Below are 56,613 nucleotides of genomic sequence, written 5' to 3'. Positions count from 1 at the left end.
GGTCGAGGAAGGGGCGGGTGCGGTGGTCGGCATGGCGCAGGTATTGCTGCGGGTCCCAGGTGGGTGCGGTCATGGCAGCCAGAGTCACCCACAGATATCTTGATGTCAAGACACTTGAGTTCAAGAGACTTCATGTCGACAGACCCCTTACACTGATCCACATGGAGGACGAGGTCGACCGATTGGTCGCTGCATGGCGCCGCGAGCGCCCCGACCTCGACGTGGAACCACTCGAGGTGCTCAGCCGCGTCTCCCGCCTGGCCCGCCATCTGGACCGGGCCCGCCGGATCGCCTTCTCCGAGCATGATCTGGAGCCCTGGGAGTTCGACGTACTGACGTCCCTGCGTCGCGCGGGCGCCCCGTACCAGCTCTCCCCCGGCCAGCTCCTCACCCAGACGCTGGTCACCTCCGGCACGATGACCAACCGCATCGACCGCCTGACCAAGAAGAACCTCGTCGAGCGCCTCCCCGACCCCAGCGACCGCCGCGGCGTGCTCGTCCGGCTCACCGCCGAGGGCCGCGACAAGGCCGACCAGTCACTGGCCGGGCTGCTCGCCCAGGAACGCGCCATCCTGAGTAAGCTCTCCACCCAGCAGCGGGGCGAACTGGCCGGGTTGCTACGCCAGTTGACCGCCCCGTTCGACAACATTCCCGGCTAGAGCCGGTCCGGCGGGGTCGGCCGGGCCGACGCCCGCCCGCCTGGCCAGGGCGACGGCGGCCAGGGTGGAGTGCACGCCCAGTTTCCCCAGCACGTTCTGCATATGGGTACGGACCGTGTGCGGGGAGAGGAAGAGCCGCTCGGCGACCGCCTTGCGGCCCAGGCCCGCCACCATGCAGCGCAGCACCTCGCGTTCGCGCGGGGTCAGCGACTCGACCAGCTCCTCGCTCTCCGTGCGGTGCTTGCGCGCCGCCGTCAGCTCCCGCAGCACGCCGGTGAGCAGCGCCGGGGGCAGATGCGTCTCGTCCCGCAGCACCCCGCGGATGACGGCGAGCAGCCGTTGCAGCGAGCAGTCCTTGGCCACCCAGCCCGACGCCCCGGCCTGGAGCGCCAGCGCGGCCCGGACCGGGTCGTCCTTCTCGGCCAGCACCACCGTGCGCACGGACGGCCGGCCCGAACGGACCCCTGCCACCAGGGAGATGCCGTCCAGCCGAGCGCTCTCCCCGTCGGCGGAGACCGGTACGGGTGCCCGTCGGCCCCCCGCCGCGCCCAGGATGCCCAGCTCGGCGTCGACCAGCATCACGTCGTAGCCGCGCCCCTCGGCGGCGGCCCGCTCCAGGCACCGTAACGCGGCGGGGCCGCTGCCCGCCGCCGCCGCATCGACGTCGGGCTCGGCCGCGAGCGCCGCTGCGAGCGATTCGGCGAAAATACGGTGGTCGTCCACCACGAGAACCCGGATACGAACCACAGGCACCCCCATGCCGCGTCTGTTCCTGGGCCACCCCCGGCCCGCCGAAGGGGCCGACCAGTACGGGTACGGCGACCCGGATCGGTAACCGGACCGCAGCCCCACGGCCGCCGCCGTGTGTCGACTGCTGTCCACCCCGGGCGCCGTACCCGACTGTCTCGTACCCCTGAATCAGCACCGGCCCCCACCGGTGCTGTGCATCAGGGTACGACCGACGGCCCGCTGCGGAAGCCAATTCGCGGAACTGGCCGGGTCCGCGTCCTACTGTGTGGCCCATGTTCCGTCTTGAGACAGAAGTGGACAAAGGACGGCGTTCCTTACTGACCCGGCGGCTGCGGGACGACAACACGGCCCGCTCCCCGGAGCTGCGCGCGCTGCGCACCACCCGCGCCGGGCGGGAACTCCCGCTGGAGGTATGGGCGGTGGACATCGAGGGCGCCGTCGCCGGCGGCCTGACCGGCCGCACCTGGGCGTACTGGCTCCATGTGGACCAGCTCTGGGTCGACGCCCGCCACCGCGGCCGGGGCCTGGGCTCGCTGCTGCTCGCGGAGGCGGAACGGGTGGCCGCGGCGGACCGGGGCTGCACCCGCTCCCGGCTGGAGACCTGGGGCTTCCAGGCGCCCGGCTTCTACCGGGAGCGGGGCTACGAGGTGAGCGGGCGGGTCGAGAACTACCCGCCCGGGGTCACCGAGTTCATCCTGACGAAGGACCTCGCGACTCCGTCCTGACGAAGGAGCTCAGCCGAGGCGGCGGGCGCCCGCCGAGGGCACGGCCGGGAAGATGCGCGGCGCCGTGTGGCCCGCGGCGGCGAACGCCTCCAGCACGGACTCGGCGACCGTGTCCGCCTGTTCCTGCTCCACCAGCACGATCGCCGAGCCGCCGAAGCCGCCGCCGGTCATCCGCGCACCGAGCGCCCCGGCCTCGTTCGCCGCCGACACCACCAGGTCCAGTTCCGGGCAGGAGACCCGCAGATCGTCGCGGAGCGAGACGTGCCCGGCGTTGAGCACCGGGCCCGCGGCCCGCGCGTCGCCCGCGTCGAGCAGGGCGATGACCTGCTCGACGCGCTGGTTGTCGCTGACCACGTGGCGTACGTAGCGCACCACGGACTCGTCGACGCCGGCCGCGGCCAGGGTGTCCAGGGCCGCGCCGAGGCTCTCGTACGGCACCTCGCGCAGCGTCCGTACGCCGAGCGCCGCCGCGCCCGCCTCGCAGCCGGCCCGCCGCTCGGCGTAGGCGCCGTCGCCGAGCGCGTGCTTGACCTGGGTGTCGACCACGAGCAGCCGCAGTCCCTGGGCGGCCAGGTCGAAGGGGACCTGGCGCTGGGTGAGGTCGCGGGTGTCGAGGTGCAGGGCGTGGCCCTCGGTGCAGCAGGCGGACGCCATCTGGTCCATGACCCCGCACGGCACCCCCACGAAGTCGTTCTCGGCGCGCTGGCCGAGAACCGCCAGCTCCGGTGCTGAGAGCCCGAGTTCGAAGAGGTCGTTCAGGGCGAGCGCGGTGACGACCTCCAGCGCGGCGGAGGAGGACAGGCCCGCGCCGGTGGGGACGGTGGAAGTGAGCTGGATGTCCGCCCCGGTGACCGGGTGGCCGGCCGCGCGCAGCGCCCAGACGACTCCGGCGGGGTAGGCCGCCCAGCCGTGCCCCTGGTGCGGGGCCAGTTCGTCGATCCGCAGCTGGACGACGCCGCCGGGCACGTCGGTGGAGTGGAGCCGCAGTTCGCCGTCGGTGCGGCGGGCGACGGCGGCGCGTGCGGTGTGCGGCAGGGCGAGCGGCATGACGAAGCCGTCGTTGAAGTCGGTGTACTCGCCGATCAGGTTGACCCGGCCGGGGGCCGCCCAGATCCCTTCGGGCTCGCGCCCGTAGAGCTCGGCGAAGGAGGCGGTCAGCTCACCGTTCCCGGTGGAGGAGGCGGCGGTCGGCTCGCTGTTCCCGGTGGAGGCGGCGGTCGGCTCGGTGTTCTCGGTCATGGGGCGGTGGGCTCCTCTCGGCGGGCGAACGTCCAGGCGTCGGTGACGATTCCGGTCAGGTCGGCGCGGGTCGGCTTCCAGCCGAGCCGCTCCCGGGCGGTGGCTGCGGAGGCGACCAGCACGGCGGGGTCGCCGGCGCGGCGGGGGGCCGCGGTCTCCGGGACGGGGTGGCCGGTGACCTCGCGGACGGTCTCGATGACCTCGCGCACCGAGAAGCCGTTGCCGTTGCCGAGGTTGCAGATCAGGTGCTCGCCGGCGGTGGCCGCGTCCAGGGCCAGCAGGTGGGCCTCGGCGAGGTCGGCGACATGGATGTAGTCGCGGACGCAGGTGCCGTCGGGGGTGGGGTAGTCGTCGCCGTAGACGGAGATCGACTCGCGCCGCCCGAGCGCGACCTGGAGGACCAGCGGGATGAGGTGCGACTCCGGACTGTGCCGCTCGCCGCAACTGCCGTACGCCCCGGCCACGTTGAAGTACCGCAGTGAGACCGCGGCCAGTCCGTGCGCGGCCGCCTCGCCGGTGATCATGTGGTCGACGGCGAGCTTGGTGGCGCCGTAGGGGTTGGTGGGCGCGGTCGCGTCGGACTCGGTGATGGGGGTGGTGGCCGGTTCGCCGTAGGTGGCGGCGGTGGAGGAGAAGACCAGGGTGCGCACCCCGGCGTCGCGCATCGCGGCGAGCAGGGCGACGGAGCCGCCGACGTTGTTCACCCAGTACTTCTCCGGGTCCGCGACGGACTCGCCGACCTGGGAGTACGCGGCGAAGTGCAGCACCCCGTCGTAGGAGGCGTCCAGCCACTTCGCCGCGTCCTGGATGCGGCCCTCGATGAACTCGGCCCCGGCCGGGACGCCCTCCCGGAACCCGGTCGAGAGGTCGTCGAGAACGGTGACCGCGTGCCCGGCCTCCAGCAGGTGCTGGGCGACCACGCTGCCGACGTATCCCGCGCCGCCCGTGACCAGGTACTTCTTCTGGGGCTTGCTCACTCGCTCGCTACCTCTCGCAGTCGCTGGGCCGCGGCCTCCGGCGGCACATCGTTGATGAACACGTTCATGCCGGATTCGGAACCCGCGAGGAACTTCAGCTTGCCGGAGGTACGTCGGATGGTGAAAAGCTCCAGATGGAGCCCGAAGTCCTCCCGGCCGGGGACCCCGAACGGTGCCTGGTGCCAGGCCGAGATGTACGGGGTCAGCGGCTCGCCGGGGCCGAAGATCCGGTCGAATCGCCTCAAGAGTTCCAGATAAACCTGTGGGAACTCCGTGCGCGCGGCCTCGTCGAGTTCCCGCAGGTCGGGGACGCGGCGGCGGGGGTGGAGGTGGACCTCGTACGGCCAGTGGGCGGCGTACGGCACGAAGGCGACCCAGTGCTCGGCGTCGATGACGATCCGGGAGCCGTCCTTCTCCTCGCGCGCCACCACGTCGTCGAAGAGGTTGCCGCCGGTCTCGGCACGGTGGGCGGCCATGGAGCGGAACATCAGCTCGGTGCGAGGGGTGACGAAGGGGTACGCGTAGATCTGCCCGTGCGGGTGACCGAGGGTCACGCCGATCTCGGCGCCCCGGTTCTCGAAGCAGAACACCTGCTTGACCTGCGGGAGTTCGGCCAGTTCGGCGGTGCGGTCGGTCCAGGCCGCGAGGACCAGGGCGGCCTGCTCCTCGGTGAGGTCGGCGAAGGACGCGTCGTGGTCGGAGGTGAAGCAGACGACCTCGCAGCGGCCGGAGTCACCGGCGAGCGAGGGGAAGCGGTTCTCGAAGACGGCGACGTCGTAGTCGGCCTCGGGGATCTCGCTCTGCCGGCCGTCCCGCGAGGGGCAGAGCGGGCATTCGTCGGCCGGCGGGTGGTAGATGCGGCCCTGGCGGTGCGAGGCGATGGCGACGCTGTCCCCGAGGAACGGGTCCCGGCGGATCTCGGACGAGGTCGAGACCGCGTCGAGGGGGCGCCGGTCGACGGCGTCACGGACGACCTCGTCGCGGCTGTCGTAGTAGAGCAGCTCCCGGCCGTCGGCGAGCGTCGTAACCGTCTTCTTCACCAGGTTCCTCCAAACATAACCGAACACAATGAACCACAAGTCAACAACCGCGTCAACGAGTGGTCCACGCCGGGCGGCCGGACAGGCGTTCAGGTTGTGTATGTGAGGAGTGGTGGTGGCGGTGCGGCTCAGAGACCCGGCCGTCCCGGCCCGTCGGCCGGTGCCGCGCGGTCCAGCAGCCCCGTGCGGGCCGCGAGTGCCGCGGCCTCCAGCCGGGAGCCGACGCCCAGCTTCATCAGCACCCGCTGCACATGCGTACGCGCGGTGCTCGGCGCGATCCGCATCCCGGCCGCGATCAGCCGGGTGTCCTCCCCCTCGGCGACCCGCACCAGGACCTCGACCTCGCGCGGGGTGAGCATCTGGAGCAGCCGCTGCCCCTCGTCGTCCGGCGTCGCGGCTGGATTGAGCAGCTCGGCGAAGGCGCCCTGGAGGAGTTGCGGCGCCACCGCGGCCTCGCCCGCCCGCGCCTTGACCATCGCCCGTTCGACGCCCTCCATGCGCTCGTCGTGGCGGACGTATCCCGCGGCCCCCGCCGCGAAGGCCGCCGCGATCCCGCGCGGGCTGGGCACCGGTCCCAGCACCACGACGGCCACCTGCGGGCGCTCGCGCCGGATCCGTACGATCGGGTCGAAGGCACCGGGTTCGGCCGGTGCCGAAGTGCCGAACAGGCAGACCTCCGGGGCCCTGCTGACCACCAGCTCCGCCGCCCCCGATGTCGGTGCGGCCGCCGCGAGGACCCGGTGGCCCCGCAGTTTCAGGGCCGAGGCGAGCGCCTCGGCGAGCAGTCTGTGATCATCGACCACCATGAGCCGCACGCTCATCGAGCACACCCCCGTTGCACCGGCACACCGGGCCCCCCGGCTCTCCTGACCCGGCAAGCTACACGCTTGTTCGACGCCGCGGGCGTCTTACCGGCCAAAAGGCGCCGGAACGCCGGATCGACGCGTGTTCGGGACCGGTTGCCGATGTGCCATGTCCGACTGATCACCGTTGTGATCTGCCTGCCGACCGTTACGGATCACTTCGACGGCTCGTACATCTGGTCCCGAACGTGCGCGGGGGTGGTGCCCGATGAACGGACACCACCCCCGCACGCGTACGGCCTGCTGCTACGGCCTGCTGAAGCTGACCACCAGCCGGCGGCTCACGTCCAGCGAGCCACTCGGCTTGCTGACCATCGTGCTGGCCAGGTACAGGTGCCCGTCGCTGTAGCGGAACTCGGAGTAGTCCGGCGTGAAGCTGGTCTCCGCGTCCCGGGTGGACTCGTCGCTCGGGTTCTCCATCAGCACCGTCTGCTTGAACGTGGCGCCGTCGATGGAGACGACCTGGCCGCCCTTGTCGTACGGGGGAACCCGGTAGGCGATGATGTTGCCGCCGTCCATGCGGATCGGAAACATCGTGTAGCGCTCGCCCGCGTCGGCCTTGTCGCTGGTCGGCTTGCCGGTGGTGAGGTCGAAGGAGACGATCTCGTTGGTGTCGCCGTACTCGCCGGTGCCCTCGTGGTCCTCGGTCGGCACGTAGATGCGGTTGTTGCCGACGGCCAGCTGGCTGCAGCTCTCGACCTCGCCGGAGGCGCAGCGCGCCGCGTACTTCTCGCCGTCCGCCGCGATCCTGGTGAGCAGCTTGCCGGTGGAGGCGTCGATCGAGAAGAAGTCCGAGATGCCGCTGCCGTCACCGGCGGTGTCGCCGACGTCGGCGGCGACGACCAGCGGCTTGGTGGAGACGATGCTCGCGTAGTCGACACCCGGCGGCATCTTGTACGAGGAGAGCGGGGCGCCGGTCGTGGGGTTCAGCGCCTGGATGACGAGCTGCGGGTCGTCGTACGTACCGCACTTGCGGACCACCGCAAGTGCTTCGCCGCCGCCGTACCCCTTGTCGTAGCAGCCGTCGGTGGTGGCCTTGGGCTTCCAGCGCTCGGCGCCGGTGTTCAGGTCGAAGGCGGCGCCGCCCTCGGTTCCGCCCGCGGCGACCGTGGTGCCGCTGAGCGTGACCTCGTCGAACCTGACGGCCGCGTCACCGCTGGTGGCGGCGGTCACCGACTTGCTCCAGATCAGCTTGCCGGTGCTCAGGTCGAGCGCGCCGACCTGGTTGCACGGCGGGTACTTGGTCGCCTTGGTCGGCTTGCTCTGCGCGAAGACGATCGCGGTCTTGAAGTCCTTGGACATGTGCCGGGACGCGGCGCAGACCTGGCCCGCCAGCGGGATGGACCACAGCTTGGTGCCCTTGGCCGGGTCGTAGGCCACGATCTCGTTCAGGCCGGTCTTCACGTACGCCTTGTCGGTCAGCCAGGAGCCGTCGACCTTGGTGACGTCGGTGACCTTGGGCAGCGGCAGCTGGAAGGCGACCTTGGACTTGGGGTCCGCGGGGGCCTTCTCCTTGCCGGCGCCGTCGACGGCGTTGCCGCCCTTGTTCTCGCCGTCCTTGCCCTCGGTGGCGCCGCTGGACGAGGACGCCTCCTCCTTCTTGTCGCCGCCGTCGCCGGAGGCGTACCAGATGCCGCCCGCGACGATCAGCACCACGGCGACCGAGGCGGCGACGATGATCTGCATCTGGGTGGAGAACTTCTTGCCGCCGTTGCCGTTCTGCGGCGGCATCTGCGGCTGCTGCATCGGGGTGGTCTGGTAGCCGTACCCCTGCTGCGGCGGCTGGCCGGGCGGCATGCCCTGGGGGAATCCGTAACCCTGCTGCGGCTGTCCGGGCACGGGCGCCTGCGGGTAGCCGTAACCGGGCTGCGTGGGCTGGTTCTGCGGGTAGCCGTAGCCCGGCTGCTGACCCTGCGGGTAGCCGTAACCGGGGCCCGGCTGCTGCGGTGCGCCGGCGGGCGGCGGGGTGTCCGCGGGCGGCGGCGTCGGAGCGCCGAAGCCGCCGGCGGGCGGGGTGGCCTGCTGCTTGCCGAACTGGTCCGCGGGCGGCGGCGTCGGGGCGCCGAACCCACCGGGCGGGGGGTCCTGCGGGGCACCGAATCCGCCCTGGGGCGGATCGTTGGGCGGCTGGGGCGGCTGCGTCATGGCGTACGTACCTCTGGGGAAAGGGAGTCGGTGGGACGGGTCCGGCAGCGGTCGGTGTGCGCCGGCCGCTGCCGGTCATGAGCCGTGGGGCTCCGACGGCCGGGTGGTGCCGTCGAGGGGCGTCGTGAGCCGTCAGTTGCCGAAGGCCATCATGGTCTTCGTCTCCAGCTCTTCCTTGTCGTTCCTGGCGCTGACCCGGCCGCTCGCGATGAACGAACGGCCGCCCGCGTAGAGGACCTTCGTGTTGTAGAAGCCGCGCTCGATCTCGGACGTCGACGCGGGGTGCTGCAGCAGCATCCGCGGGGCGCCGCCGGTCGGTGCGAGGGTGGCGATGCCGCCGCCCTTCTCGTAGGCGGTCTCCACGTAGAGCAGCACGTTGCCGCCCTCCATGCGCAGCGGCTTCACCGTGCGCTCGGCCGGGGCGGCCGCCTTCCACTTGGACTTGCCGGTGTTCAGGTCGAACGCCACGACCTTGTTCGTACGGGCGCTGCCGCTGGAGTCCGGTGCGGTCGCCATGTAGAAGGTGTTGGCGTCGGCGGCGACTCCGGTGCAGCCGTCGAGGGACTTGCCGAAGATGGCGAAGGCGCTGCCGCAGTCCGGGGCGAACTTGTCACCCTTGTCGCTGGTGATGCCGGTGCGGAGCGTGCCGTTCTCCTTCAGCGCGAGGATGCTCCACTCCTTGTCCTTCTTCAGCGAGACCACCAGTGGGCTGACCGAGTAGACCTTGTCGATCTCCCAGCCGCGCTTGGGCCGGTAGGTCCACATGGCCTTCCCCGTGTTCGGGTCGAGCTGCTGGATCTGGTGCTGCGGGTTGTTGACGTCGTCGGTGCGGCAGTTGGAGGCGGCGATCAGCTTGGCCCCGCCGGCGAAGGCGAACGGCTGGCAGGTGCCCGACGGCTTGCCGAACAGTTCCTTGCCGTCGCTGACCCGGTAGGCGTTGGAGTTCCCGGTGCGCCCGACCGTCACGGTGTCGCCGCTGATGGCCAGCGAGATGTCCGACAGGAAGTCCCAGGTGCCGTTCTGCTTGATCGACTTCTTCCAGCCGGCCTTGCCCGTGGCGAGGTCGAGCATCTGGAGATCGGAGCAGTCCGCCTTGTCGGTGGTGCCGTTCTTGACCCCGATGACGATCTTGCCGTCGGTCGTGGGCTGGGCGGGTGCCGCGCACAGGTCGGCGGGCAGCTTGAGGGTCCACTTCTGCTTGCCGTCGGCGACCGAGTAGCCGGAGATCGAGCGGTACATGCCCTTGACGATCGTGTCGCCGGCCACCCAGGGGCCGTACACGTCGGAGCCGTTGCGCGGCAGGTCGATGTCGTTCTTCTGGAGCCAGAGGACCTTCGCCTCGCCGGCCTTGCGCCCCGCGTTGAGGTCGTCGTCGGCGCCGCGTCCCTCGCCGTCGCCGTTGCCGTCGCCCTCGTTGACGGAGGGCGAGACGCTCGGCTTGGCGTCGCCGCTCTCCTTCGCGACGGGCTTCTTCCCGTCGTCGCCCCCGCTCGTGGCGACGTATATGCCGCCGCCGATCACCAGGAGCGCGGCGGCCGCGGCACCGATGATGATCGCGGGCTTGCGCTTGGAGGCGCCGCCGCCCGGACCGCCGGGGGCCGGTGCGCCGGGGTACTGCTGCTGCGGGTAGCCGTGGCCGGGCTGCTGGCCGTACGGACCGGGCTGCTGACCGTACGGACCGGGCTGCTGGGCGTACGGGCCCGGCTGCTGGCCGTAGGGACCCGGCTGTTGGGCGTACGGGCCCGGCTGCTGCTGGCCGTACGGGCCGGGCTGCTGGCCCGGCTGCTGCGGGGCGCCGTAGCCGGGGGCCTGGCCCGGCGGCTGGCCGGGTGCCTGCGGGTAGCCGTAGCCCGGCTGGGTGGGCGGCTGGGCCGGTGGCGGCGTCTGCGGCGGGCCCTGGGGCGGCTGAGGACTCCCCTGTGGCGGCTGCTGCGGCGCGCCGAAGCCTCCCTGCGGCGGTTGCTGGCTGGGCGGCTGGGTCATCAGCACGTCCCCCTTCGTGCGGTCCGGTGCCCGGTCCGATCTCCCCCGCGATTCCGTGGAGCGCCACGGGGCCGAAACCCCCTGAACTTCCTGGAAAGGAGCGAATCAGGCATGGATCCCGCGGCGTTACGTCAGTCGAGCGGGGCTTCTTTGTACCACCCGCGAGACCTCGGGCACCGGGGCGGTCCGCCCCCTGTTCCCAAGGGAGAACCGCCCCGTAATGCCTCCGTTACGCCTCGGACCGTCAGTTGCCGAAGACCGCCAGCGACTTCGCCCGCATCTCGTCCCCGTCCTCGACACCGGTGATGCTCGTGCTCAGCAGGAGGGAACGCCCGTTCGTGTAGGCGGCCCGGACGTCGAAGAGCCCGCGCTCGGCCTCCGCCCCCGCGGCCGGGTGCCGCACCACCATCTGCGGTGTGCCGCCGGTCGGCGGGAGGGACGCGATGCCGCCGCCCTTGTTCTGCGCCGCCGACAGGTACATCAGCAGCCTGCCGCCCTCCACCCGCATCGGCATCAGGGTCTGCCCGGCGGGAGAGTCGGCCTTCCACTTGGTCTTCCCGCCGGCCAGGTCGAAGGCGACGACCTTGTTGGTGGGGTCGGACTCGGTGGGCTTGGTCGCCAGATAGACCGTCGTGTCATCGGCCGCCACCCCGAGGCAGTTGTCGAGGTTCCTGCCGTCGGAGGACACGTCGACATCGCACTGCGTCTCGTAGTTCTCGTCGCCGCCGACCAGTTGGGAGCGGTAGGTGCCGTTCGCGTTGAGCATGATGATCGCCCATTGGTCCCCCTCCTCCTTCTTCAAGGAGACGACCAGCGGGCTGACCGAGTAGAACTGCGCGACCTCCCAGCCCTTCTTGATCTCGTACTTCCACAGGATCTTGCCGGTGGTGGGGTCGATCCGCTCCACCAGCTGTTCCTTGTGGTCGTCGGCCGCCGTCTGGCAGCTGGCGGCGGCGATCGCCACGGGGCCGCTCGCGAATCCGAACGGCTGGCAGTTGCCCGGCAGTTGACCGAAGAGCACCTTGCCGTCGCTGACCCGGAAGGCATCCGTCCTGGTCTTGCGCCCGAAGGTCACGGTGTCGCCGTTGATCGCCATCGCGGGGTTGGAGAGCGCGTCCCAGGTGCCCTCCCGCTCGACCGTCTTGTGCCAGCCCGCCTTGCCGGTCCTGAGATCGACCATCTGGAGCGCGTCGCAGAACGCCCGGTCGCCGGTGCCGGTCTGGACCCCGAGGGCGATCTTTCCGTCGGCGGTGGCCTGCGAGGGGGCCGCGCACACGGCACCCGGCAGGCGCAGGCTCCACCTCTGGCCGCCGTCGGCGACGGAGTAGCCGGAGACGGTCTTGTACATCGCCTTGACGACGGTGTCGCCGACGATCCAGGGGCCGTACACGCTGGCGCCGTTGCGCGGCAGGTCGACGCCGCCCTCCTGGAGCCAGAGGACCTTCGCCTCGCCCGGCTTGAGCTTGGCGTTGATCGCGGCGGCCTCCGCGCGCAGATCGCTCGGCCCCTGGTCCTCGTCCTTGCCCTTGGGCTTGCCGGTGGACGAGCCGGTGGGCGCGGGGGCGGCGCTCTTCTTCGTCGTGGGCTTCCCGTCCCCGCCCGTGGCCAGCCAGACGCCCCCGCCTGCCAGCAGTGCCACCGCGAGCACGGCGCCGACGACCGCCCCTCGCCTGCCCCGGAAGAACCCTCCGCCGCTACCGGCGGGGCCACCGGGCTGCGGTGACGGCGACGCACCGTAGGGGCCGAACTGAGTGGGCGCGCCGTGCAGCCCCGGCTGCGACGGCACGCCGTACGGACCGGGCTGTGCGGGCGGGTTGTACGGACCCGGGGGCTGTGCGGGCGGGTTGTACGGACCGGGGGGCTGCGCGGGCGCGTTGTACGGACCCGGCGGCTGGGTGCCGTACGGACCGGCGGCCTGGCCCGGCGGCCGGGCGGGAGGCCCGTACGAGCCGACGGCCTGGCCGGACGGGGAATCGTACGAACCGGACTGGGGGTCGTACGGAGCCCCGAAGCCCTCCTGCGGCGGTTGCTGGCCGGGTGGCTGGGTCATCAGCACGTCCCCCCTCAGTGCTTCGTGCGGACGGGCCCGGCTTCCGCACCGGACAAGGCCTCTTTCTATCACCCGTCCCACGAGCCCCAGCCGTCACACCTGACGCACCGAAGCGGTCAGGCGTCCTCGGCCAGCTCCAGCCAGCGCATCTCCAACTCGTCGCGTTCCGCGACCAGTTCGCGCAGCTCCGCGTCGAGCTTCGCCACCTTCTCGAAGTCCGTGGCGTGCTCCGCGATCTGTGCGTGCAGCGTGGTCTCGCGTGTGGAGATCTTGTCGAGTTGCCGCTCGACCTTCTGGAGCTCCTTCTTCGCCGCGCGGGCGGCCTGCGGGGAGATGGCCGCGGCCGGGGCGGTGGTCTCCTTGGCCGGGGCGGGCGCGGCGGACGGCGTGGCCGCCTCCTCCATCCGCTGCCTGCGCTCCAGGTACTCGTCGATCCCGCGCGGCAGCATCCGCAGCGTGCGGTCGCCGAGCAGTGCCATCACCCGGTCCGTGGTCCGCTCGATGAAGAACCGGTCGTGGGAGATCACGATCATCGATCCGGGCCAGCCGTCGAGGAGGTCCTCCAACTGGGTCAGGGTCTCGATGTCGAGGTCGTTGGTGGGCTCGTCGAGGAAGAGGACGTTCGGCTCGTCCATCAGCAGGCGCAGGATCTGGAGCCGGCGCCGCTCACCGCCGGAGAGGTCGCCGACCGGGGTCCACTGCTTCTCCTTCGAGAAGCCGAACTGCTCGCAGAGCTGGCCCGCGGTCATCTCGCGGCCCTTGCCGAGGTCGACCCGGTCCCGTACCTGCTGAACGGCCTCCAGGACCCTCAGGTTCGGGTTGAGCTCGTGGACCTCCTGGGAGAGGTAGGCCAGCTTGACGGTCTTGCCGACGACGACCTTCCCCGCGGCGGGCTGCGCGTCGCCCTGGGTGCGGGCCGCCTCGGCCAGCGCCCGCAGCAGCGAGGTCTTGCCCGCGCCGTTGACCCCGACCAGGCCGATCCGGTCACCGGGGCCGAGCTGCCAGGTGAGGTGGGTGAGCAGCGTCTTGGGGCCGGCCTGGACGGTCACGTCCTCCAGGTCGAAGACGGTCTTGCCGAGCCGGGCGTTGGCGAACTTCATCAGCTCGCTGGTGTCGCGCGGCGGCGGCACGTCGGCGATCAGCTCGTTGGCCGCCTCGATGCGGTAGCGCGGCTTGGAGGTGCGGGCGGGGGCACCGCGGCGCAGCCAGGCCAGCTCCTTGCGCATCAGGTTCTGCCGCTTGGACTCCTCGGTCGCGGCGATCCGCTCCCGCTCGGCCCGCGCGAAGACGTAGTCGCTGTAGCCGCCCTCGTACTCGTGGACCGCGCCGCGCTGGACGTCCCACATGCGGGTGCAGACCTGGTCGAGGAACCAGCGGTCGTGGGTGACGCAGACGAGCGCGGAGCGGCGGGTCCGCAGGTGGCCGGCCAGCCAGGAGATGCCCTCGACGTCGAGGTGGTTGGTCGGCTCGTCGAGGACGATCAGGTCCTGCTCGGCGATGAGCAGCTTGGCCAGCGCGATCCGGCGCCGCTCACCGCCGGAGAGCGGGGCGATGACGGTGTCCAGGCCGTGCTCGAAGCCCGGCAGGGCCAGCCCGCCGAAGAGCCCGGTGAGCACATCGCGGATCTTGGCGCTGCCCGCCCACTCGTGGTCGGCGAGGTCGCCGATCACCTCGTGGCGGATGGTCGCCTGCGGGTCGAGCGAGTCGTGCTGGGTGAGGACGCCGAGCCGCAGCCCGCCGCTGTGGGTGACGCGTCCGCTGTCCGCCTCCTCCAGCCGGGCGAGCATCCGGATGAGCGTCGTCTTGCCGTCGCCGTTGCGGCCGACGACACCGATCCGGTCCCCCTCGGACACCCCGAGGGACACGCCGTCGAGCAGGGCACGGGTGCCGTACACCTTGCTGACCTGCTCGACATTGACCAGATTGACGGCCATTTCACTCCTGCCCGGGGGGATCGATCGGCTTCCCAGGGTACGGGGCGGCGGCGGTGCGATGTCCGCTCGCCCTTGCCGCCCCGCGGAGAGGCAGGCGCCGTCAGACGACCGTGGCCCCCGGTGCCGGGGACACCGCCGTCCGTGCGTTGCGGCAGGTGCCGGAGGTGAGCAGTGCCTCGGCGACCTTGCGGGCCGACTCCTCGTCCGCCACCAGGAACGCGGTGGTAGGTCCGGAGCCGGAGACCAGGGCCGCCAGGGCGTCGGCCGCGGTGCCCGCGGCGAGGGTGTCGGCGAGCGAGGGGCGCAGGGAGAGCGCGGCGGGCTGGAGGTCGTTGGTGAGCGCCGCGGCGAGCGCGGTGGCGTCGCCGGTGCGCAGGGCGTCGAGGAGCGCGGGGGAGGCTTCCGGCTCGGGGACGTCGGTGTCCGCGGTCAGCCGGTCGAACTCGCCGTAGACGGCCGGGGTGGAGAGCCCGCCGTCGGCGACCGCGAAGACCCAGTGGAAGGTGCCCCCGACGTCGATCGGGGTGAGCCGCTCGCCGCGTCCGGTGCCGAGGGCGGCGCCGCCGACCAGGCTGAACGGGACGTCGCTGCCCAGCTCGGCGCAGATGGCGAGGAGCTCGTCCCGGGTGGCGCCGGTGGACCAGAGGGCGTCGCAGGCCAGCAGGGCGGCCGCGCCGTCGGCGCTGCCGCCCGCCATACCGCCCGCGACGGGGATGTCCTTGGCGATGTGGATGTGCACATCGGGTGCGATGCCGTGCCGCCCGGCCAGCGCGATCGCGGCGCGGGCGGCGAGGTTGCTCGCGTCCAGCGGGACCTGGGCGGCGTCCGGGCCGGAGCAGGTGATGCGCAGCCCGTCGGCGGGGGTGACGGTGACCTCGTCGTACAGGCCGACGGCGAGGAAGACATTGGCCAGGTCGTGGAAGCCGTCGGGGCGCGGGGCGCCGACCGCGAGCTGGACGTTGACCTTGGCGGGTACGCGGACGGTGATGCTCACTCGCCACTCCCCGAGGGCTCGTTCCCGGCGGCTCCGGAGGTCCCGGCGGCCCCTGTGGTCCCGGCGGGCTTGTTCTCGGCGATGGCGGCGAACTCCTCGACGGTCAGCGACTCGCCCCGGGCCTGCGGCGAGATCCCGGCCGCGACCAGGGCCGCCTCGGCGGCGGGTGCGGAGCCGGCCCAGCCGGCCAGGGCCGCCCGCAGCGTCTTGCGGCGCTGGGCGAAGGCCGCGTCGACGACCGCGAAGACCTCGGTCCTGCTCGCGCTCGTCGCGATCGGCTCGGTGCGCCGGACCAGGGAGACCAGTCCGGAATCCACGTTCGGGGCGGGCCAGAAGACGTTGCGGCCGATGGAGCCGGCCCGCTTGACGTCCGCGTACCAGTTGGCCTTCACCGACGGCACGCCGTAGACCTTGTTGCCCGGCCGCGCGGCCAGCCGGTCGGCGACCTCGGCCTGGACCATGACGAGGGTGCGCTCGATGGACGGGAAGCGCTCCAGCATCGTCAGCAGGACCGGTACGGCGACGTTGTACGGGAGGTTCGCGACCAGCGCGGTCGGCGCCGGGCCGGGCAGCTCCCGGACCAGCATCGCGTCGGAGTGCACCAGGGCGAACCGGTCGGCGCGCCCCGGCATCCGGGCCGCGACCGTGGCCGGCAGCGCGCCCGCCAGCACGTCGTCGATCTCGACGGCGACGACCCGGTCCGCCGCCTCCAGCAGCGCCAGGGTCAACGAGCCGAGCCCCGGGCCGACCTCGACGACGACGTCGTCCGGGCGGACCTCGGCCGTCCGTACGATCCGGCGGACCGTATTGGCGTCGATGACGAAGTTCTGACCGCGCTGCTTGGTCGGGCGTACGCCCAGCTCGGCGGCCAGCTCGCGGATGTCTGCGGGGCCCAGGAGGGCGTCGGGCTCAGTGGTGCTCACCTGTAAAGCGTAAGGGCCCCCGCGATTCGCGCCCGCCCCCGTGGCGCTCGGCGGTCTCAGTAGTCGAAGGCCCGCGCCGTGTTGTCCGCGATCGCCTCCGCCAGGGGGTCCTCGTCGATGCCCTTCACCGCCGCCATGGCGCGCAGTGTGACGGGGATGAGATACGGCGCGTTGGGCCGCCCCCGGTACGGGGCGGGCGTCAGGAACGGGGCGTCCGTCTCGACCAGGACCAGCTCCATCGGCGCGACGGCCAGGGCGTCCCGCAGCGGCTGGGCGTTCTTGAAGGTGACGTTGCCCGCGAAGGACATGAAGTACCCGGCGTCCGCACAGATCCGGGCCATGTCGGCGTCGCCGGAGTAGCAGTGGAACACGGTCCGCTCGGGGGCGCCCGCGTCGGCGAGAACGCGCAGCACGTCCGCGTGCGCCTCGCGGTCGTGGATGACCAGCGCCTTGCCGTGCCGCTTGGCGATCTCGATGTGGGCCCGGAAGGACTCCTCCTGCGCGGCCATGCCCTCGGGGCCGGTACGGAAGCAGTCGAGCCCGGTCTCGCCGACGCCGCGTACGTGGTCGAGCGCGGCCAGCGCGTCGATCTCGGCGAGCGCCTCGTGCAGCGCCGCCGTGCCGCCCGCCGCGCGCGCCCCCTGGCGGGCGGTGCCGTCGGGGTCGCCGTGCACGATGCGCGGTGCCTCGTTGGGGTGCAGGGCGACCGCCGCGTGCACGTTCGGGTGCGCGGCGGCGGTCTCGGCGGCCCACCGCGAACCGGCCACGTCGCACCCCACCTGGACCACGGTGGTCACATTGACCGCGGCGGCCCTGGCCAGGCCCTCCTCGACGGTCGCGTCCTGCATGTCCAGGTGGGTGTGCGAATCGGCGACCGGTACCCGGAGGGGTTCGGGCAGCGGCGGGGCTTCGGTACGGCTCATGACGACGATCGTACGAGGACCCGCCGGTACGCCCGGCCCGCAGTGGGACGAACCGGGTGCCTACCTCCGGTGGAAGGGGTGCAGCAGGTCGGACAGGTGCCAGTGGTGTCCGGTGCCCGCGGGGGCGGCCTCGTCGCCCTGGGCCGCCGGCCGCGACGGCTGGGGGTTGTGGAGCAGCTGCTGGACGGTCGAGACCCGGCCGGACCGCATGATCCGGACCAGGTGTCCGCCGCAGTTCGCGCAGCTGGGCCGGGAAAGAGGGGAGGGCACCCGCTCCCCGTCCGCCTTGTATATGACGAAGGCGTTGTTCGATCCGTCGACGTGGTGCTCTATTTCGTAGGCCTGCTCCCAGCCGTGCCCGCACCTCATACAGGCGAAGGCGTACGCCTCGTGTGCGTTGGCTGCTGCGATCTCGCTCATGCCCGCTCCTTTGTCCGCCGGACAGGCACTCCGGGCAAACGCTCCGGAGAATGCGTCCCTGGTTCAGTGGACGCCTTCACCGGCAGGAACGCATCGGGCCCTGTCGACTGTTGGAGCGCTTTTGGCCTGCGCGTGGCAGAAAGGCCCGGTACGCGGCTCCCGCTTTGCTTTTCACGACAGTCCTTTGCCTTCCGCAGGACCGGTTCGCGCCGCGTTCTTTGCCGCGACGACCGCGTCGAACACTTCGCGCTTGGGCAGCCCCGCGTCGGCGGCCACGGCGGCGATCGCCTCCTTGCGCCGCTCCCCCGCCTCCTCGCGCACCCGCACCCTGCGTACCAGCTCCTCGGCGTCCAGTTCCTCGGGTCCGGACTCGGCCGCGCCCTCGACGACGACGGTGATCTCGCCGCGCACCCCTTCGGCCGCCCAGACGGCCAGTTCGCCCAGCGGGCCGCGCTTCACTTCCTCGTACGTCTTGGTCAGTTCCCGGCACACGGCGGCCCTGCGGTCGGCGCCGAAGACCTCGGCCATCGCGGCGAGGGTGTCGTCGAGCCGGTGCGGGGCCTCGAAGAAGACCATGGTGCGGCGCTCGTCGGCGACCTCGCGGAGCCGGCCGAGCCGTTCGCCGGCCTTGCGGGGCAGGAAGCCCTCGAAGCAGAAGCGGTCGACGGGCAGCGCGGACAGGGCGAGCGCGGTGAGCACGGCGGACGGGCCGGGGACCGCGGTGACCTTGATGTCCTTCTCCACGGCGGCGGCCACCAGCCGGTAGCCGGGGTCGGAGACGGACGGCATCCCGGCGTCCGTGACCAGCAGGACCCGGGCGCCGCCGGTCAGAGCCTCGACGAGTTCGGGCGTACGGGCCGACTCGTTGCCCTCGAAGTAGGAGACGACCCGCCCCGTGGTGTGGATGCCGAGCGCCTGGGTGAGGCGGCGAAGCCTGCGGGTGTCCTCGGCGGCGACGACGTCCGCCGTCTCCAGCTCGGCGGCGAGGCGCGGCGGGGCGTCCGCCACATCGCCGATGGGGGTTCCTGCGAGTACCAGCGTTCCAGTCGTTCCAGTCACAAAGCCATCCTCCCAGCACGGGCGACAGCGTTCGCACAGATGCGTTCCCTACGATGGCGCGGTGACGAGTACTGCGCCCGAAGCCCGGAAGGGCCAAGACGCCGGGGAACCGCACGGCGAAGCACCGGCCTCCTGGCAGCAGCGGCTGCGCCGCTTCGGCCATTCGCCCCGGCCCGGGATCGGGCTGCGCGAGCGGCTTGTCCCGCCGTACACCAGGCCCGGCATCCAGTTGTGGGCGGTCCTCGGGATCTCACCACCGATGGCCGATCGCCTGGTGCGGTGGTCGGCGTGGGGCGGTCCGCTCCTGGTGGCGCTGGTCGCGGGGGTGCTGCGCTTCTGGAATCTGGGCAGCCCGCACGCGCTGATATTCGACGAGACGTACTACGCCAAGGACTCCTGGGCCCTGATCAACCAGGGGTACGAGGGCGACTGGCCCAAGGACATCGACAAGCTGATCCTCGCGGACCCGTCGAAGGTGGCCGTCCCGGTGGACCCGGGATATGTCGTGCACCCGCCGGTCGGCAAGTGGATCATCGGGCTCGGTGAGCACTTCTTCGGGTTCACGCCGTTCGGCTGGCGGTTCATGGTGGCGGTGCTCGGCACGCTGTCGGTGCTGATGCTGTGCCGGATCGGCCGGCGGCTGTTCCGCTCGACGTTCCTCGGCTGCCTGGCGGGCGCCCTGCTCACCGTCGACGGTCTGCACTTCGTGATGAGCCGCACCGCGCTGCTCGACCTGGTGCTGATGTTCTTCGTGCTGGCGGCGTTCGGCGCGCTCCTGATCGACCGCGACTGGGCCCGGCGCAGACTGGCCGCGGCGCTGCCGGTCGACGAGGAAGGGGTGCTGCGCCCCGACGCGGGGGTCGCGGAGAACCTGCGGCTCGGCTGGCGGCCCTGGCGGATCACCGCGGGCCTGATGCTGGGTCTGGCCTTCGCCACCAAGTGGAACGGCCTGTACATCCTGGCCGCCTTCGGCCTGATGACGGTGCTGTGGGACGTCGGCGCGCGCCGGACCGCGGGTGCGGTCCGGCCGTACCTGGCGGTGCTGAAGCGGGATCTGCTGCCGGCGTTCGTCTCGACGGTCCCGGTCGCGATCCTGACGTACCTCGTCTCCTGGACCGGCTGGATCGTCACCGGCAAGGGCTACTACCGGAACTGGGCGCAGACCGACGGCCGGGGCGGCAACTGGACCTGGCTGCCGGACTGGCTGCGCAGCCTGTGGCACTACGAGTACCAGGTCTACGAATTCCATGTGAACCTGACGTCCGGCCACACCTACCAGTCCAATCCGTGGAGCTGGATCGTGCTGGGCCGGCCCGTCTCGTACTTCTGGGAGGAGGAGCCGGGCTGCAAGGCGTCGGCGACCGGCAAGTGCGCGCGCGAGGTGCTGGCGATCGGGACGCCGCTGCTGTGGTGGGCGGCGTGCTTCGCCCTGGTGTACGTGCTGTGGCGGTGGTTCTTCCGGCGCGACTGGCGGGCAGGGGCGATCGCCTGCGGCGTGGCGGCGGGCTGGCTGCCCTGGTTCTTCTACCAGGAGCGGACGATCTTCCTCTTCTACGCGGTCGTGTTCGTGCCGTTCCTGTGTCTGGCGGTGACGATGATGATCGGCGCGATGCTGGGCCCGGCGGCCGGGACCGGGCCGAAGGAGGAACTCGCCCTGGGGTCGGGCGATCCGACGGGCGAACGGCGGCGGACGCTGGGCGCGATCGGGGCGGGCGTGCTGGTCCTGCTGATCATCTGGAACTTCATCTACTTCTGGCCGATCTACACGGGCACGCCGATCCCCGACGGGTCGTGGCGCGACCGGATGTGGCTGGACACCTGGATCTAGCTGGGCAGAAGCACCAAGAGGCCGCTGTCATCGACTGCGGCCTCCTGGTGCTTGTCGGTCATCGTCGGCGCCCATCGGCCGCCCCCGGGCGGCCCTGCCGGCGGCATGGCATCCTGGACGACCTGTCCGCCCACAAGGGCGACAAGATCTTCACGATCGCAGCCTGACCGACCCGGCGACCAATGCGGTCACGGCCGTAGGGCCTCTCATTTGGACCATGCCGGGCTCGCGGGGCCCGGCACGCACTCCCCCAAGGCCTCGATGGCCAGGGGGACCCTCCTCCGCGTTGTCGTCACTCGCCAGGGCTCCGGCCTGACTCCTTCCTCCGCCTTGCGATCGCACGCACCAGGTCCCGCTCCCTGGTCCGGCCTGATCCAAACGAAAGTCCCTAGCCGCCGCAGGTCAGGTCCTTCGCGGGCAGCCGGCCCGTGGTCAGGTACCGCGTGACGCCGGCGTCCGCACAGGACGGGCCGGCCACCACCACGCCGTGGCCCTCGCCGCCGACCACCGTGACCATCCGCGCACCGTGCAGCGCCCGCCGCATGCCCTGCGCCATGGCAAGCGTCGCCTGCGGGTCCCACTGGTTCTGCACGATCAGGGCGTTGACGTCGTTGCTCACCACGGTGGCCGGCTCGCTTCCCGCCGACTTCCAGAAGGCGCACGGCTGAATGTTGGCCCCCAGGTCGCCGGCCAGCGGGTACTCGGCTCGGTCTCGGATCGCGTCCCGGCGGTACTGCTCGGGGTTGCGCGGCCAGCTGCGGGTGTCGCCGCAGAAGACGGCCCACACGGCGGCGGACTGGTTGTCCGCCGGAACGTCCGCACCGAACGCCCCCGCCCCTGCTTCGGCGGACCGGACCGGGACGGAGTCGGGCACCGCCGACGCGGTCGGCGTGGCCGGCGCGGGCGGTCCGCCCGCGGCCGCGGCCTTCAACGCCACGATCCACGGGGTGATGGTCGCGACGTGGACGAACGCACCGTACTCGGAACGGATGGCGCCGCCGCTGAGCGCCCCGCCCGTCGTCGGGACGGGCGTGCGGTCGGCGCGGGCGATGAGCTCCCCGTACGTCTTCCGGACCTCTGCCGGAGTCGGGCCCAGCCCGTACGTGGCGTTGCGCGCGGCGGCCCACTCGGTCCACCGGGTGAAGGCGAGTTCGGCCCCCGCCGACCACCCCCGGAACATCCCTCGCCACGCGAGCGCCGGATCGAGCGCGCTGTCGAGCACGAACCGATCCGAATGCCGGGGGAACATCTGCGTGTAGACGGCGCCCAGGTACGTGCCGTACGAGTACCCGAAGTAGGAAATCTTCCTCTCTCCCAGTGCCGCCCGGACGACGTCCATGTCCCGTGCCGTGTTGCGGGTGGTGATGTGCGGCAGCACGTCCCCCGCCTTGGCCCAGCATTTGTCAGCCACCGTCCGGGCCCGGGCCACGTCCTTCGCGAACGTCCTTGCGGTGTAGGGGTGCTGGAAGGTCTGTTCGTCGCCCGTCAGGTCGCAGCCGATCGGCGAGCTCTGCCCGACCCCGCGCGGGTCGAAGCCGACCAGGTCGAACCGCTCTCGCACCTCCGCCGGCAGCAGCGGCTCCATCTCCACGGGCATGGTCAGCCCCGGAACGCCCGGGCCCCCGGGATTCATCAGCAGCACGCCGTGCCGCTCCTTCGCACTACCCGCCTTGATCCGCGATATCGCGAGGTCGATCTTCCGGCCCCCGGGGTCGCCGTAGTCCAGCGGCACCTTGATCTTCGCGCACTCGAACTCCGCCGGCCGGCCCGTATCGCAGCGCCCCCAACGGAGTTTCTGCTGCGCGTACTGCTGGAGCGGATCCCCCGCCGCGAACGCCGTCACGGGGGTGAGCGCTGCCGTCACGGCCGTCACCGCGCCGACCGTCAGCACGGAAATCGTTCGTCCGCCTCGTAGAGCCATGCCAGTCCTCTGTACAGAATCAGTGTCTCGGATCTCCTCCAGTCTCTGTTCCGCCCCACTCGTGCCTCGTACGACGCGGGGATGGGCTCGTGATCCAACGCGTGGCGTACGGCGGCACACCGACCTCCTGCTGGAGTCCTGCCCCTTGTCGTTCATCGCTCAGGGTAGGCGGCCATCGGCCGCCTACCGGCCGTCACGCCGTGGCCGCCCCGGCCCGCAGCGCGGCGATGGCACAGCGCGCCGCAGCGCCGACGGCGCGGGCGATCGCTGCGTCGACGGCGCCCGGGGCGGGAGCGGGTGGAACACGGTTGCCGCGTTCCGGCATCCGCCGGGGTGGGGGACGACGCCGGCCTTGTTGCGCACCACACCGACCGGGGTGCCGCTCCTCGCGACCTCCCACACCGGCGAACGGAAGCCAACGACACGGCGGTGTAGATCAGTTGACGCCCCACCACCGTCCGCAACACACGCGGAGAGCAGGGGCCCATGCGATCGGCCCATGCAGTGGTTCGGCCGTCTCGCGGGCGGTGGTACGGGTCGAGCGACGCGGGTCGAGCGCCCGGCCGGTGGCCAAGTTCTTGTCGGCGGCGAGCCCCTCGGGAGCGGCGATGGCGGGCCGGGCCGGCGCGTCGGCCCGCTCGGCGCGGGCCTCCCCGCCTTCCGGGCTTGTCGGATCAGCGCGCGGATCCCCTGCCCCTAGGGGTTAGGGGAGGGATACTGCGAACGACTCGTCCGCCTCACCGCACAGGGCACGTCCCAGGACCCCTCGTTGCCGCCCCCACCTGCTGGAAGAAGCTCGCTCGCATCATCATTCGGGGACACGGTCCAGTTGACGCATCGCGGTGACGTGTGTGGAGGAGACGTGGGCCAGGTCGGGATCCGCAGCGATGAAGAACGTTTCGACTCCGGCCAGTTCGTGGTTCATGCGGGCCATCGGCATTTCGTAGTCCAGGTCGGAAACGCCGCGGACTCCGCGGATGACCACGTCGATTCCGCCTCGGCGGCAGTAGCCGACCAGCAGCCCGCCGGTGTGGGAGTCGACCGTGACGTTGCTCAAGTCGATTGCTGCCGCGCGGAGCCGGTCCAGCCGTTCCGTGATGGGGAAGCGGCCGGTCTTGTTCGAATTGAACATCACGCACACGACGACCTCGTCGAACAGGAGGGCAGCGCGCCGGAGCACATCCTGGTGCCCTTGAGTGACCGGATCGAAGGATCCTGGAAAGAGGGCTCGCATGACCGGAAAGAGTAACAAGCGGCCGCCCCCGGCAGTGAAGTTCCAGGGCAGCCGCACCACCGAGATCAAGCGTGCCGGGGCGAACGTCCAGCGGGTCGAGCGTCAGCCCACGTTCGTGGCGCGACCGGATGTTTCCGGACACCTGGATCTGACGGTGCACGTCGTCCGGCTGTGTCCGGATCGGCGTGCTCCCGCCGCGCATATCGCGTTCCGATAACAACTGTCCCGCCCCTCAGCACCGTCCCGTAGGGTGCCGAGCAGCACTCCTTGAACACGTTCAAGGGGGACTCCTGGGGAGGGGGACTGCAGCGATGCGCAGTGGAGCGAAGGTTGCGATAGTCGGCGGAGTGTTCGCGGTCGTGGTCGGCGGGGTGGGCTACGGGGCGTACAACATCCTGGACGGACTGGGCGGCGGCGGAGACGGTACGGACAGCAAGTCCGCCACCACCGAGGTGAAGACGGGCCCGGTCACCAAGGCGGAGATCGAGGACGCGTCGAAGAAGTTCCTCAAGGCGTGGGCGGACGGCGACGCGGACGTCGCGTCCCAGCTCACCAACAACGCGGCCGAGGCCGGACCGGCTCTCTCCGGCTACCGGGACACCGCCCATGTCACCGAGGCGGTGATCACCCCGGGCCCGGCGGTCGGTGCGAAGGTGCCGTACACGGTGAAGGCGACCGTCTCCTTCGAGGGCAGTTCCAAGCCCTGGTCGTACTCCTCCGAGCTGACCGTGGTGCGCGGACTGACCACCGGCAGGCCCCTGGTGGACTGGGCGCCCGCCGTGATCCACCCGGACCTGACGGACGGGGCGTCGCTCCGGACCGGGGAGGCCACGGCCCCGTCGATCGACGCCGTCGACCACAACGGCAGGCCGCTCACCAAGGAGAAGTACCCCTCGCTGGGCTCGATCCTGGACGCACTGCGCGAGAAGTACGGCGAGAAGGCCGGCGGCACCGCGGGCATCGAGACCGTGATCGAGAGCGCGGACGCGGGCAGCCCCGACAAGACCCTGTTCACCCTCACCAAGGGCCGGCCGGGCAAGCTGCGGACCACCCTGGACGCCAATGCCCAGGCTGCGGCCGAGACGGCCGTCAAGAAGTTCAGCCAGGCGTCCGTCGTCGCGGTCCAGCCGTCCACGGGCGCGATCCGCGCGGTCGCCAACAACCCGGCCACCGGCTTCAACGCGGCGATGCAGGGCAAGCAGGCCCCCGGTTCGACGATGAAGATCGTGACGGCGGCGATGCTGATCGAGAAGGGGCTCGCCTCGGCCGATCAGAAGATCGAGTGCCCGCCGACCGCGACGTACTACGGCCGTACCTTCAAGAACCTGGACGACTTCTCGATCCCCAGCGGCACCCTGACGACCAGCTTCGCCCGGTCCTGCAACACGGCCTTCATCAAGCTGATCGACGACACGAAGGACGACGCGGCGCTCGCCAAGGAGGCCCGCGAGGTCTTCGGCATCGGCCTCGACTGGCAGACCGGCGTGGTCTCCTCCGACGGCAGCGTGCCCGAGGAGACCCAGGGCGAGGCGGCCGCGCAGTACATCGGCCAGGGCACGGTCCAGATGAACGCCCTCAACATGGCCTCCATCACCGCCACCGCGAGGACCGGCATCTTCCGCCAGCCGGTCATCGTGGACCGCGAACTCGACGGCCGCCCGATCGCCACCGCCGCCCGTTCACTGCCCGTGTACGTCTCCCAACAGCTCACCAACATGATGCGCCAGACCGCGAGTTGGGGCACCGGCAAGAACGCGATGGCCTCGGTCGGCGGCGACAAGGGCGCCAAGACCGGCTCGGCGGAGGTGGACGGCCAGGCCACGTCCAACAGCTGGTTCACCGGCTTCAGCAACGACCTGGCCGCCGCCGCGGTCGTCCAGGCCGGCGGCCACGGCGGCGACGCGGCGGGCCCGGTGGTGGCGGCGGTGCTGCGGGCCGGGTCCTGAGACGGACCCCGCGCGGAACGACGTCGCGTGCCCCGTACGACGTTCGCTAGCGTGCGGGGCATGAGCACTCCTGACACCACCGCCGCCGAAGCCCACCCCCGATTCGCCGAGGCCCTGCGGGAGCTGGGCCTCGACGTCGAGGTCCGCCGGTTCCCGGAGGCCACCCGTACCGCCGCCGAGGCCGCCGCCGCGATCGGCTGCGAGCTCAGCGAGATCGTCAAGTCCCTGATCTTCGAGGCCGACGGCGTCCCGGTGCTGGTCCTGATGGACGGCTCCTCGCGCGTCGACGTGGAGCTCGTACGCGCGGAACTGGGCGCCGGAAAGGTCAAGCGGGCCGGGGCCGACCTGGTCCGGGAGACGACCGGTTACGCGATCGGGGGCGTGCCGCCCTTCGGGCACCGCACGAGGACCCGGGTGCTGGCCGACCGCGGGCTGCTGGACCACGACGTGGTGTGGGCGGCGGCGGGCACCCCGCACACCGTCTTCCCGCTCGACCCCAAGTCACTGATCGGGCACGCCGGCGGCACCGTGGTGGATGTGCGCGAGCAGTCGAAGTGACACCGCTGGTCGCCTTCGCGGTCCTGGTCGCGGCGGTCACGCATGCGAGCTGGAACGCGATCGCGCACGCGATCAAGGACCAGCTCCTCTCCTTCACCCTGATCTCCGGCGGCGGGCTGCTGATCGGCGCGGCCGGCGCCTGCTTCGTGCCGTTCCCGGCCGCCGGGGCCTGGCCGTATCTGCTGGTCTCGGCCGGGCTCCATGTGGCGTACATGCTGCTGCTGATGCGCTCGTTCACCCTGGGCGACTTCGGGCAGATGTACCCGATCGCCCGGGGTACGGCCCCGCTGGTGGTGACGGTCCTCGCCGCGGTCTTCGTCGGCGAGCACCCGGACGGCTGGGCCACGGCAGGGGTCGCGGTGGCCTCGGCGGGGCTCGTCGGGCTGGCCCTCTGGGGCATCCGGGGTTCCGGCAGGCGCCCCGACTGGCCGGCCCTGCTGGCCGCCCTCGCGACCGGTCTGGCCATCGCCGGGTACACCACGGTGGACGGCGTCGGGGTGCGCGCCTCGGGCACCTCGCTCGGTTACATCGCCTGGCTGATGATCCTGGAGGGGCTGGCCATCCCGGCCTACGCGCTGTACCGGCGCCGGGGCGAACTCGTGGAGCAGCTGAGGCCGTTCGCCGCGCGCGGGCTGTTGGGCGCGGCCCTTTCGGTGACGGCGTACGGCCTCGTCCTGTGGGCCCAGACGCGGGCGGCACTGGCCCCGATCGCGGCCCTGCGGGAGTCGTCGATCATCGTCGGCGCGGGCATCGGGACGCTGTTCTTCAAGGAGCGGTTCGGCGCACCGCGCATCGCGGCGGCCGGGCTGATGGTCGTCGGCATCGGGCTTATGCTGCAGACGAGTTGAGCGGCGGTCGGCCCTCGCGGGAGGGTGGTCCGGCGAGAGGGACCCGATGGGGTGAAAAGGCTCCGGCACGTCCGAGCACGATCGTTTCTGCCGGGTGCCGGACTGCTTGGATGCGCAGGTCCCGCACTCGCGGACGTCCATGCATCGAAAGGGACACCCCCCATGTCCAAGCGCAGTCATGCCGCAAGGGTTCTCGCCTCGGCCGTGCTCGCCGCGGCTGCCGTCACGGCGGCCGGCGCGGCACCTGCCTCCGCCGCCCCCACTCCCAACACCGACTTGATCAACAAGATGGACGGGAGCCGTCTGGCGCTGCTCAACAACAGCACCGGCGAGGGCGCCACCGCCATCACCCTGCGCGACCCCGCGTGGATCTACAGCACCGAGCGGTGGGAGCGTGACTCGTCCGCCTGGCAGGCGGACGCCCCCAACACCTACACGGTCGTTCTCAGGAACGAGGCCGCGAACAAGTGCCTCCAGCCCAGCGCCGCGACGCCGCAGCGGGGGACCACGGTCGTCGTCCGGACCTGTGACGGCTCGCGGCTGCAGAAGTGGAGCATGTACCCCGAAAAGGTCGGTGACAGCTACACGGGCTGGTGGATGTACCGGCCCATGGTCGACAAGGACCTCGCCCTCAGCCTGAACAGGTACAACGACGGCAGCTGGGACACCCTCTACCTGAACATCGCGCAGCCCAGCTCCGACCGGCTGTGGCGCAGGGCGGACAACGACGCCCCCGTGGCCAACGGTTAGCGCCCGAGCGGGGCGGGCGTCGAGGCCGGGGAGTTCGGCGCCGTCCGACCCGGATCGACCCCACACCGCCCCGCCGTGCGACGCATGGCGGGGCGGTCGAGTGTCCGGTCGGCCCGTGCGGGCCGGCTCAGCCCGTCGGGACCGGTGCCGGGCGGGCCGGCGGTTCCTCGGTGGCCGGGGCCGTCGGGGCCGTCGGGGCCGTCGGCCTGGCGGCCGGGCGCAGAAGCACGGCGCAGGCGAGGGCGGCCAGCAGGGCGAGTGAGGCCGAGACGGTCAGGCACAGCCGCATGCCGTCGAGGAAGGAGTCGCCCAGGGCGGTCAGGGCGGGTCCGGTGGCGGCGTCCAGGTGGAGCCCGGCCACGGCGCCGAGTCCCTGCTCGCGGGCGGTGTCCAGGACGCGGTCGCCGGCCTCGGCGGGCACCCCCGCGTCGGCGAGGCGGCCGGGCAGCGCGTCGAGGGCCCGGGTGGTCAGCAGGGTGCCGAGCACGGCGGGGCCGAGGGCGCCACCGACCTGGCGGAAGGCGTTGTTCCCGGCGGCGGCCATCCCGGCCAGGTGGTGCGGGACGGAGGACACCGCGGAGGCGGTCATCGGGGTGAGCACGGCGCCCATGCCGAGGCCCAGCAGGGCCAGCCGCCAGACGATCGAGCCGTAGGAGGTGTGGGCGTCGACGCCGGTCAGCGAGAGCATCGCACCCGCCGCGACGACCAGGCCCGTGGTGATCAGGACCCGGGCGGAGACCCGGTGCATCAGGCGTCCGACGGGCGCGCCGACGACGAGGGCCACCCCGGACACCGTCACCATCCGCAGCGCCGCCTCCATCGTGGTCAGGTGCTGGACCATGCCGAAGTAGAGGCTCAGCACGAAGAAGAAGCCGATCAGACCGAGGAAGCTGATCATGGCGACCAGGGCGGTGGCGGTGAAGGCCGGGCTGCGGAACAGCGCCAGGTCGAGCATCGGGCTCGCGCTGCGGCGCTCCACGACGACGAACGCCACGGCGGCCACCGCGCCGAGCACCAGGGCCGTCACCACGGCGGGCTCGCCGAAGCCGTCCGCGCCGCCCTCGATGACGCCGTAGACGACCGCGGTGACCGCGACGGCCGCACTGATCTGTCCGGGCCAGTCGAGCCGGCGGCCGTGCGGGGCTCGCGAGTCGGGCAGCAAGAACGCCGCGACGACCAGCACGATCAGGGAGACCGGCACGGGCAGGAGGAAGATCCAGCGCCACGCGACGTGCTCCAGCAGTACACCCGCTATCAGCGGGCCCACGGCGAGCGAGGCCATCAGGGACATGGCCCACAGGCCTATGAACCTGCCCCGCTCCCGGTGGTCGGGGACCGCGTGACTGATCAGGGCCAGCGTCGTGGGCAGCAGCGCCGCCGCCCCCAGCCCGGAGACGGCCTGCCCGGCCCACAGGGCCTGCACCGAGTCCGAGGACAGCGAGATCGCCGCGCCCAGCGCACAGAACGCCATGCCCGCCTGGAAGACCCGCTTGCGGCCGTGGACGTCGCCCCACACCCCGGTGGTCAGGATCAGCGCGGCCATCGGCAGCACGAAGGCGTCCGAGACCCAGGACAGCTGGGACGTGGAGGCGTCCAGAGCCCGCTGGATGGCCGGCAGGCTCACCGACACGGTGGTCACGGGGAGGTAGGCGACGAAGACGCCCAGGCAGGCCATGACGAGCGTGACGCCCCGCCCCGATCTGTCCTGTCCTGATCCGTCCTGCGTCGTTGCGGAATTCACGAAGAGGTTCCTTCTGCTGCGGGGGTGGGGGCGGGTGCCGCGCGGGCCGAATCACCCGCAAAGCCGCCGACCAGCTTCGCCCCGACCATCGGCGAACCCCCAAGCGGTCCCGGCAAACGTCACAGAACCGCCATATGGGATCGGTGGCGTGTGACCATTCATCCATGCCTGACGATCTGGACCGCAAAATCATCCATGGACTGAACTGCTCGCCGCGGGTCTCCTTCCGCCGCCTCAGCGAGGTCGTCGGGGTGTCCGAGCAGACCGTGGCGCGCCGCTACAACGCCCTGCGCCGGGCCGGCGTCGTCCGCGTCGTCGGGCTGAGCAGCCCGGCCGCCCACGGCCGGTCCGAGTGGATCGCGCGGCTGCGCTGCCGCCCGGACGCCGTGGGGCCCCTCGCGGATTCCCTGGCCCGCAGGCCGGAGGTCGCGTACACGAGCATCGCCTCGGGCGGTTCGGAGATCATCTGCATCATCCGTTCGCCCGCCGGAACCGCCCGCGACGACATGCTGCTGCGGCAGCTCCCCCGGGCGGCCTCGGTCCTCGACCTGAACGTCGACCTCCTCGTCCACGCCTTCGGTTCGCCGGACACGGCCGGCTGGACCGGGCGGGAGGACTCGCTCACCGACGAGCAGGTGCGGCTGCTGACCGCGGAACGCCCCACCCCCACCGGGCCCCCGCTCACCCCGACCGAGGAGGACCGCCCGCTCCTCGAAGCGCTGGCGGAGGACGGCCGCGCCTCCCACACCCGGCTCGCGGAGGCCACCGGCTGGTCCAAGCCGCGCGTGGCCCGCCGGCTGGAGGCCCTCGAAGCGACCGGCTCGCTGGTCTACGACATCGACACCGTGCCCGAACGCCTCGGCTACGAGCTCAACGCCACTCTCTGGCTCCAGGTCGACCTGCCCCGGCTCCAGGAGATCGGCGAGGAGCTCAGCGGGCACGACGAGTGCGCCTTCGCCGCGGCCATCAGCGGCAAGCACAACATCATGGCCGTGGTCATCTGCAAGGACACCCAGGACTTCTACCGCTACCTCAGCGGCCGCTTCGCCCGTACCGAGGGCATCAGGGGCTACGAGATCAGCGTGCGCGTGCGCCGTCTCAAGCAGGCCGCCTCCCTCGTCCTCAACGGGCGGCTCATCCACCCCGTGCTCGCCTGACACGGGCCCGGGGCGGACCGGGCCCGCACAGGTCAGGCCCCCGAAACCGCGTCCCGGAACCCGTAGTTCGTCGCCGTCAGTCCGCCGTCCACACGCAGCGTCGTCCCCGTGATCCAGGCCGCGTCGCGCGAGGCGAGGAAGGCGACGGCGGACGCGATGTCCTCCGGCTCGCCGACCCGGCCGAGCGGGTAGAGGGCGCTCACCCGGGTCAGTTCGGCGTCGCGGCCCGCCCAGGCGTCCGTGCGGATGGTGCCGGGGGCGACCAGGTTGACGCGTACGCCGCGCGGGCCCGCGTGGCCGGCCAGGGTGCGGGTCAGGCTGGCCAGGCCCGCCTTGGCCGCGCTGTAGCCGTGGTTGCCGAAGTCCTGCTCGCCGTTGACCGAGCCGATGTTGACGATCGCGCCCCGGCCGGAGGCCACCAGGTGCGGGAGGGCGGCGCGGGCGCAGCGGTAGGGGCCGGTGAGGGTGACGTCCAGGTCGCGCTGCCACGCCTGGTCCGGCTCGTCCTCGAAGAGCGGGACGTCGGTGGTGCAGGCGTACGCGTTGTTCACCAGCACGTCCAGGGAGCCGAAGGCGGCGACGGCGTGGGCCACGGCCGCCTCGACCGCCGCCCGGTCGGCCACGTCGCAGGGCAGCGGCTCGGCGGTGCCGCCCGCCTCGCGTATCGCGGCGGCGGTGTGCTCCGCGCGGTCGCCGTCCAGGTCGGTGACCAGGACGCGGGCGCCCTCCGAGGCCAGCCGGCGAGCCGTGGCCGCGCCGATGCCCCGGCCCGCGCCGGTGATGAGTACGCCGTATCCGTCGAACCGTGAACCAGCAGAGCCTTGAGGAGTCATATCGCCGACCGTACTGCCCTGACCAAGGCCTGGGCACGGGGATCGGCGGTGACTCCCTTCTGCAGACCGTTCGTCACATAGCCCAGGGCGATGCCGGATTCGGGGTCGGCGAACCCGAGGGAGCCGCCCCGGCCGGGGTGGCCGAAGGAGCCGGGGGCGAGCAGCGGGGCCGCCGGGCCGTGCAGCATGTAGCCGAGGCCGAAGCGGGTGTTGACGACCAGGACCCGGTCGGGACCCGCCGACTCCTCGGTACGGGCCAGGGTGAGGGTGGCCGGGGCGAACAGGCGGTGGCCGTCGACCGGGCCGATCATCGCGGCGTAGCAGCGGGCCAGCGCGCGGGCGGTGGCCATGCCGTTGGAGGCGGGGAGTTCGGCCGCCCGGTAGCCGGGGTCGTTCTCGTCGGGGAGCGGGTCGATGGCCCCGAAGGCACGGCGGGTGAGGGACTGCGGGTCGCGGTAGGCCTCGCTGACCGAGCGCTTGGGGCGCAGCCGCAGGACGCCGCCGTTGCCGCCGTCGCCCGCGGCGGGCGGCTCCACCGGGCCGACCCGGCCCACCCGGTGCGCCTCGTCCGCCGGGAGGCCGAACCAGAAGTCCAGGCCGAGCGGGCGGGCGATCTCCTCGGCGATCCAGCGGCCGACGGTGCGGCCGGTGACCCGGCGCACCAGTTCGCCGATGAGCCAGCTGTAGGTCTGGGCGTGGTAGCCGTGGTCGGTGCCGGGCTCCCACTGGGGGCGCTGGGCGGCGACGGCCTGCGGTCCGCTGGTCCCGTCGGCCGCTTCGGAGGGGGTCAGCGGGCAGTCGAGCGCGGGGATGCCGGCCCGGTGGGCGAGGAGGTGGCGCACGAGTACGCGTTCCTTGCCGGCCGCCTTGAACTCCGGCCAGTACGTGCCGACCGGGGCGTCCAGGTCGAGCTGGCCGCGCTGGTGCAGCAGCAGCGGTACGGCGGCGGCGATGCCCTTGCCCGCCGAGCGGACGATCTGCACGGTGTCGACGGCCCAGGGTTCGACGCCGTCGACGTCTCTCGTACCGGCCCAGAGGTCGACGACCTTGTGCCCGTCCCGGTAGACCGCGACGGCCGCGCCGCGTTCGCCGCGCTGCTCGAAGTTACGGATGAAAGCATCCCGGACCGGTTCGAATCCGGGCGCCACCGTGCCCCGTACGTCCACGCCTGCTCCTGCGCTCCCGCTCATCCCCCCATGGTGCATCCCGTCGCAGGTCGCGGGTATGGCGGGTCACCCCATGTTCACAGTCGCGGAACATCCAGCGTGACGGAGCGCGGGTCGAAGCCGAAGGGCAGCTCCAGGCGGTGCTCGCGCATCAGCTTCTCGTCGCAGAGCAGGTCCTGGGTGCGGTCGTCGGCGGCGATGACGCCGTCGCTGAGGATCACCGCGCGCGGGCAGAGCTCCAGTGCGTACGGCAGATCGTGCGTGACCATGAGGACGGTGACGTCCAGGGACCGCAGGATGTCGGCGAGCTCGCGCCGCGAGGCCGGGTCCAGGTTGGAGGACGGCTCGTCCAGGACGAGGATCTCCGGCCGCATGGCGAGGACGGTGGCGACGGCGACGCGGCGGCGCTGGCCGAAGGAGAGGTGGTGGGGCGGCCGGTTCGCGTACTCGGCCATGCCGACCTGTGTCAGCGCCTCGGTGACGCGTTCCTCCAGTTCGGCGCCGCGCAGCCCGGAGGCGGCGGGGCCGAAGGCGATGTCCTCGCGGACGGTGGGCATGAAGAGCTGGTCGTCGGGGTCCTGGAAGACGATGCCGACGCGGCGGCGGATCTCGGCGAGGTTGCGCTTCTCGACGGGGAGGCCCGCGACCCGGACGGTGCCCGCCCCGGCGTCGAGGATGCCGTTGAGGTGGAGCACGAGGGTGGTCTTGCCGGCGCCGTTGGGGCCGAGCAGGGCGACCCGTTCGCCCCGGGCGACCGTGAGGTCCACCCCGAAGAGCGCCTGGTGGCCGTCGGGGTAGGCGTAGGCGAGGCCGCTGACTTCCAGGGACGGCGCGGGGGCGGAGGGCTGACTCATAGGGTCCATCCCAGCAGACAGATCGCGAGGGCGAGCACGGGGAGTACGGCGGCGTGGGCCCACTGGGTCCGGGAGGCGGTCACCTCGTCGATGACCGGCATGGAGCCGGCGTAGCCGCGGCTGACCATGGCGAGGTGGACGCGTTCGCCGCGCTCGTAGGACCGGATGAACAGGGCGCCCGCCGTTTTGGCCAGCACGCCCCACTGCCGTACGCCGCGCGCCTCGAAGCCGCGGGAGCGGCGGGCGATGGACATCCGGCGCATCTCGTCGGTGATCACATCGCCGTACCGGATCATGAAGGAGGCGATCTGGACGAGCAGCGGCGGCAGCTTGAGCCGCTGGAGGCCGAGCAGCAGCGAGCGCAGTTCCGTGGTGGAGGCCAGGAGCACGGACGCGGCGACGCCGAGGGTGCCCTTGGCGAGGACGTTCCAGGCACCCCAGAGGCCGGGGACGCTGACGGAGAGGCCGAGTACGTGGGTCTGCTCGCCGGGCACCACGAACGGCATGAGCAGCGCGAACGCGACGAACGGCACCTCGATGAGCAGCCGCTTGAGCAGGAAGCCCGCCGGGATGCGGGCGTACGCGGCGACCGCGCCGAGCAGCGCCGCGTACAGCGCGAACGCCCACATCGACTCGCGCGGCGTCGAGACGACGACCACGACGAAGGAGAAGGCGGCGGCGATCTTGCAGTGCGGCGGCAGGTCGTGGATCGGTGAGTGGCCGTGCCGGTAGAGCTTGTGTGCGTGGCCCGCGGCACCCGGGTACGGGGCCGGCCCGAGCCGGGGGCGTGGGTGGTTGCTGCGTGTGGTGGGTTTCCACGGAGTGCCGGCGCCCATGTCAGACGGATTCCTTCTCGCGCGCGTTGTCCGTGGGGGCGTCCGGCGTGCGACGGCGGCGGACCACGTAGAAGACTCCGCTGCCGACCACGATGGTGGCGCCGACGCCGATCACTCCGGCGAGGCCGCCGGAGAGCCTGGCGTCGGAGACGTCCTTGACGCCGTAGTCGGCGAGCGGGGAGTCCTTGGCCGCGTGTTCCTCGGTCTTCTTGTCGATGCCCTGGTCGGCGGCGACCTTCTCCAGGCCGTCCGGGTCGGCGGAGGCGTAGTAGGAGACGAAGCCCGCCAGGACGAGGGCGGTGACCAGGCCGGCGGCCCAGATCCCCCGGTGGGACCGGGCGGCGGCGGCCGGGGCGGCCGGCTGCGGGGCGGGGGCGTCGACGAGTTCGCCGTCGACCCGGAGCTTGAGCGAGGAGGTGAGTCCGCGGGCACCGTGCACCAGGTCGGGGCGTACGGCGATGACGGCGCCGACGGTCAGCGCGGTGATCACGGCCTCGCCGATGCCGATCAGGACGTGGACCCCGACCATCGCGGTGAAGACCTTGCCGATCGGGATGTCGGTGGTGCCGCCGATCCAGTAGATCAGCGTGAAGGCGCAGGCCGCGGCCGGTACGGAGACCAGAGCGGCGACGAAGGACGCGACGGTCACGGAGCGGCGGGTCCTCGGCAGCACCCCGAGCAGCCCGCGGAAGAGGGCGTACGCGACGACGGTGGTCACGATGCCCATGTCGAGCACGTTCACGCCGAGCGCGGTGAGGCCGCCGTCGGCGAAGAGGATGCCCTGCATGAGCAGGACGACGGTCACGCAGAGCACGCCGGTGTACGGCCCGACCAGGATCGCGGCCAGCGCCCCGCCCAACAGATGCCCGCTGGTGCCGGCCGCGACCGGGAAGTTCAGCATCTGCACGGCGAAGATGAACGCGGCGACGAGACCGGCGAGCGGCGCGGTGCGCTCGTCCAGCTCACGCCGGGCACCCCGCAGGCTGACGGCGACCGCACCCGCGGCGACGACTCCGGCGGCGGCGGAGACGGGCGCGTCGATGAATCCGTCGGGTACATGCATGAGGGGGGCTCCGCTTCCTGCGGTCCTGCGTCGCTGCGGACGATGACAGTGGTGGTGACGATGTCGTGAACCGCTCAATGATAGGGCCTTGTTGCAAAGCCCTCGCAAGAGCGACTGCGTCACAACTGCCCGTCCGGGCCACCCACCGTGCCCCTTGAGGAAAATATGGGACATTGGATGACGAAGCAGTATGCACAGGAGGAGTCGTCCCATGCCCCCCGTGATCCATGAGCAGGCAGAAGCCTGGCTCGTCAACGACGCCGACGACCTCCCGGCCGTCCCGGTCGACCTGCTGTACGACGCCGACAAGGACCCGCGCACCGTTCATGTCTCCTTCCCCGGCGGAGACGACTGGGCGTTCGGCCGCGATCTGCTGGAGGGCGGGCTGCGGGCCCCCACCGAGCGCGGCGGCATTCGCGTGTGGCCCTGCGGACGGGCACAGCTGGTCGTGGAGAACCACTCGGCGGACGGCGTCGAGGTGGTGCAGTTCGACAGCGCGCCGCTGATCCGCTTTCTGCACCGTACGCACGCCGGGAACACCAAGCCCCCCGCGCACGCCTGACGGAAGCCCGCCCGGCGAACACCCGCATGACGGAAGCCCCCGTGCCGGCCACTGGCTCGCACGGGGGCTTCCGTCTTCGCCCCGGTCCTCCGTCCCCACAGGTAACCGGCGCTTCCGGGCCGCGTTCCGCTCGGACGCGGACCCCGGAGGCTCTTACGGCTCGGCTCAGACCCGGGTCAGCTCGCGCTCGCCCCCGGTGTCACCGCCGGGCGTCTCGTCGAGCTGCCCGCGCAGCCCCTCGCCCTCCACGTCCACGTTCGGCAGGATCCGGTCCAGCCAGCGCGGCAGCGACCAGGCACGGTGGCCGAGCAGGGCCAGGACCGCGGGCACGATCGCCATCCGGACCACGAACGCGTCGAAGAAGACTGCGATGGCGAGCGAGAAGCCGATCATCTTGACCATCTGCTCGCTGGAGCCGATGAAGCCGGAGAAGACCGCCATCATGATCACGGCCGCGGCCGTGACGACCCGGGCGCCGTGCCGGAAGCCGGTGACGATCGCCTGGCCGGGCTTCTCGCCGTGGACGTACGCCTCGCGCATCCGGGTCACGAGGAAGACCTCGTAGTCCATCGCGAGGCCGAAGACCACGCCCACCATGAAGATCGGCATCATCGACATGATCGGACCGGTCTGCTCCACCCCGAAGAGCGAGCCGAGCCAGCCCCACTGGAAGACCGCGACGACCGCGCCCAGGGCCGCGACGACCGAGAGCAGGAAGCCGAGGGCCGCCTTCAGCGGCACCAGCACCGAGCGGAAGACCACCATCAGGAGCAGGAAGGCCAGGCCGACGACGAGCGCCAGGTACGGCAGCAGCGCGTCGTTCATCTTCTGCGAGAAGTCGATGTTCATCGCGGTGGACCCGGTGACCAGGACCTCGGCCCCGGTGTCGGACTTGATGTCCTTGCCCGCGTCCCGGATCGAGTGGACCACGTTCTCCGTGTCGACGGAGCTCGGCCGGTCCTTCGGGACGACGGTGATCATCGCGGTGTCGCCGGCCTTGTTGAACTGGGCCGGGGTGACGGCGGCGACGCCCTTGATGCCGGAGATCTCGTCGGAGACCTGCTTGGCGGCGGCCTTGCCGTCGGAGCTGTCCGCGGTGTCGACGACGACCATCAGCGGCCCGTTGAAGCCGGGGCCGAAGCCCTCGGAGAGCAGGTCGTAGGCGCGCCGCTGGGTGGTGCTGGTGGGCTGGGAGCCGTCGTCGGGCAGGCCCATCTCCAGGGACGCTGCCGGTACGGCGACCGTGCCGAGGCCGATGACGCCGACCAGCAGCACCCACACCGGCTTGCGGAGCACGAACCGCGCCCAGCGGGTGCCCATGTTCGGCTTGTCCTCGGCCCCGCCCGGGGTCCCGGCCCCGTCCGTCGCCTCGGCGGTCCTGCGCGTCTTGCGTCCCATGACCCGCTTGCCCGCGAAGCCCAGCACCGCCGGGACCAGGGTGAGCGCGATGAGTACGGCGATGGCGACCGTGCCGGCCGCGGCGAAGCCCATCTTCGACAGCATCGGGATGTTCACGACGGCGAGGCCGACCAGCGCGATGACGACGGTGAGACCGGCGAAGACGACGGCGGAACCGGCCGTGCCGACGGCCCGTCCGGCCGCTTCCTCGCACTCCCGGCCCTCGGCCAGCTCGGCGCGGTAGCGGGAGACGATGAACAGCGCGTAGTCGATGCCGACCGCGAGGCCGATCATCATCGCGAGGATGGATGTGGTGGAGCCCAGGTCCAGCACGTTCGCCAGCGCGGTGATCGTCGAGACTCCGATGCCGACCCCGATCAGGGCGGTGAGCAGCGGCAGCCCGGCGGCGATCAGCGAGCCGAAGGTGATGACCAGCACCACCGCGGCGACGGCGACACCGATGATCTCGGTGGCCCCGGTCTCCGGGATCACCATGAGCGCGTCACCGCCGATCTCCACGGTCATCCCGCTCCTCTGCGCCGCGTGGCCCGCGTCCTCCAGGGCCTCCCGGGTCTCGTCGGTCAGCTCCATCGAGCTGACCTTGTAGGAGACCGAGACGTACGCCGTGGAGCCGTTCTTGCTGACGGCACCGGCGGTGTACGGGTCGGTGACCGAGGCGATCTGGTCGGAGCCCGACTTCAGCTCGCCGATGACCTTGTCGACCTCGGCCTTGTTCGCCGGGTCGGTCATCTTCTCGTTGTCGGGGGCCTTGAAGACGACCCGGGCGCTCGCACCGTCGGCGCTGGCCCCGGGGAAGCGCTGTTCCAGCAGGTCGAAGGCGCGCTGCGCCTCCGTACCCGGAATCGAGAAGGAGCTGGAGGTGGCGGTGGACGCGGAGGCCGCGCCGAATCCGGCGAGCGCCAGCAGTGCCACCCAGACCAGGGCGACATAGCGGCGGCGCCGGAAGGCGAGCCGTCCGAGCTTGTAGAGGAATGTGGCCACGGAGGGGTACTCCCGGGTCAGGTCGTGAGTGGAAATGGGCGTGAGGAACCAGCCCGACGACGAGAGCGGCGTGTCAGGTGGGGCTTGAGGAGGGGCCCGTACGGAAGGACCGCACGGGGCCGTACGGAGGGGCCGTACGAAGGGGCCGTACGAAGGGGCCGGGCCGCGCGGGGCGGCCCGGGGCTCAGACTCCGAGGGAAGGGAGAACCACGGAGTCCACGTAGTCGATGAGAAACGCCTGGTCGACGGAACGGTCCTCGACCAGCTGCCGGGCGGCGAAAGCGCCGATCAGCATGTGCGGTACGTATTTCAGCGCCGGATTGTCCGGACGCACCTCGCCCCGGTCCACGGCTCGGCGCAGCAGTTGGTCGAGGCCGGTCATCTCCGGCTCGACCAGCAGCTCCCGCAGGGCCTGGTGCAGATCGGGATTCTCGTGGACGGCATGGCTCAGGCCCCGCATCAACGCGGAGTCCTTCTCCATCTGACAGTCGTCGGAACGGCTCAGTACGGCGTGGAAGTCGCCTCGCAGCGATCCGGTGTCGATCTCCGAGAGGGAGACCGGCTTGTTGTGCCGCAGGGCCTTGACGACCAGCTCCGGCTTGCTCCCCCACTGGCGGTAGAGGGTGGCCTTGCTGGAACGGGTGCGGGCGGCGACGGCGTCCATGGTCAGGGCGTCGTAACCGACCTCGCGGAGCAGGTCGAGCACGGCGTCGTACAGCTCGCCCTCGCGCTCGGGCGTGAGCCGGGTGCGTGCCATGTGTCGACCTCCTGCTCGGGTGCTCGTACTTCTATCACTCGTTCTTCTGTCGCTCGTACGTCAGCCAATCGAACGAAACTGTTTCGTACACATCGACGTTACCCCGCCCTCCCAGCGAAACGAAATCGTTTCGCTTGTGTTCCGCACCACAACAAGCCGGTCTCCCGCACACGACCGACCCCGCCCCACGAGTTGCCGGGGCCCTTCCGCACGGAAAGCATTGGAGGGTGAGTGACGACGTCGCGTATCTCCGTTTCCCGCACCTCCACGACGACCTGCTCTGCTTCGCGGCCGAGGACGACCTCTGGGTCGCCCCCCTCGCGCCCGAGGGGGAGCGGCCCGGCCGCGCCTGGCGGCTGACCATCGACCGGACCCGGGTCAGCCACCCGCGCTTCTCCCCCGACGGGAGCCGCATCGCGTACACGACCTGGCGCACCCTGGATCCCGAGATCCATCTCGCGCCGGTGGACGGCGGACCGGCCCGCCGGCTCACCTACTGGGGCTCGACGGACACCCGGGTCTGCGGCTGGACCCCCGACCCCGAGGACCACGCCCACATCCTCGCCGTGTCCTCGCACAACCAGCCGTTCTCGCACATCTCCTGGGCCTACAGCGTCCCCACCGACGGCAGCCCCGGCGGCAAGCTGCCCTGGGGCCCGGTCTCCGACATCGCGGTCGCCGACATCGACGGCGAACGGCGCACCCTGCTCCTCACCGGCACCCCGCCGCACGAACCGGCCGCCTGGAAGCGGTACCGGGGCGGCGCGACCGGCCGGCTCTGGCTGCACGGCAAGCGGCTGCTCCCCGACATCGGCGGCCATCTCGCCTCACCCATGTTCGTCGGCGGCCGGATCGCGTTCCTCTCCGACCACGAGGGCGTCGGCAACCTCTACTCCTGCCACGCCGACGGCACCGACCTGCGCCGCCACACCGACCACGACGCCTTCTACGCCCGGCACGCCTCCAGCGACGGCCACCGGGTCGTCTACCAGTGCGCGGGCGACCTGTGGCTGGTGGACGACCTGGCCTCGCCGGACGCGGTGCCGCGCAAGCTGGAGGTACGGCTCGGCGGGCCGCGCACCGGACGGCGCGTCCACCAGGTCCCGGCCGCCAGCAACGTCGACTCGCTCTCCGTGGACGAGACGGGCCGGGCCAGCGCCGTCACCGTACGCGGCAGCCTGTACTGGCTCACCCACCGCGACGGCCCCGCCCGCACCATCGCCGACACCCCGGGCGTCCGGGTCCGGCTGCCCGAGATGCTCGGCAGCCGCGGCCAGGTCGCGTACGTCACCGACGCCGACGGCGAGGACGCCATCGAGATCGCGTACCTGCCGCGCGCCAGCGGCGACCGCGAGCCGCGCCGGCTGGCTTCCGGGCAGCTCGGCCGGGTGCACGAACTGATCGCCGACCCGGACGGCGAACGCCTCGCCATCGCGACGAACGACGGGCGGCTGCTGCTCCTGGACACCGACGAGGAGATCCCCACCGCCGCACCCGTCGAGCTGATCCGCTCCATCAACGGCCCGGTCCGCGACCTGGCGTTCTCCCCGGACGGCGCCTGGCTGACCTGGTCGCACCCCGGCATCGGCCGCTCGCTGCGCCAGATCAAGCTGGCCCGCATCCTGGGCACCGGCGCGCCCGCGATCGTCGATGTCACCAACGGCCGCTTCGAGGACGAGAACCCGGTCTTCACGGGCGACGGCCGCTATCTCGCCTTCCTGTCCTGGCGCGGCTTCGACCCGGTGTACGACGTCCACACCGGCGACCTCTCCTTCCCGCTCGGCTGCCGCCCGTACCTGGTACCGCTCTCCTCCGCCACGCCCTCCCCGTTCGCCCTCTCCCCCGAGGGCCGTCCGGCGGCGGGCGGTCTCGACCCGGCCGACGACACCGCCGACATCGTCACGGGCGAGGGCTCGTCGACGGTCACCGTCGAGTTCGAGGGCCTGGAGAGCCGGGTGACGCCCTTCCCGGTCTCCGCGTCCAAGTACTCGGCCCTGCACCCGGTGAGCGGCGGCGGGCTGGTCTGGCTGCGCTGGCCTATCTCCGGCGCGCTCGGCGAGACCTTCGCCAACCCGGCCGACATGTCGGGCCGCCCCACCCTCGAACACTTCAACATCACCAAGGCCCGCAAGACCGAACTGGTCGGCCATCTCGACTGGTTCGCGGTCAGCGGCGACGCGACCCGGCTGGTCGTCATGGACGAGGGCGAGCTGCGCGCCGTCCCCGCCACCGAGACCGGCGACAGCGACACCACCGTCTACCTGGACCTGCGCCGCATCCTGCACGAGGTCGACCCGGCGGCGGAGTGGCGGCAGGCGTACGAGGAGGGCGGCCGCATCATCCGCTCCTACTTCTGGGACCCGGACATGTGCGGCATCGACTGGACGGCGGTGCTCGACCAGTACCGCCCGCTGGTCGAACGGGTCGCCTCCCCCGACGAGTTCGCCGACCTGATGCGCGAGGTCCTGGGCGAGCTGGGCACCTCGCACGCGTACGTGACCCCGGCCCGCCGCAACGAGGGCCCGCCGCACTACCAGCGGGCGATCGGCCTGCTCGGCGCGAACCTGGTGTGCCGGGACGGCGAGTGGATGATCCGGCGCATCCTGCCGGGCGACTCCTCCGACTCCAAGGCCCGTTCCCCTCTGGCCGGTACGGGCATCCGGGAGGGCGCGGTCCTCACCCACGTCGACGGCCGCCCCGTCGACCCGGTGGCCGGCCCGTACCCGCTCCTCACCGCGGCGGGCGGCACCACCGTGGAGCTCACCTTCCGCCCGGCCGGGGGCGAGGGCCCCGCCCGCCGGGTCGCCGTCGTGCCGCTGGTCGACGAACGGCCGCTGCGCTACCAGGACTGGGTGGCCAAACGCCGGGAAGTCGTACGGGAGTTGAGCGGCGGCAAGTGCGGCTACCTGCACATCCCCGACATGGGCGGATCGGGCTGGGCCCAGTTCAACAGGGACCTGCGCATGGAGGTGTCCCGCCCGGCCCTGATCGTCGACGTGCGCGGCAACGCGGGCGGTCACATCAGCGAGCTGGTCGTCGAGAAGCTGACCCGCACCATCCTCGGCTGGGACCTGACCCGCAACGCCCAGCCCGTCAGCTACGCCTCCAACGCCCCGCGCGGCCCCGTGGTCGCCCTGGCCGACGAGGCGACGTCCTCCGACGGCGACATGATCACCGCCGCGTTCCGCCTGCTGAAGCTCGGCCCGGTGGTGGGTCAGCGGACCTGGGGCGGCGTGGTCGGCATGACCGGCCGGACCCGGCTGGGAGACGGCACGGTGATCACGGTGCCGATGAACGCGGCCTGGTTCGACACCTACGGCTGGTCGGTCGAGAACCACGGCGTCGAACCGGACCTGGAGGCGCTGCGCACCCCCCTGGACTGGGCGGAGGGACGGTACGCGGTGCTGGACGACGCGGTACGGGTGGCCCTCGACCTGCTGGCCGCCCAGCCGGCCGCGACCCCGCCGACGTACGACGACGTCCCCGACCGGCGACGCCCGCCACTGCCGCCCAGGTAGTCACGGGCACGGGCGCCGCACACCGGTTACGTCGCGGATGAACGAGACGCCCGCCGGCCTGAAGCAGGCCGACGGGCGTCGAAGGTCGGCGGAGGTCAGTGGATGACGATGGAGAACCAGGCGTCGGAAGCCTTGCCCTCGGCGTCCGTGGTCCAGACCCTCGCCTGCTGCTTGGCCGCGTCGCAGGTGCTGGCGGTACTCCACGAGTAGGACACGATCTTGCCGCGGCTGAGCGACGAGACGCTGGGGAGAACCCGCCCCGGGGAGATGTCGCTGTCGCCGAACGTCACGCAGTACTCGCCGGCCGCCAGGCGCTTCACGCCCTCGACCCCCTTGGAGGACCGGATCTTGCCGTCGGGCTCGACCGTCGCGCCGGCCTGTGCGTACGGGGCCCTGACGTTGTCGGCCACGGCGACGGCCACCCCGGCGGTGGCCGCCACGACGGACACACCCACGGCACCGAGGGCGAGAGAACGGGCACCCCTGCTCTTGAACATGCGGATTCTCCTTGTGAAAAGCCCGAGGGCTCACCGATAGCCTTCGCGACCCTGCGCAGTCAATCAGACGCGAAGAGTGATGTGTCGGCAGCCGGGTCGCACACCACCCGTACGCCTGACGCCGGTCAAGCGGCCGCCACGGGGGCGAACGGAGTGATCTGGCTCACGCCCTGTCACAGCTCCTGACCTCCCGGTGTCTTGATGCCGACAACGAGCAACGGACCGGACGGAGAGGCAGAAACCATGAACAAGAACACCGATGTGGTCGTGATCGGCGGAGGTTACGCGGGCGTCACCGCCGCCAACCGGCTGGCCCAGCAGGCCGACTTGACCGTCACGCTCATCAACCCGCGCCCCGACTTCGTCGAGCGCATCCGCCTCCACCAACTGGTCGGTGGAAGCAATGACGCCGTCGTCGACTACGCGGAGGTCCTGGCCGGGAACATCCGGCTGGTGGTCGACAGCGTGGCGACGATCGACGCGGCCGGGCGCGGCGTGGAACTCACGGGCGGCTCCACGGTCGGCTACGACTACCTGATCTACGCGGTGGGCAGCGGCAGCGCCGTACCGGACGTGCCCGGCGCGGCGGAGTTCGCCCACCCGATCGCCACCCTGGAGGAGGCGCGACGGCTGCGGCCGGCCGTCGACGCCGCACCCGCGACGGCCCCGGTGACCGTGGTCGGATCGGGCCCGACCGGCATCGAGACCGCCGCCGAACTGGCCGAGGAGGGCCGGGCCGTGACCCTGGTCTGCGGCGAGGAGCTCGGCCCGTATCTGCACCCCCGGGGCCGCCGCGCGGTCGCCCGGACCCTCGCCGAGCTCGGTGTGACCGTGATCGAGGGCCCCGGTGCGCGGGTGGCCGCCGTGACCGCCGATGCCGTACGGCTCGACGACGGCCGCGAACTCCCCAGCCGGGTCACCGTCTGGGCCGCCGGATTCAGCGTGCCGGACCTGGCCGCCCGCAGCGGCCTGACCACCGACGCCGTGGGCCGCCTGCTCACCGATGAGACCCTGACCAGCGTGGACGACCCGCGCATCGTCGCGGCCGGGGACGCGGCGGCACCGGCCGACGCGCCGTTCCGGATGAGCTGCCAGGCCGCGGGCCAGCTGGGCTCGCGCGCCGCCCGCACGGTGCTCAGCCGGATCGCGGGCGAGCAACCCGCGCCCCTGAAGGTGCGGTTCGCCGGCCAGTGCATGAGCCTGGGCCGCCGCACCGGGTTCTTCCAGTTCGCCTCGATGGACGACCGCGCGAACCCGATGTATCTGGGTGGCCGCCCCGGTGCGAAGCTCAAGGAGATCGTCTGCAAGGCCACCGTCAAGCAGTTGGGGAACGAGGCCCGCAAGAGCGGCCCGCGCGCCGAACGCGCCAAGGCACCTGCCCCCGCCGAACAAACGGCCTGACAGCTCAGAGCCGCGAGCCGGGCTCCGAAGAGAGGCAAGAAGTGAACGACGACCACGCCACCACCGACCCGGCGACCGAGGCCTTCGTCGCCCATCGCAACCTGCTCTTCACCGTCGCCTACGAGATGCTCGGTTCGGCGGCCGATGCGGAGGACGTCCTCCAGGAGACCTGGCTGCGATGGGTCGAGGTCGACCTGGAAAAGGTGCAGGACCAGCGCGCCTACCTGGTCCGGATCACCACCCGGCAGTCCCTCAACCGGCTGCGCACACTGTCGCGCCGCAAGGAGGCGTACGTCGGCCCCTGGCTTCCCGAACCGGTGCTCACCGCGCCGGACGTGGCCGAGGACGTCGAACTCGCCGAGAGCGTGTCGATGGCCCTGATGCTCGTCCTGGAAACCCTGTCGCCGACGGAGCGCGCCGTCTTCGTGCTGCGCGAGGTCTTCGCCGTCGACTACGACGAGATCGCCGCCGCCGTCGAGAAGACCCCGGCGGCCGTCCGCCAGATCGCGCACCGCGCCCGCCGCCACGTCGACGCCCGCCGCCCCCGTGCGGCGGTCTCGGCGAGCGTGTCCAGGGCGGCAGTGGACTCGTTCCGGCGCGCCCTGGAGACCGGGGACCTCCAGGGCCTGCTGGACGTGCTCGCCCCCGACGTGGTCCTCCTCGGCGACGGCGGCGGCATCAAGCAGGCCGCCCGACGGCCGATCATCGGCGCCGACAAGGTGGCCCGTTACCTCGTCGGCGGCGCCGGCAAGCAGACCGCCACGATCACCATCAGCCCCACCCTGGCCAACGGCAACCCGGCGTTCCTGCTGCGCCTGGACGGCGTGATCGACGGCGTCGTGGCCTTCCGGATCGAGGACGCCCACATCACCGGCCTCTACTACGTACGCAACCCGGAGAAGCTGACCCGCGTCGACTCCGAGACCCCGCTCACCCTGCGCTGATCCCCTTCACCGGTCCGTCCCTCGCCGGGGGACGGACCGGGGGCCCGCAGCTCGCACCAGACCGTCTTCCCGTACGGCCGCCGCTCGATCCCCCACCGCAGCGCCAACGCGTCCACGAGCGCCAGCCCCCGCCCCGACTCGTCGCCGACGGACGCGGTGCGTAACGCGGGCCAGGCGCACGGCTCGGGATCGCTCAGTTCGACCCTGACCCTGCCGGTACGCGTACCGCTCACCCGCAGCGTGACCGGTGTCCCCTCCCCGAGATGCACGATCACATTGGTCAGCAACTCGCTGACGCAGAGCAGCAGATCGGGCGAGTCCACACCCCCGCACCGCTCCCGCAGGGTGCGCCGCATCTCCGGTACGGCCTTCGGTACGGCGAGCAGGTCCACCGCGATCGGCAACGGGCTCATCCCCCGGCCGCCGCACGCAACACCTCGGCCATCCGGCGCGCGGTCGCCACATTGCAGTTCCCGAGCGAGACCAGCGGCGGCCGGGTCGCCCTCGCGGCGAAGGTCAGCGGTTCGACACCGAGCGAGGGCAGGGTGATGCCGTGCGCGGCGAGCGCGGCACGGAGCGCGTCGATGTCCGGACCGATGTCGTGGCCGGTGAGGCCGTACGTGTCGTCCATGGGGGGAAGTCCACCTTTCGTTGCTGACTGTGACGAACGCCTCACACGCTGCCGCACGGAGCCCTACCGTGAAAGGACTTCTCGGTCCACAAGGCACAGCGCGAAAGGCGGTCAACAGTGGCCACACGCAAGGAGATCGACGGCTCGGCGGGCGTTCCGGAGTTCTACGGCAAGGAACTCCGCTTCAAGCGGGAAGAGGCGGGCCTGACCTTGGAGAAGCTGGTGGACGGCAGCTTCTACGGCATCACGTACCTGAGCGAGATCGAACACGGCCACCGCCGGATGCCCGAGGATCTGGCCCAGCACGTGGACCGGGTACTGGGGACGGACGGGTTCTTCGGTCGGCGGTGCGGTGACGTGCGGAAGGCCAAGCAGGGGGCGCATTCCTCGTACTTCGCTGCCGTTGTGGAGGCAGAGACACGGGCCCGAGCCATCGCCGAGTGGTCCGGCACGCTGATCCCGGGGCTACTCCAGACCAGGTCGTACGCCGATGCCGTCATCCGCTCCGCACACACCCTGGACACGCCGGAAGAGGTCGAAGCCAAGATCGACGCTCGACTGCACCGAGCCCGACTCTTCGACAACCCCAAGAAGCCTGAGTATTGGGTGATCCTGCACGAGGCCCTGATCCGCCATTCCATCATCCCGCCCGCGGAAATGGCCGAGCAGTTGGAACACATCGCCGGCCTGGTACGGCGCCGCCGCGTCGTTGCGCAAATCCTTCCGTGGAACGGCCCGACCCGGGCGCTTACAGAACTGCCGCTCTTCCTCATGGACTTCGACAACGAGCCACCGCTGCTCTACACCGAGGGCTCGTACCACGGGCAGACCATCGACGATCCGTCCATCGTCATGCGCTACCGCAAGGCATACGATCGGCTCAGGGCCGCCGCCTTGCCGCCAGAGGTGTCCCTCGAACTGATCGAGAAGGTGGCTGAGGAGTACCGGAATGGCCAGCATCGTTCTTGATCTCAGCGCTGTCACCTGGCGCAAGAGCAGCCACAGCAATGGCGATGGTGGCAACTGCGTGGAAGTCGCCCAGGAGTTCGCCCGCTGGCGCAAGAGCAGCCACAGCAATTCCTCTGGCGGCGACTGCCTCGAAGTCGCGGACGGCCACCAGGACCTCGTCCCCGTACGCGACTCCAAGCGCCCCGAAGGACCCGTGCTCGTCATCCCCGCGTCGGCCTGGACGCCGTTCGTCGAGGCCGTCAAGGCGCCCTGACCCGGCCGGGGTCACCTTCCCGACCCAACCCGATTCGGGCACTCGCCATCCGCCGGCACACCCCCGAAACGAACGTGACACTTACTCGCGTGTTCGACACGTTCCTCTGCCAGTAGGGCAGTGGAACGCCTCGCGGTCAGGCCGTGGTGGCGGGCGTACGGCCTGTTCCGCTGTCCGCAGTGAACGGCACGCCCTCCTCGTCACGCCTCTCCGTGTCGAACGCCTGGGCAACGGCAAGGCTGTCTTCATAGGCATGGTGCCGGGTGACAAGACCCTGCTCGACAGTGAGGTGCAGAGCGAACCGGGCCCGATACGCGCGTCCCGTGGAACGGGCCGTCTGACGGATTTCACCGAGCACGACCGCGTCGTTGCCGTCGATGAGGATGCGCTCGATCTCGGTCGCCGCCTGCCCAGGCACATGGTGCTCGGCGAGCTCGCGATAGTGGGCGGCGGCATCTGCTCGGGTGCGGCGGTGGCGGATCCACGGGGTTGCGGCCCGACCGTGCTCAGCCTCTGGCCAGTCCAGCTTCCAGTCGCCCCGCTCGGCGTACACCTCAGCGATGCGTTCGGGTTCGCCCTCCGCGATCCGGCGCAACAGCTCTTCCACCACGGCGCGAGTGGTTGCGGGTGCGTCTGGAGACACGATTCCTCACTCCGATCGGACATCCGCATCCGGCTGACGCGGCGAGATCAGCATTCTCGCCATCACTAACAAATCAGTGCCATTACCTCGCAGGTAATGGCCCCGACCGCCGAGATCCACTCCCCGGCCGGTGACACCCGCGTATCCCGGAAACGCCCCGATCAGCGGCTCTCCCACTCCCTACACTTCGCCATGTGCCTGACAGCAGTGGCACTGCTCCACTCCCACGAACGGCGCACCCCGAAGGGGACGATCAGCACATGGCCAACACCGAGAGCGCCGGACCCGACTACGACGTCGTCATCAGCGGATCCGGCCTCGCCGGCAGCGCCGCGGCCGTCCTGCTCGCTCGACGCGGTGTCCGCGTCGCACTCCTGGAACGCCGCTCGGACCCCGAGGCGTACAAGGTGCTCTGCACCCACTCCATCACGGCCAACGCCTACCCGGTGCTGGACGAACTCGGCCTCGTACCCGCTCTTGAGAAGGCGGGGGCACTCACCAACGACGCCCGCTGGTACACCCGTTGGGGCTGGATCGAGCCGAAGGACGCGCCGGGGGGTCCCGAGCTGCCGCGCGGGTACAACGTCCGGCGCAGCACCCTCGACCCGTTGATCAGGTCCCGTGCGGAGGAGACGCCCGGGGTCGATCTGCTGCTCGGCCACCGCGTGACCGGGCTGGTCCGGGAGGCCGGGCGAACCGTGGGCGTGCGTGCGTCGACACCGCAGGGCGAGCGCGAGATCCGGGCCCGTCTGGTGGTCGCCGCCGACGGCAAGGACTCGGCCGTGGCGAAGTTCGCCGAGGTGCCCACCAAGCAGTACGAGAACGGGCGGTTCGGCTATCTCGCGCACTTCCGGAACCTTCCGCTGCCCGGCGGGATCGGGCAGACCTGGTTCCTCGAACCCGACATGGCGTACGCGTTCCCGAACGACGACGGAGTGACGGTCCTCGCGGTGCTCCCGGACAAGAGGCGGCTGCCGGCCTTCAAGGAGGACCTGGAGGGCAGCTTCCTCGAATTCGTCCGCGCTCTGCCCGAGGCACCGCCCATCGACTCCGCCGAGCGAGTGTCGAAGATCATCGGCACGGTCGACTACCCGCTCCACACCCGCAGGCCGACCGCACCGGGCGTCGCGCTCATCGGCGACGCCGCCCTGACCAGCGACCCCCTGTGGGGCGTGGGATGCGGATGGGCCCTGCAGACCGCCCAATGGCTGACGGAGGCGATCGCACCGACCGCGTCCGGCCTCCAGGCAGACCTCGACGCCTCCCTCACGGCGTACGCACGCACACACCGGCGCCGGCTGACCGGCCACCAGCAGCTGGCCGCCGACTACGCCAGGTCCCGTCCGTTCAAGGCCATGGAACGGCTGATGTTCTCGGCGGCGGCGCGCGACGCAGCGCTCGCCCGGCACATGTACCTGTTCGCAGCCCGCCTGATCGGTCCGCTGCGTTTCCTGAGCCCCGTGGCACTGACCAAGGCCCTGGTCGTCAACGTCAAGCATCGCGGGGCGAATCCCTGACCGCTGATCGAGCGCGCCGGAGGTCAGGCCTCGAAGTCGGTGAACCCGTACGGGATATAGCCCCGCTCGATCAGCTCGTCCTCCAGCTCGTCCTCATCGAGGTCGTCCTCCTCGGAGTCTTCCCAGCCGTCGTCCTCGAAAGAGACTCCATCGGGATCTCCGGCGAGCTTCACGTAATCGTCGTCCGTTGCGACTTCGCCGATGAGTCCTGGTACTTCGATGGAATCCCAGTCGACAGTGACCTTGATCGCGTCGTCGAGTTCCCCCGAGAACATTCCATCCTCAAGCGCTTGCCGCACCTTGCCCGGGTCATCCGCGCCGACGCCGTAGCCGGTCGGCTCGCCGGATTCGAGGAAAGTGACGGCCGGATAGCCGTCGACCGAGACCGTGACGAGCGGACGGAGGTCGATCGAGCGCCCCCGTTCGCCCTGCTGGTACACATGCAGCGCCAGCTCAGCAGAGCCGTACCAGCACAGCAGGTACACATTGGAGCTCTCGGACAGCTCGGCCGCCAGATCCTCCTTGACCTCGTCGAGGCTGCCTCTGACGTAGTGAACGTCCTTGCGGGCCGCTCCCGGGGACACCTCGAAGGCCAGGTCGTAGAAACTCTTGGGCGACATGGCGGTGAGTGTCGAGGCTCAGGACGCGGTCATGCTGAGTCTGCCCTGGTCGTCGATGACCTCGACCGTGACGGTCTTGTCGTTGTAGCCCTCCCGAACCTTGCAGTCGAACTTGTTGCCCTCCTTGGCCTCCATGGCCGCCGGACATTCCACTCCGTCCCTGGACGCGTTTTTCGGCCCCCGCGCGGTCAAGGCAGCCTGCCGTTCCACCGCTTCCTGGTCCAGCAGTCGCGGCGGGTACATCGCCTCGGTATCGACGTTCATCACCTTGATCGTCACGGTGAGGGCGCACCCGGCGACGATGACGGCCGAGAGCGCTATGAGAAAGCGCGCGAACTTCCCTTGATCAGTCACGCATGGTTCCTACCGGTTCCGCGACCGCGGAGACAAGTGCTCCCGCACCTCAGATTCCCCTCAACTCCCTTCAGCCACGCGGGACTCGGTGGGAGCGTGTGCGCGACCGCGTGCAGCCGGTCAGGGAAGTGTTCCTCCTGGAAGGGTTCGATTCGATATGAAATCCATTCGCCGATGCCTGACGACTGGCCTGTCCCTGCTGTTCATGGGGGCGGGGATCGCGGTCGCGCCCAGCGCGGTCGCGGACGCCGGTACGGCGGCGACCTGTACTCATCCCAGCTGGTCCAACAAGGACGCGGGGGTGGATCACGTGCGCTACGAGCTGCTTGAAGGGGCTCCCGTCAGGACCGGCCCCAACGAAGGCTGTGGCGTGGTGGGCAGGCCCGACTGGAACTTCGATGTCTACCTGCACTGCTACACCGTCAACAGCGCGGGGAACACCTGGAGCCACGTCCGGGCGTACAACCGCTTCGACGGCCGGGAGTACAGCGGCTGGATCTACGACAGGAACCTCGACGGATACGGCTCCACCAAGGCCTGCTGAGGTTCTGCGCGGGCCTCTCGACCTCCCCCTGCACGGCGGCAGCAAGCACCGCCGTGCAGGGCCGGACCCGCTTCCGGGCCGGCTGCTGCATAAGCTGGCTGATTCAGCGACCACGGGAGTGAGAAGACATGGACGACCGGGACACGGACCTGTTCGGCAACGACCTCACGTACGACGACGTCAAGGCCGCCACCGAGCGGACCGCCGGGCGCATCCGCCCGGTCACCGTCGCACCCGTGGCGCCGGGAGCCATCCGCGAGGGACACCCCCTCGGCAGCCGGGGCGAGCAGCCCTACGAGGTCTGGTTCGCCCTGGAGTTCATGCAGTACACCGGCTCCTTCAAGGCGCGCGGCGCGCAGAACTTCATCCAGGCCCACCGCGAGGCGGGCACCCTGCCGGACGCGGGGGTCACCATCGCTTCCGGTGGCAACGCCGGGCTGGCCTGTGCGTGGGCCGCCCAGCAGCAGGGCGTACGCGCCACGGTGTTCCTGCCGAGCGTCGCCCCGGCGGTGAAGATCGCCAAGCTGCGCGGCTACGGAGCGGACGTGCGGATCGTCGGCGCGGAGTACGCCGAAGCCCTCGAAGCGTGCGAGGAGTTCGCCCTCTCGTCCGGCGCGCTCGCCGCGCACGCCTACGACCACCCGCTGATCGCCGCCGGGGCGGGCACCCTGCTGGAGGAGATCCACGCCCGGATCCCCGGCCTGGACACCGTGGTGGTCTCGGTCGGCGGCGGCGGGCTGTTCGCCGGTGTCGCCACCGCCGCCCGGCACCACAAGATCCGCACGGTCGCCGTCGAACCGAAGAACTGCCGGGCGCTGAACGCCGCCTTGAAGGCCGGCCGCCCGGTCGACGTCCCTGTCGAATCGATCGCCGTCGACTCTCTCGGTGCCCGGCGGGCCACCGCCCTGGCCCTCCACGCCGCCCGCGAGAACGACATCCGCTCCGTCCTGGTGCCGGACGCCGAGATCGCCCGCGCCCGCCAGGCGTTGTGGGACCACCGCCGCGTCGCCGTCGAGCACGCCGCCGCCACCGCACTGGCCGCGCTCACCGCACCGGACGGGGCGGTGGCGGGCGGCGGCTACCGGCCGCGCGACGGCGAGCGGATCGCCGTGGTGCTGTGCGGGGCGAACACCGACCCGGGCGACCTGGTGCGTTCGGCTCCCGAGAACTGAGACCGGCACCACCGAAGGCCCCGGCCCGCGCCGCGCGAGACGCGGAAGGGGCGCACCCGGAGATCCGGGTGCGCCCCTCACAGACAATGCGCGGTGTCGCGATCGCCGGTCAGCGCTCGCGGCGCTCGCGGAGCTCGTCCGTCGCGCCGCGGGCCTTGTCACGGCCCTGCTGCGACGTCTTCGAGGCCCGCTCGGACACGTTCTGCATCCGCTCCTGGCCTTCGGTGCGGATCCGCTCCTGGCCTTCGGTGCGCGTCCGCTCCTGGCCCGCGTTGCGGCCCTCGCCGGCCTTCTTCTTCGCCTGGTCGGCGAGCTCCTGCGCCTTGTCCTTGAACTGGTCTGCGATGCCCATGCTGTTCACTCCTAGTGGATGCTTGGTGGGCGGTCCGTGAGGACCTCGTTCAGCGTCGCAGGACCCGGCATCCACCGCATGTCGATCACTTACGCTGCGTAGCCGCCCTCGCGTCCTGGTCGGCGGCGCCCCCGGCGCCCACGAGCCCCTTGCTCACGCTGTCCAGCCGCGAGCCGAACCTACGAACCTCCCGTTGGCCGACGACGCCGATCAGCGAGGGCAGGTAGCCCCGCACCGACTGCATCCCGCGCAGCCACCACTGTGCGTAGACATGCGGGGAGCGGCGCTCGACACCGGCGACGATCCGGTCGACGGCGGGGCCCAGCGGGTACGTGCGGTTCGCCGGGAAGGGCAGCCGCTGGCGCAGTTCCCGCATCACGTCGTCCTGGTCGGCGCCCCGCACCATGTCCGTGTCGGTCCAGGACAGGTAGCCGACCCCGACCTTCACTCCCCGGTGGGCGACCTCGGCCCGCAGGCTGTGCGCAAACGCCTCCACGCCCGACTTGGAAGCGCAGTACGCGGTCATCATCGGCGCCGGCGTCATCGCCGCGAGCGAGGCGATCTGGAGGAAGTAGCCGCGGCTCTCCATCAGCACCGGCAGGAACGCCCGTCCGGTCACCGCGCCGCCGATCAGATTGACCTCGATGACCCGGCGCCAGGCATCCGGGTCCGAGTCGACGAACGGTCCGCCCGCGGCGACCCCGGCGTTGGCGACGACGACGTCGATCTTCCCGAACCGCTGCTTGACCTCCTGGGCGACCCGCGCCATCGCCTCGTGGTCGGTGACGTCCGCGAACCAGTGGTCGCTCTCCGAGTGCAGCCGCTCGGAGACCTTCTTCAGCTCGTCCGGCTCCAGCCCGACCAGCGCGAGCTTGGCGCCGCGCGCCGAGAGCTTGCGGGCCAGCAGTTCGCCCACGCCGCGCGCCGCGCCCGTGACGACGACGACCTGTCCTTCGAGACTCCGCCTGCCGCTCATGCGACCTCCTCCTTCTCGGCCGTACCCGTGCCCGCACTCGAATCCGTCTTCGTGCCCGCGTCCGTGCCCGCGTTCGCGTTCGCGTCCGTGCCCGCCGGGAGGTACGTGGCGACCAGCTCCCGGAGCTTCGCCGTGACCGCCTCCGGCGCCTCCACCGGCGTCATGTGGCCCTGGCCCGTCAGTTCGGTGAGCCCCAGGCCGTCGGGGAGCGTGGCCGCGATCGACCGGGCGTGCCCGATCGGGGTGAGCCGGTCCGCCGTACCCGCGATCACCGCCGTGGGCACCCGCAACTCCCGTACGCCCGCGTCGAGATCGAGGTCCGCGAGGACCCGCCCCCAGGCGGCCCTGGCCTTCCTCGGGCAGGCGTGCACGATCCGGGCGCAGGTGTCGACCCGCTCCGGTGCCGCCCCCGCTCCCATCGTGGCGTACTTGAGCACCCGCCGGGTAATCGGCGTGACCGGTCCCAGCGGGGCCGACGCCAGGAGGATTCCCCGGGTCATCCGGGTCCGCACCGAACCGGCCCGCATCGGTACCACCGTCGACTCGGCGGGCAGCCGCGAACTCCCGGTGCTGCACAGCAGTACGGCCGCCGCGTGCTCGCGCAGCCCGGCCCGCCGGGCGGCGGCCATGATCGTCATGCCGCCCATGGAGTGCCCGCCGATCACGGCCTTCTCCCCCGGTTCCAGGGTGGCGGCCAGTACCGCTTCGAGGTCGTCGGCGAGGGCGTCGGTGCTGCATCCGCCGGGGGCGACCGCGGGCGAACCGCCATGGCCGCGCTGGTCGTAGACGACGACCCGGTGGTCCCCCGCGAGATCCCTGATCTGCGCGTCCCAGAAACGGGTGCTGCACGTCCAGCCGTGCGCGAGGACCACTGCCGGGGCGCCGTCCTTCCCGTGCACCTCGACGTGGATGCGGGCGCCGTCGGCGGAGCGCACGGTGAGTTCGCGCGTGGGGACCGGCGGGGCGGCGTCGCGCCGCAGCAGCCGGCTCATCCCGCGACCTCCTCGGCGACGGCCTTCGCCGAGGCGGTGGCCTGCACTGCGGCGACGGCCTGCTTCGGGATCCGTACGACCTCGTACTCGGAGAGGTCGACCTGCCGCGTCGCCTTGCGGAACTCGGAGGTGGTGCCCGGCCAGACGGTGGTGTTGCGCCCGTTGGCGTCCAGGTACCAGCTGTTGCAGCCGCCGGTGTTCCACACGGTGCGCTTCATCCGCTCCTGGACGCGGCGGTTCCAGGACCCGACCGCCGAGGGCCGCGCGTCGAGCGCGACGCGCCCGCCCAGCACGTTCAGCTGGCGCAGGTAGTCGGCCATGTAGTTCAGCTGGGCCTCGATCATCAGGATCATCGAGGAGTTCCCGAGCCCGGTGTTGGGACCGATGATCGTCATCCAGTTGGGGAAGCCGGCGGCGCTGGCGCCGCGCAGCGCCTGCATGCCGTCCTTCCAGGACTCGGTGAGCGTGATGCCGTCCGCACCCACCACGCGCTCGGCGATCGGCATGTCGGTGACGTGGAAGCCGGTGCCGAAGATGATCGCGTCGACCTCGGTCTCCGTGCCGTCGGAGGCGACGAGCATGGAGCCGCGCACCTCGGCCAGGCCGGAGGCGACCACGTCCACGTTGGGCTGTGCGAGCGCCGGGTAGTAGGCGCTGGAGAGCAGGATGCGCTTGCAGCCGATGCGGTACGAGGGGGTCAGCTTGGCCCGCAGCGCGGGGTCCTTGATGGCCCGCGCCATGTTGGCCTTGGCTATCTTCTCGACCAGGCCCAGCTCGCCCGGGTGCTTGGTGAAGGCGCTGACCTGCAACTCCCGTATGCCCCAGAGCAGTCCGCGGCGGGCCGTGCCGGTGACCGGCACGGCGCGGTGCAGCCAGCGCTCGGCGCCGCTGATCTTCCGGTCCATGCGCGGCATGACCCAGGGCGGGGTGCGCTGGAAGAGCGTCAGGCTGCCGACCTTCGGCTGGATCGCGGGCACGATCTGGATGGCGGAGGCGCCGGTGCCGATCACGGCGACGCGCTTTCCGGTCAGATCGGCGTCGTGGTTCCAGCGGGCCGAGTGGAAGACCTCGCCGGGGAAGTCGGCGAGACCGGGGATGTCCGGCGTCTTCGGGTCGGAGAGCGGACCGCTCGCGGAGACCACGACATCGGCGGTGAAACCGGCCCCGTTCGCCGTCTCGATGACCCAGTGCAGCTCCTCGCGGTCCCAGCGCATGACCGTCACTTCATGGCCGAGCCGCAGGTGCGGGCGGAGCCCGAAGGTGTCCGCGACGTGCTCCAGGTAGGCGCGGATGTGCTCCTGCCCGGAGAAGGTGCGCGGCCACTCGGGGTTGGGCGCGAACGAGAACGAGTAGAGGTGGGACGGTACGTCGCAGGCGCAGCCCGGGTAGCTGTTGTCGCGCCAGGTGCCGCCGACGGAATCGGCCCGCTCCAGGACGACGAAGTCCGTGATGCCTTCGCGGCGCAGCCGGACCGCGGCCCCGAGGCCCCCGAATCCGGATCCGATCACCGCCACTCGTACGTGCTCGTGCTGGGCCATGCTGCCGCCTCCCGCGGTACGTCACACGACTCTGCCAGCAATCACTGGCATTGTTGGGAGAGTAGAGCAGCTCCGTACCGATGGGTAGGGGTACGGCGGGGGAAAGTTACCGACGGTACAACTTCCGGCCTCCGCCACGGGGGAGGCCGGTAGGGTGCGGGTGTGGCCGAAAGACGCGAGCACCGCGAATACCGCATGGAGGAGCTGGCCAAGGAGGCCGGCATCCCGGTGCGGACCGTGCGCTTCTACCGGGAGCGCGGACTGATCTCGCCACCCCGCCGCGAGGGGCGCATCGCCTGGTACGACGACCATCACCTGGCCCGGCTGCGCACCATCACCGGCCTGCTGGAACGCGGCCACACCCTCACCGGCATCGCCGATCTCGCCCGCACCTTCGAGAGCGGCCGCGACGTCGCCGAGGTGCTGGGCCTGGGCGAGCCGACCGAGGAGACCCCGGTACGCCTCACCCCCGAACAGCTCGCGGACTACTTTGAGGGCGAGACCACCCCGGAGAACCTGGCCGCCGCCCTCGAACTGGGCTATCTCGCCACGGA

General features: G+C 71.4%; 53 protein-coding genes (2 of these 53 cut by a window edge). 18 read left to right on the top strand and 35 right to left on the bottom strand.

Features of this window, described 5'->3' with window-relative positions; all coding sequences use genetic code 11:
• Positions 1–73, bottom strand: the beginning of a protein-coding gene (locus OG842_RS23400) for a trans-aconitate 2-methyltransferase (RefSeq protein WP_266732307.1). Its footprint begins 728 nt before the window's first position; 73 of the gene's 801 nt are visible here — the first part of the coding sequence; its start codon is at positions 71–73; the stop codon falls past the left edge of the window.
• Positions 74–161: 88 nt separating this feature from the next.
• Here OG842_RS23400 and OG842_RS23395 point away from each other — a divergent pair, with 88 nt between their 5' ends.
• Complete coding sequence (locus tag OG842_RS23395; RefSeq protein WP_266732305.1) at positions 162–659, top strand: MarR family winged helix-turn-helix transcriptional regulator; 498 nt, start codon at positions 162–164, stop codon at positions 657–659.
• On the opposite strand, the gene OG842_RS23390 is transcribed toward OG842_RS23395, so the two are convergent.
• On the bottom strand, positions 618–1,418 hold the full coding sequence (locus OG842_RS23390) for a response regulator transcription factor (protein WP_266732304.1): 801 nt from the start codon (positions 1,416–1,418) through the stop codon (positions 618–620). The two genes, OG842_RS23395 and OG842_RS23390, sit on opposite strands and share 42 nt — an antisense overlap.
• 263 nt (positions 1,419–1,681) lie before the next feature.
• Here OG842_RS23390 and OG842_RS23385 point away from each other — a divergent pair, with 263 nt between their 5' ends.
• Complete coding sequence (locus OG842_RS23385) at positions 1,682–2,134, top strand: GNAT family N-acetyltransferase (RefSeq protein WP_266732302.1); 453 nt, start codon at positions 1,682–1,684, stop codon at positions 2,132–2,134.
• Positions 2,135–2,143: 9 nt separating this feature from the next.
• Here the strand turns inward: OG842_RS23385 and galK are convergent, their stop codons facing one another.
• The 13 genes from galK to rsmI all read right to left on the bottom strand — a co-directional run bounded on the left by galK (position 2,144) and on the right by rsmI (position 18,684).
• Complete coding sequence (gene galK, locus OG842_RS23380; protein ID WP_266732301.1) at positions 2,144–3,373, bottom strand: galactokinase; 1,230 nt, start codon at positions 3,371–3,373, stop codon at positions 2,144–2,146.
• Positions 3,370–4,350 (bottom strand): UDP-glucose 4-epimerase GalE, encoded by a 981-nt coding sequence (gene galE / locus OG842_RS23375; protein WP_266732300.1) that lies wholly within the window; start codon positions 4,348–4,350, stop codon positions 3,370–3,372. The genes galK and galE overlap by 4 nt, the downstream gene beginning before the upstream one ends.
• The gene (gene galT, locus OG842_RS23370; protein WP_266732298.1) at positions 4,347–5,390 is read right to left on the bottom strand and encodes a galactose-1-phosphate uridylyltransferase; all 1,044 of its coding nucleotides are present in this window, start codon (positions 5,388–5,390) and stop codon (positions 4,347–4,349) included. Before galT ends, galE begins: the two co-directional genes overlap by 4 nt.
• A gap of 128 nt (positions 5,391–5,518) precedes the next feature.
• Positions 5,519–6,211 carry a helix-turn-helix transcriptional regulator gene (locus tag OG842_RS23365; RefSeq protein WP_266732296.1) on the bottom strand — a complete coding sequence of 231 codons (693 nt, stop codon included), beginning with the start codon at positions 6,209–6,211 and terminating at the stop codon, positions 5,519–5,521.
• Between the two features lie 288 nt (positions 6,212–6,499).
• Positions 6,500–8,398 (bottom strand): outer membrane protein assembly factor BamB family protein, encoded by a 1,899-nt coding sequence (locus tag OG842_RS23360; RefSeq protein WP_266732295.1) that lies wholly within the window; start codon positions 8,396–8,398, stop codon positions 6,500–6,502.
• 132 nt (positions 8,399–8,530) lie between these two features.
• Complete coding sequence (locus OG842_RS23355) at positions 8,531–10,381, bottom strand: outer membrane protein assembly factor BamB family protein (RefSeq protein ID WP_266732294.1); 1,851 nt, start codon at positions 10,379–10,381, stop codon at positions 8,531–8,533.
• 244 nt (positions 10,382–10,625) lie between these two features.
• Positions 10,626–12,431: an outer membrane protein assembly factor BamB family protein gene (locus OG842_RS23350; protein ID WP_266732292.1), complete on the bottom strand. Its 1,806-nt coding sequence runs from the start codon at positions 12,429–12,431 to the stop codon at positions 10,626–10,628.
• A 116-nt stretch (positions 12,432–12,547) separates the two neighbouring features.
• Positions 12,548–14,365 (bottom strand): ABC-F family ATP-binding cassette domain-containing protein, encoded by a 1,818-nt coding sequence (locus OG842_RS23345; RefSeq protein ID WP_266732291.1) that lies wholly within the window; start codon positions 14,363–14,365, stop codon positions 12,548–12,550.
• A 100-nt stretch (positions 14,366–14,465) separates the two neighbouring features.
• Entirely contained in the window at positions 14,466–15,359 is an 894-nt protein-coding gene (locus OG842_RS23340; protein ID WP_266732290.1) for a 4-(cytidine 5'-diphospho)-2-C-methyl-D-erythritol kinase, read from the bottom strand.
• A complete protein-coding gene (gene rsmA / locus OG842_RS23335; RefSeq protein ID WP_266732285.1) occupies positions 15,356–16,282 on the bottom strand; it encodes a 16S rRNA (adenine(1518)-N(6)/adenine(1519)-N(6))-dimethyltransferase RsmA in 927 nt (308 codons plus the stop codon). Before rsmA ends, OG842_RS23340 begins: the two co-directional genes overlap by 4 nt.
• A gap of 56 nt (positions 16,283–16,338) precedes the next feature.
• Entirely contained in the window at positions 16,339–17,205 is an 867-nt protein-coding gene (locus OG842_RS23330; RefSeq protein ID WP_266732284.1) for a TatD family hydrolase, read from the bottom strand.
• Positions 17,206–17,265: 60 nt separating this feature from the next.
• Entirely contained in the window at positions 17,266–17,625 is a 360-nt protein-coding gene (locus OG842_RS23325) for a hypothetical protein (RefSeq protein ID WP_266732282.1), read from the bottom strand.
• Between the two features lie 171 nt (positions 17,626–17,796).
• On the bottom strand, positions 17,797–18,684 hold the full coding sequence (gene rsmI / locus OG842_RS23320; RefSeq protein WP_266732281.1) for a 16S rRNA (cytidine(1402)-2'-O)-methyltransferase: 888 nt from the start codon (positions 18,682–18,684) through the stop codon (positions 17,797–17,799).
• Positions 18,685–18,745: 61 nt separating this feature from the next.
• On the opposite strand from rsmI, the gene OG842_RS23315 reads away from it, so the two are divergent.
• A complete protein-coding gene (locus OG842_RS23315) occupies positions 18,746–20,512 on the top strand; it encodes a dolichyl-phosphate-mannose--protein mannosyltransferase (protein WP_266732279.1) in 1,767 nt (588 codons plus the stop codon).
• Positions 20,513–20,900: 388 nt separating this feature from the next.
• Here the strand turns inward: OG842_RS23315 and OG842_RS23310 are convergent, their stop codons facing one another.
• On the bottom strand, positions 20,901–22,433 hold the full coding sequence (locus OG842_RS23310) for an alpha/beta fold hydrolase (RefSeq protein WP_266732277.1): 1,533 nt from the start codon (positions 22,431–22,433) through the stop codon (positions 20,901–20,903).
• An 808-nt stretch (positions 22,434–23,241) separates the two neighbouring features.
• Positions 23,242–23,727, bottom strand: a complete 486-nt coding sequence (gene coaD / locus OG842_RS23305; protein ID WP_266732275.1) for a pantetheine-phosphate adenylyltransferase — start codon at positions 23,725–23,727, stop codon at positions 23,242–23,244.
• A 251-nt stretch (positions 23,728–23,978) separates the two neighbouring features.
• Here coaD and OG842_RS23300 point away from each other — a divergent pair, with 251 nt between their 5' ends.
• The 4 genes from OG842_RS23300 (at position 23,979) to OG842_RS23285 (ending at position 27,769) form a co-directional block, all read left to right on the top strand.
• Positions 23,979–25,613 carry a penicillin-binding transpeptidase domain-containing protein gene (locus OG842_RS23300; protein WP_266732273.1) on the top strand — a complete coding sequence of 545 codons (1,635 nt, stop codon included), beginning with the start codon at positions 23,979–23,981 and terminating at the stop codon, positions 25,611–25,613.
• A gap of 60 nt (positions 25,614–25,673) precedes the next feature.
• Positions 25,674–26,171, top strand: coding sequence for a YbaK/EbsC family protein (locus tag OG842_RS23295; RefSeq protein WP_266732272.1), 498 nt, complete (start codon positions 25,674–25,676; stop codon positions 26,169–26,171).
• Positions 26,168–27,019, top strand: a complete 852-nt coding sequence (locus OG842_RS23290; RefSeq protein WP_266732271.1) for a DMT family transporter — start codon at positions 26,168–26,170, stop codon at positions 27,017–27,019. Before OG842_RS23295 ends, OG842_RS23290 begins: the two co-directional genes overlap by 4 nt.
• A 162-nt stretch (positions 27,020–27,181) precedes the next feature.
• Positions 27,182–27,769 carry an RICIN domain-containing protein gene (locus OG842_RS23285; RefSeq protein ID WP_266732270.1) on the top strand — a complete coding sequence of 196 codons (588 nt, stop codon included), beginning with the start codon at positions 27,182–27,184 and terminating at the stop codon, positions 27,767–27,769.
• Between the two features lie 127 nt (positions 27,770–27,896).
• On the opposite strand, the gene OG842_RS23280 is transcribed toward OG842_RS23285, so the two are convergent.
• The gene (locus OG842_RS23280; RefSeq protein ID WP_266733772.1) at positions 27,897–29,444 is read right to left on the bottom strand and encodes an MFS transporter; all 1,548 of its coding nucleotides are present in this window, start codon (positions 29,442–29,444) and stop codon (positions 27,897–27,899) included.
• A gap of 230 nt (positions 29,445–29,674) precedes the next feature.
• On the opposite strand from OG842_RS23280, the gene OG842_RS23275 reads away from it, so the two are divergent.
• Complete coding sequence (locus tag OG842_RS23275; protein WP_266732268.1) at positions 29,675–30,667, top strand: Lrp/AsnC family transcriptional regulator; 993 nt, start codon at positions 29,675–29,677, stop codon at positions 30,665–30,667.
• Between the two features lie 32 nt (positions 30,668–30,699).
• Here the strand turns inward: OG842_RS23275 and OG842_RS23270 are convergent, their stop codons facing one another.
• The 5 genes from OG842_RS23270 to OG842_RS23250 all read right to left on the bottom strand — a co-directional run bounded on the left by OG842_RS23270 (position 30,700) and on the right by OG842_RS23250 (position 35,419).
• Positions 30,700–31,500, bottom strand: a complete 801-nt coding sequence (locus tag OG842_RS23270; protein WP_266732266.1) for an SDR family NAD(P)-dependent oxidoreductase — start codon at positions 31,498–31,500, stop codon at positions 30,700–30,702.
• Positions 31,497–32,666 carry a serine hydrolase domain-containing protein gene (locus OG842_RS23265; protein ID WP_266733770.1) on the bottom strand — a complete coding sequence of 390 codons (1,170 nt, stop codon included), beginning with the start codon at positions 32,664–32,666 and terminating at the stop codon, positions 31,497–31,499. Before OG842_RS23265 ends, OG842_RS23270 begins: the two co-directional genes overlap by 4 nt.
• Positions 32,667–32,743: 77 nt before the next feature.
• A complete protein-coding gene (locus OG842_RS23260; protein WP_266732264.1) occupies positions 32,744–33,520 on the bottom strand; it encodes an energy-coupling factor ABC transporter ATP-binding protein in 777 nt (258 codons plus the stop codon).
• Complete coding sequence (gene cbiQ / locus OG842_RS23255; RefSeq protein WP_266732263.1) at positions 33,517–34,356, bottom strand: cobalt ECF transporter T component CbiQ; 840 nt, start codon at positions 34,354–34,356, stop codon at positions 33,517–33,519. Before cbiQ ends, OG842_RS23260 begins: the two co-directional genes overlap by 4 nt.
• 1 nt (position 34,357) lies before the next feature.
• Positions 34,358–35,419: an energy-coupling factor ABC transporter permease gene (locus OG842_RS23250; protein ID WP_266732261.1), complete on the bottom strand. Its 1,062-nt coding sequence runs from the start codon at positions 35,417–35,419 to the stop codon at positions 34,358–34,360.
• 211 nt (positions 35,420–35,630) lie between these two features.
• Between OG842_RS23250 and OG842_RS23245 the strand changes: the two genes are divergently transcribed.
• Positions 35,631–35,981: an SsgA family sporulation/cell division regulator gene (locus tag OG842_RS23245; RefSeq protein ID WP_266732259.1), complete on the top strand. Its 351-nt coding sequence runs from the start codon at positions 35,631–35,633 to the stop codon at positions 35,979–35,981.
• A gap of 165 nt (positions 35,982–36,146) precedes the next feature.
• On the opposite strand, the gene OG842_RS23240 is transcribed toward OG842_RS23245, so the two are convergent.
• Together OG842_RS23240 and OG842_RS23235 are read right to left on the bottom strand one after the other, a co-directional pair.
• Complete coding sequence (locus OG842_RS23240; protein ID WP_266732257.1) at positions 36,147–38,381, bottom strand: MMPL family transporter; 2,235 nt, start codon at positions 38,379–38,381, stop codon at positions 36,147–36,149.
• A 184-nt stretch (positions 38,382–38,565) separates the two neighbouring features.
• Positions 38,566–39,138, bottom strand: a complete 573-nt coding sequence (locus OG842_RS23235; RefSeq protein WP_266732255.1) for a TetR/AcrR family transcriptional regulator — start codon at positions 39,136–39,138, stop codon at positions 38,566–38,568.
• A 227-nt stretch (positions 39,139–39,365) separates the two neighbouring features.
• Here OG842_RS23235 and OG842_RS23230 point away from each other — a divergent pair, with 227 nt between their 5' ends.
• Positions 39,366–42,656: a S41 family peptidase gene (locus OG842_RS23230; RefSeq protein WP_266732253.1), complete on the top strand. Its 3,291-nt coding sequence runs from the start codon at positions 39,366–39,368 to the stop codon at positions 42,654–42,656.
• Positions 42,657–42,751: 95 nt separating this feature from the next.
• Here the strand turns inward: OG842_RS23230 and OG842_RS23225 are convergent, their stop codons facing one another.
• Positions 42,752–43,153 (bottom strand): hypothetical protein, encoded by a 402-nt coding sequence (locus tag OG842_RS23225; protein ID WP_266732251.1) that lies wholly within the window; start codon positions 43,151–43,153, stop codon positions 42,752–42,754.
• A gap of 243 nt (positions 43,154–43,396) precedes the next feature.
• Here OG842_RS23225 and OG842_RS23220 point away from each other — a divergent pair, with 243 nt between their 5' ends.
• Both OG842_RS23220 and OG842_RS23215 read left to right on the top strand, forming a co-directional pair.
• Positions 43,397–44,554: an NAD(P)/FAD-dependent oxidoreductase gene (locus tag OG842_RS23220; protein WP_266732250.1), complete on the top strand. Its 1,158-nt coding sequence runs from the start codon at positions 43,397–43,399 to the stop codon at positions 44,552–44,554.
• A gap of 41 nt (positions 44,555–44,595) precedes the next feature.
• Positions 44,596–45,498: an RNA polymerase sigma-70 factor gene (locus OG842_RS23215; RefSeq protein ID WP_266732248.1), complete on the top strand. Its 903-nt coding sequence runs from the start codon at positions 44,596–44,598 to the stop codon at positions 45,496–45,498.
• On the opposite strand, the gene OG842_RS23210 is transcribed toward OG842_RS23215, so the two are convergent.
• Both OG842_RS23210 and OG842_RS23205 read right to left on the bottom strand, forming a co-directional pair.
• Positions 45,435–45,911 (bottom strand): ATP-binding protein, encoded by a 477-nt coding sequence (locus tag OG842_RS23210; RefSeq protein ID WP_266732246.1) that lies wholly within the window; start codon positions 45,909–45,911, stop codon positions 45,435–45,437. The genes OG842_RS23215 and OG842_RS23210 overlap by 64 nt on opposite strands.
• Entirely contained in the window at positions 45,908–46,129 is a 222-nt protein-coding gene (locus tag OG842_RS23205) for a hypothetical protein (RefSeq protein ID WP_266732244.1), read from the bottom strand. Before OG842_RS23205 ends, OG842_RS23210 begins: the two co-directional genes overlap by 4 nt.
• Before the next feature lie 117 nt (positions 46,130–46,246).
• Between OG842_RS23205 and OG842_RS23200 the strand changes: the two genes are divergently transcribed.
• On the top strand, positions 46,247–47,098 hold the full coding sequence (locus tag OG842_RS23200; protein ID WP_266732243.1) for a helix-turn-helix domain-containing protein: 852 nt from the start codon (positions 46,247–46,249) through the stop codon (positions 47,096–47,098).
• Positions 47,079–47,351: a DUF397 domain-containing protein gene (locus OG842_RS23195; RefSeq protein WP_266732241.1), complete on the top strand. Its 273-nt coding sequence runs from the start codon at positions 47,079–47,081 to the stop codon at positions 47,349–47,351. Before OG842_RS23200 ends, OG842_RS23195 begins: the two co-directional genes overlap by 20 nt.
• A gap of 136 nt (positions 47,352–47,487) precedes the next feature.
• Here OG842_RS23195 and OG842_RS23190 read toward each other — a convergent pair whose 3' ends face one another.
• Positions 47,488–47,994 carry a nuclear transport factor 2 family protein gene (locus OG842_RS23190; protein ID WP_266732239.1) on the bottom strand — a complete coding sequence of 169 codons (507 nt, stop codon included), beginning with the start codon at positions 47,992–47,994 and terminating at the stop codon, positions 47,488–47,490.
• Positions 47,995–48,254: 260 nt separating this feature from the next.
• On the opposite strand from OG842_RS23190, the gene OG842_RS23185 reads away from it, so the two are divergent.
• Entirely contained in the window at positions 48,255–49,511 is a 1,257-nt protein-coding gene (locus tag OG842_RS23185) for an NAD(P)/FAD-dependent oxidoreductase (RefSeq protein ID WP_266732238.1), read from the top strand.
• A 23-nt stretch (positions 49,512–49,534) separates the two neighbouring features.
• Here the strand turns inward: OG842_RS23185 and OG842_RS23180 are convergent, their stop codons facing one another.
• Both OG842_RS23180 and OG842_RS23175 read right to left on the bottom strand, forming a co-directional pair.
• Positions 49,535–50,131, bottom strand: coding sequence for a hypothetical protein (locus OG842_RS23180; RefSeq protein ID WP_266732236.1), 597 nt, complete (start codon positions 50,129–50,131; stop codon positions 49,535–49,537).
• Positions 50,132–50,149: 18 nt separating this feature from the next.
• Positions 50,150–50,485, bottom strand: coding sequence for a DUF4333 domain-containing protein (locus OG842_RS23175; RefSeq protein ID WP_266732235.1), 336 nt, complete (start codon positions 50,483–50,485; stop codon positions 50,150–50,152).
• Positions 50,486–50,642: 157 nt separating this feature from the next.
• Here OG842_RS23175 and OG842_RS23170 point away from each other — a divergent pair, with 157 nt between their 5' ends.
• Positions 50,643–51,029: an SH3 domain-containing protein gene (locus tag OG842_RS23170; protein ID WP_266732234.1), complete on the top strand. Its 387-nt coding sequence runs from the start codon at positions 50,643–50,645 to the stop codon at positions 51,027–51,029.
• Positions 51,030–51,157: 128 nt separating this feature from the next.
• Positions 51,158–52,201 carry a threonine/serine dehydratase gene (locus tag OG842_RS23165; RefSeq protein ID WP_266732232.1) on the top strand — a complete coding sequence of 348 codons (1,044 nt, stop codon included), beginning with the start codon at positions 51,158–51,160 and terminating at the stop codon, positions 52,199–52,201.
• A gap of 109 nt (positions 52,202–52,310) precedes the next feature.
• On the opposite strand, the gene OG842_RS23160 is transcribed toward OG842_RS23165, so the two are convergent.
• From OG842_RS23160 to OG842_RS23145, 4 genes are all read right to left on the bottom strand, one after another.
• Positions 52,311–52,553, bottom strand: a complete 243-nt coding sequence (locus OG842_RS23160) for a hypothetical protein (RefSeq protein WP_266732230.1) — start codon at positions 52,551–52,553, stop codon at positions 52,311–52,313.
• 85 nt (positions 52,554–52,638) lie between these two features.
• A complete protein-coding gene (locus tag OG842_RS23155; protein ID WP_266732228.1) occupies positions 52,639–53,529 on the bottom strand; it encodes an SDR family oxidoreductase in 891 nt (296 codons plus the stop codon).
• On the bottom strand, positions 53,526–54,521 hold the full coding sequence (locus OG842_RS23150) for an alpha/beta fold hydrolase (RefSeq protein ID WP_266732226.1): 996 nt from the start codon (positions 54,519–54,521) through the stop codon (positions 53,526–53,528). The genes OG842_RS23155 and OG842_RS23150 overlap by 4 nt, the downstream gene beginning before the upstream one ends.
• Positions 54,518–56,059 carry a flavin-containing monooxygenase gene (locus tag OG842_RS23145; protein WP_266732225.1) on the bottom strand — a complete coding sequence of 514 codons (1,542 nt, stop codon included), beginning with the start codon at positions 56,057–56,059 and terminating at the stop codon, positions 54,518–54,520. The genes OG842_RS23150 and OG842_RS23145 overlap by 4 nt, the downstream gene beginning before the upstream one ends.
• Before the next feature lie 195 nt (positions 56,060–56,254).
• Between OG842_RS23145 and OG842_RS23140 the strand changes: the two genes are divergently transcribed.
• On the top strand, positions 56,255–56,613 hold the 5' portion of the coding sequence (locus OG842_RS23140; RefSeq protein WP_266733769.1) for a MerR family transcriptional regulator. The gene runs 301 nt beyond the window's last position; the window shows 359 of its 660 coding nt (coding positions 1–359); the start codon lies at positions 56,255–56,257; its stop codon lies beyond the right edge, outside the window.

Source organism: Streptomyces sp. NBC_00376 (assembly GCF_036077095.1).
Lineage (GTDB): Bacteria > Actinomycetota > Actinomycetes > Streptomycetales > Streptomycetaceae > Streptomyces.
Note: the sequence above shows the minus strand (reverse complement) of the source record. Positions and strands in the feature narration are given on the sequence as shown.

Coding starts and splice junctions, on each gene's coding strand:
- OG842_RS23355 (WP_266732294.1), bottom strand. CDS start 10,381: ATGACCCAGCCGCCCAGCCAGCAACCGCCGCAGGGAGGCTTCGGCGCG.
- OG842_RS23245 (WP_266732259.1), top strand. CDS start 35,631: ATGCCCCCCGTGATCCATGAGCAGGCAGAAGCCTGGCTCGTCAACGAC.
- OG842_RS23185 (WP_266732238.1), top strand. CDS start 48,255: ATGGCCAACACCGAGAGCGCCGGACCCGACTACGACGTCGTCATCAGC.
- OG842_RS23325 (WP_266732282.1), bottom strand. CDS start 17,625: ATGAGCGAGATCGCAGCAGCCAACGCACACGAGGCGTACGCCTTCGCC.
- OG842_RS23270 (WP_266732266.1), bottom strand. CDS start 31,500: ATGACTCCTCAAGGCTCTGCTGGTTCACGGTTCGACGGATACGGCGTA.
- OG842_RS23330 (WP_266732284.1), bottom strand. CDS start 17,205: ATGAGCCGTACCGAAGCCCCGCCGCTGCCCGAACCCCTCCGGGTACCG.
- OG842_RS23180 (WP_266732236.1), bottom strand. CDS start 50,131: ATGTCGCCCAAGAGTTTCTACGACCTGGCCTTCGAGGTGTCCCCGGGA.
- OG842_RS23395 (WP_266732305.1), top strand. CDS start 162: ATGGAGGACGAGGTCGACCGATTGGTCGCTGCATGGCGCCGCGAGCGC.
- OG842_RS23210 (WP_266732246.1), bottom strand. CDS start 45,911: ATGAGCCCGTTGCCGATCGCGGTGGACCTGCTCGCCGTACCGAAGGCC.
- OG842_RS23205 (WP_266732244.1), bottom strand. CDS start 46,129: ATGGACGACACGTACGGCCTCACCGGCCACGACATCGGTCCGGACATC.
- OG842_RS23235 (WP_266732255.1), bottom strand. CDS start 39,138: ATGGCACGCACCCGGCTCACGCCCGAGCGCGAGGGCGAGCTGTACGAC.
- galK (WP_266732301.1), bottom strand. CDS start 3,373: ATGACCGAGAACACCGAGCCGACCGCCGCCTCCACCGGGAACAGCGAG.
- OG842_RS23150 (WP_266732226.1), bottom strand. CDS start 54,521: ATGAGCCGGCTGCTGCGGCGCGACGCCGCCCCGCCGGTCCCCACGCGC.
- OG842_RS23345 (WP_266732291.1), bottom strand. CDS start 14,365: ATGGCCGTCAATCTGGTCAATGTCGAGCAGGTCAGCAAGGTGTACGGC.
- OG842_RS23145 (WP_266732225.1), bottom strand. CDS start 56,059: ATGGCCCAGCACGAGCACGTACGAGTGGCGGTGATCGGATCCGGATTC.
- OG842_RS23310 (WP_266732277.1), bottom strand. CDS start 22,433: ATGGCTCTACGAGGCGGACGAACGATTTCCGTGCTGACGGTCGGCGCG.
- OG842_RS23155 (WP_266732228.1), bottom strand. CDS start 53,529: ATGAGCGGCAGGCGGAGTCTCGAAGGACAGGTCGTCGTCGTCACGGGC.
- OG842_RS23300 (WP_266732273.1), top strand. CDS start 23,979: ATGCGCAGTGGAGCGAAGGTTGCGATAGTCGGCGGAGTGTTCGCGGTC.
- OG842_RS23365 (WP_266732296.1), bottom strand. CDS start 6,211: ATGAGCGTGCGGCTCATGGTGGTCGATGATCACAGACTGCTCGCCGAG.
- OG842_RS23225 (WP_266732251.1), bottom strand. CDS start 43,153: ATGTTCAAGAGCAGGGGTGCCCGTTCTCTCGCCCTCGGTGCCGTGGGT.
- OG842_RS23350 (WP_266732292.1), bottom strand. CDS start 12,431: ATGACCCAGCCACCCGGCCAGCAACCGCCGCAGGAGGGCTTCGGGGCT.
- OG842_RS23195 (WP_266732241.1), top strand. CDS start 47,079: ATGGCCAGCATCGTTCTTGATCTCAGCGCTGTCACCTGGCGCAAGAGC.
- OG842_RS23385 (WP_266732302.1), top strand. CDS start 1,682: ATGTTCCGTCTTGAGACAGAAGTGGACAAAGGACGGCGTTCCTTACTG.
- OG842_RS23160 (WP_266732230.1), bottom strand. CDS start 52,553: ATGGGCATCGCAGACCAGTTCAAGGACAAGGCGCAGGAGCTCGCCGAC.
- OG842_RS23170 (WP_266732234.1), top strand. CDS start 50,643: ATGAAATCCATTCGCCGATGCCTGACGACTGGCCTGTCCCTGCTGTTC.
- OG842_RS23360 (WP_266732295.1), bottom strand. CDS start 8,398: ATGACGCAGCCGCCCCAGCCGCCCAACGATCCGCCCCAGGGCGGATTC.
- OG842_RS23165 (WP_266732232.1), top strand. CDS start 51,158: ATGGACGACCGGGACACGGACCTGTTCGGCAACGACCTCACGTACGAC.
- OG842_RS23280 (WP_266733772.1), bottom strand. CDS start 29,444: ATGGCCTGCCTGGGCGTCTTCGTCGCCTACCTCCCCGTGACCACCGTG.
- OG842_RS23260 (WP_266732264.1), bottom strand. CDS start 33,520: ATGAGTCAGCCCTCCGCCCCCGCGCCGTCCCTGGAAGTCAGCGGCCTC.
- OG842_RS23285 (WP_266732270.1), top strand. CDS start 27,182: ATGTCCAAGCGCAGTCATGCCGCAAGGGTTCTCGCCTCGGCCGTGCTC.
- OG842_RS23390 (WP_266732304.1), bottom strand. CDS start 1,418: ATGGGGGTGCCTGTGGTTCGTATCCGGGTTCTCGTGGTGGACGACCAC.
- OG842_RS23275 (WP_266732268.1), top strand. CDS start 29,675: ATGCCTGACGATCTGGACCGCAAAATCATCCATGGACTGAACTGCTCG.
- OG842_RS23295 (WP_266732272.1), top strand. CDS start 25,674: ATGAGCACTCCTGACACCACCGCCGCCGAAGCCCACCCCCGATTCGCC.
- cbiQ (WP_266732263.1), bottom strand. CDS start 34,356: ATGGGCGCCGGCACTCCGTGGAAACCCACCACACGCAGCAACCACCCA.
- OG842_RS23250 (WP_266732261.1), bottom strand. CDS start 35,419: ATGCATGTACCCGACGGATTCATCGACGCGCCCGTCTCCGCCGCCGCC.
- OG842_RS23220 (WP_266732250.1), top strand. CDS start 43,397: ATGAACAAGAACACCGATGTGGTCGTGATCGGCGGAGGTTACGCGGGC.